The organism is Streptomyces sindenensis, from assembly GCF_014649035.1.
In the GTDB taxonomy this organism is placed as follows: Bacteria; Actinomycetota; Actinomycetes; order Streptomycetales; family Streptomycetaceae; genus Streptomyces; species Streptomyces sindenensis.
Genome location: NZ_BMSG01000023.1, coordinates 55143 through 111627 on the forward strand (window position 1 = coordinate 55143; position 56485 = coordinate 111627).

Sequence of the window (56485 nt, forward strand, 5' to 3'; positions counted from 1 at the left end):
CTCGACGACCTCGTCGGTGTCGATCCAGCCCCAGTGCATCGGATAGGCGAACTCGTCGAGCACGTACAGCTTGTACGTCTCGGCCGCCAGGTCCCGCTTGACCTGCTCCCAGCCCTCGCGGGCCTTCTCCTCGTTGTCGAGCTGGCCGTCGCGCTGGACCCAGGACCAGCCCTCGCCCATCTTGTGCCAGTCGACGGTGCCGCCCTCGCCGCTCGCGCCGAGCACCTTCAGCGCGTTCTCCTCGCCGACCTTCCACTTCGCCGACTTGACGAACTGGAACACCCCGATCGGCCACCCCTGGTTCCAGGCCCGCAGCGCGAGCCCGAAGGCCGCCGTCGACTTGCCCTTCCCGATGCCCGTGTGGACGAACAGGAGCGGGCGGTTGCGGCGCTGACGGGTGGTGAGCCCGTCGTCCGGCACGGTTGTCGGCTGTCCCTGCGGCATTAAGCGGCCCTCCCGGCTGCGGTGACGTCCTTGACGAGCCCGGCGATCGAGTCGGCCCGCAGCTCGTCGAGCGTCACGGCGGTGCCTCCCAGTTCCCGGGCCAACTCCCCGGCGAGGCCGAGGCGTACGTACCCCGACTCGCAGTCCACGACGACCGAGGCCGCCCCCTCGGCCCGGTGCAGTCGCGCCGCCCGCCCCGCGAGCGCCACGGGCTCGGGCCCGCCGGTCGCCCGCCCGTCCGTGACGACGACGAGCAGGGGCCGCCGCGACGGATCGCGCAGCCGCTCCACCCGCAGCACGTCATGGGCCTTGAGCAGTCCGGCGGCGAGCGGAGTGCGCCCCCCGGTCGGCAGCGACTCAAGCCGTGCGGCGGCCGCGTCCACCGACGAGGTCGGCGGCAGCGCCACCTCCGCCTCCTTGCCCCGGAAGGTGACCAGGCCGACCTTGTCCCGCCGCTGGTAGGCGTCGAGCAGCAGGGACAGCACGGCCCCCTTGACCGCGCTCATCCGCTGCCGGGCCGCCATCGATCCCGACGCGTCCACGACGAACAGCACGAGGTTGCCCTCACGCCCTTCCCGGGCCGCCTGCCGCAGATCGTCCCGGCGCACCACGAGCCCGCGCCCCGCGCGCCCGCGCGCCCGCTGGTGCGGGGCGGCGGCCTGCACGGTGGCGGCCAGATGCAGCTTGGTCAGCGCCCCCTCGGGCCGCCGGGCGCCGGTGGTACGTCCATGCTCGGTACGCGCCCGGGAGCGCCGCCCCGCAGCACCCTCGCCGAGCCCCGGCACGCTGAGCATCTTCGTCCGGAACGGCTCGGCGGCGGCCACGGGCCGCTGCTCGCCACCGGCGGGCCGGCCGGGCGTGTCGGGCGCGTTCTCGGGGGCCTGGGACGGCGTGTCGCCGCCTTCCGGGGCCGGAGGCGTACGGTCCTCGCCCTCGGCCTGCGGCGGCACACCCCCGCCACCACCACCATCGCCCCCGCCGTCGGGCCCGGGGCCGGGGTCATCGTCGTCGTGGTCGTCCCGGGGGCCGGCCTCGTCCAGGGTCTGATCGAGTTTGTCCTCGTCCAGACCGGGCGCGTCGAACGGGTTGCGCCGCCGCCGGTGGGGGAGGGCCAGCAGGGCCGCCTGCCGTACGTCGTCGGCGGTGACCTCCTCGCGCCCGGCCCAGGCGGCGAGCGCGGTGGCGGTACGGGCCATCACGATGTCGGCCCGCATCCCGTCGACCTCGAACGCGGCGCAGGTGGCGGCGATCTGCCGCAGGACGCCGTCGCTCAGCACGACCCGGGGCAGCAGGACGCGGGCGGCGGCGATCCGGTCGCGCAGGGCACCCTCCTCCTCGGCCCAGCGCGCGGCGAACCCCTCGGGGTCGTCGTCGTACGCGAGCCGGCGCCGCACGACCTCGACCCGCTCGTCGGTGTCCCGGGAGGCGGAGACCTCCACGGTCAGCCCGAACCGGTCCAGCAACTGCGGCCGCAGCTCGCCCTCTTCCGGGTTCATCGTCCCGACCAGCAGGAACCGTGCCGCATGCCGTACGGAGACGCCCTCGCGCTCGACGTACGAGGCACCCATGGCCGCCGCGTCCAGCAGCAGGTCCACCAGGTGGTCGTGGAGGAGGTTGACCTCGTCGACGTACAGGATCCCGCGATGAGCGTCGGCCAGCAGCCCCGGTTCGAACGCCTTCACGCCCTCCGAGAGCGCCCGCTCGATGTCCAGCGCCCCCACCAGCCGGTCCTCGGACGCCCCGACGGGCAGCTCCACGGTCCGCGCCGGACGTGCCACCCCGGCCGCCTCCGCGTGCGGCCCGTCGGGACACGCCGGATCGGGCGAGACGGGGTCACAGGAGAACCGGCACCCGGGTACGACGGAGACCTCGGGCATCAGCGCGGCGAGCGCCCGTACGGCGGTGGACTTGGCGGTCCCCTTCTCACCCCGCACGAGCACGCCGCCGACGGCCGGACTGACGGCGTTCAGCAACAGCCCGAGCCGCAGGTCGTCCTGGCCGACGATCGCGGTGAAGGGATACGGCGTACTCACAAGGCCTCCTGGTCGACATGGTGTTCAGCTTCTGCGTGACCGGTCACATCAAGCCCCTGGCCCCTTGACCCGACGGGCCCGGCGGACCCGGCGGACCCGGCAGGATCAAGCCCCTGGGGCGCGGCTTGCGCGGACCGGGCGAATCCGATCCCCTGCTCCGTTGACTCCGTTGACTCCGTTGACTCCGCGGACCCGGCGAGAACAAGCCCCTCCGGCGATGGCGGAGCGGGGTCCTGGGCAGCCCCACGGCTCGCCGCACCCCCCGCACCCGCACCCACGTCACGCGGCCTCGGAGGAGCCCCCGGCGGCACGAACGGCAATCCGGACGGCGCCCCACCCTCGATCAACCGCCACAACGCATCCGTGTCCGCATGCTCCTCCACCAGATCCCCGAGCCGATCCAGCTGCTCCTCCCGCAGCACCCCGAAACTCGTGTCCGGCGCGGGAACGAACCGCCGCCCGGCGGCCCGGGCCACCTCCACCAGGAACCGCCGCCGGAACGCATCGCTCTCCAGCGACCCGTGCCAGTGCGTCCCCCACACCGCCCCCACCCGGCACCCGTCCAGGAACGGCTCGCCGCCCCGTACGTCGGCCACCCCGTGGTGGATCTCGTACCCCTCCACGGGCTCGCCCAGCGCCGAACCGACCGGCCGCGCCAGCGTCTTGTCCCGGTCGAAGCGAATCCGCACAGGAAGGACGCCCAGCCCGTCCACGACCCCCGCCCGCGACTCCACCTCGTCCTCGATGCGCTCACCGAGCACCTGGAACCCGCCGCAGATCCCCAGCACCGGCCGGCCCTCCGCCGCCCGCCGCACCAGCGCCTCCGCGAGCCCCCGCTCGCGCAGCCAGGCCAGCGCCTTCACCGTGCCGCGCGTTCCCGGCACGATCACCAGGTCCGCGTCGGCCAGCTCCTCCGCCCGGTCCACGAACCGCACGACGACGCCCGGTTCGGCGGCCAGCGCGTCCACGTCCGTGAAGTTGGACATCAACGGCACCGCGCAGACCGCGACCCGCAGCACGTCCTCACCGTGGGGCGGCGCCACGACCGACTCCCGCACCGCCCCCCGCAGGGAGACCCGCAGGCCGTCCTCCTCGTCGATGCCGAGCCCGTGGGCGTACGGCAGCACCCCGTACGTCCGCCGCCCGGTCAGCCCGTACAGCATGTCGAGCCCCGGCTCCAGCAGCGAGACGTCGCCCCGGAACTTGTTCACCAGGTAGCCCGCGACCAGCGACTGGTCCTCGGCGCTCAGCAGGGCCGTGGTCCCGAAGAACGAGGCGAAGACCCCGCCCCGGTCGATGTCCCCGACGACCAGCACGGGGAAACGGGCGGCCCGGGCGATGCCCATGTTCACGATGTCGGTGCGCCGGAGGTTGATCTCGGCGGGGGAGCCCGCCCCCTCGCAGATCACCGCGTCGTACGCCGCCCGAAGCTGCTCCAGGCAGTTGGTGACCGTCCCGAGCAGCGCCTCCTGACGGCCCCCGTGGTACCCGCGGGCGCTCATCTCGCCGACCGGCTTCCCCATCAGGACGACCTGGCTGGACCGGTCGCTGCCGGGCTTCAGCAGCACCGGGTTCATCAGGGCCGTCGGCTCCACCCGGGCGGCCTGGGCCTGCATCGCCTGGGCGCGTCCGATCTCCGCGCCCTCGCGGGTGACGAAGGAGTTGAGGGACATGTTCTGCGCCTTGAACGGCGCCACCTTCACGCCCCGGCGCACCAGCCAGCGGCAGATGCCCGCCGTGACGACGCTCTTGCCCGCGTCGGAGGTCGTTCCCGCGACCAGCAGCCCGCCACTCATGCCCGTCCCCGCCTCTGTCCTGTCGACGACCGTCCCGCGACCGGCCGCCGCGCGGCCCAGTGGCCCGCCGCCAGCCGGCCCGCCACACACACCCCCAGAGCCAGCGCACTCACCCGCCGCGACAGCCGTACCGCCCGCTCGATGTCGTTGCCCCGGACCTCCCGCCCGGCCGCCCCGTTCAGTACGGGCCGGTGTTCGACGCGCCCCGCGTACGCGAGCGTGCCGCCCAGCCGTACGCCGAGCGCCCCCGCGAACGCCGCCTCCACCGGGCCCGCGTTCGGGCTCGGGTGGCGGTGTGCGTCCGCCTTCCAGGCGCGTACGGCCCGGGCGGGCCGCCCGCCGGCCGCCACGGCCAGCACGGCCGTCAGCCGGGCGCCCGGCCACCCCGCCACGTCGTCCAGGCGGGCCGAGGCCCAGCCGTAACGGCGGTGGCGGGGCGACTTGTGGCCGACCATCGCGTCCAGCGTGTTCACCGCCCGGAAGCCGACGAGCCCCGGCACCCCGCCGACCGCCCCCCACACCAGCGCGCCGACGACGGCGTCCGAGGTGTTCTCGGCGACCGACTCGACGACCGCGCGGGCGATCCCCGGCCCGTCCAGGGAGTGCGGATCGCGCCCGCACAGATGCGGCAGCCGCTCCCGGGCCGCCTCCAGGTCCCCGGCGGCCAGTGCGCCCCCGATGGCACGGGCCTCCCGGCCCAGCGACGTACCGCCGACGACGGACCAGGCGGTGGCGGCGGTCAGCGCGACGGCGAGCGCCGGACGTCCCCGTACGGCGCGGGCGGTCAGCGCGGCGGCCCCCACGGCGCCTCCGGCGCACACCAGGGCGTGCAGCGCGCCCCGGCCACGGTCGTCACGCCACAGCAGGGACTCGACGCGCGCCGCGGCGCGGCCGAACCCGGCGACGGGGTGGCCCCGCCGCGGATCGCCCAACAGCGCGTCGGCGACCATCCCCGCCGTGGCGCCGTACGCGAAGATGCGATCGGCACGCACGGCTCAGCCCGTCGCGGAAAGAGGCGTTCCGGCACGGAGAGGGTCATGGAGGGGCACAGGAAGCGGCGCGGGGAACGGCGCACGGCGGCCGGGCATGGCGTAGGTCCTCACTCAGGGTCCGCGCCCTGGTTCGACGTGACCGGCGACGAGAGTCTCCTGGCTCCCGGATCCGCAGTTCCCCCGGCCTTCCAGCCCGCGTACCGCGAGCCGTGACGTCCGGTGTGGGGGAGTGCTCCCCGGTGACAGTGGCGGGACCGCGCCGGATTCGCACCGGCTTCCTCTGCTGTCGCCGTAAATGGCTCGGGCAGTCCACCACGCCCCGAGAACAGCCGTCAACTCGCTGTTGACCTGCGGGGCTGCACTGTGGCCGGACGCACACCGGGCCGGACACACGAGGGTGTGTCCGGCCCGGAGGAGTGCGAGGAACGCGGCGACGCGAGGTCAGGCGACGATCAGATAGATCCCGTACGAGACCGCCGCCACGCACAGCCCGAAGCAGGCGTACGCGCCGGTGCGCGCCAGCGCGACCGACCCGCCGGAGGCGCTGCCCCCGGCCGTCGCGGACTGCTTGGAGAGGGCGACGATGCCCAGGGTGAAGAGGCCGACCAGCGCGATGGTGACCACGAGGCTGACACCGAAGACGGAGGCGAGAGCTGCCCAGTCGATTTTCATGCGGATCTGTCCTTACACCTTGGCCGGCGGCCGGGCCGGGTCGTCGGGCGCCGAGGCCGGGGCCGGGATGGTGGTCGTGAGGTCGGAGGCCGGGGCCCCGGCCGGCGGCGGCTGGACCGCCGCGATGGCCGTGGTGACGACGCCCTGGGGCTCGTCGCCGTCCGTGTCGTTGACGTTGGTGTGGTTGACCGGCTGGCGACGCGAGGCCAGCCAGATGGCGAACGAACCGCCCACGAGGATGACCGCCGTGACGGCGATGCCCCACGTGCCCTGCTTGGTCAGGAACTCGGCGCCCGCGCCGACCAGACCCGCGGCCGGCAGCGTCAGACCCCAGGCGACGAACATCCGGGTGGCGGTGGACCAGCGGACCACACCGCCCTTGCGGCCGAGGCCCGCGCCCATCACGGCACCCGAGCACGACTGGGTGGTGGAGAGGGAGAAGCCGAGGTGCGAAGAGGCCAGGATGACCGTCGCCGCGCTGGTCTGGGCGGCGAAGCCCTGCGGCGGCTGGAGGTCGGTCAGGCCCTTGCCCATGGTGCGGATGATGCGCCAGCCACCGAGGTAGGTGCCGAGCGCGATGGCGAGACCGGCGGAGACGATGACCCACAGGGGCGGGTTGGAGCCGGGGGCCAGGATGCCGCTGGTGACCAGGGCGAGGGTGATGATGCCCATCGTCTTCTGGGCGTCGTTGGTGCCGTGGGCGAGCGAGACGAGACCGGCGGAGGCGATCTGCCCGGCCCGGTAGCCCTTGGCGGTCGACTTGAGCTGGTTCGGGTCGGTGACGTTCCGGTTGATGCGGTACGTCAGCCGCGTGGCCAGCATCGCGGCGATACCGGCGACCAGCGGGGCGGCGATCGCGGGGAGCAGCACCTTGGTGACGACGGTGCCACCGTTGATCGAGGACCAGCCGGCCGACATGACCGCGGCGCCGATCAGACCGCCGAACAGGGCGTGGGAGGAGCTGGAAGGCAGCCCCAGCAGCCAGGTCAGCAGATTCCACAGGATGGCGCCGACGAGCGCCGCGAAGATGACTTCTGTTCTGATGCCGTCTTCGTTGACGATCCCGCCGGAGATCGTCTTGGCGACCTCCACCGACAGGAACGCGCCGATCAGGTTGAGAACGGCGGACATGGCCACCGCTGTCTTGGGCTTCATCGCGCCGGTCGAGATGGTGGTCGCCATCGCGTTGGCGGTGTCGTGGAAACCGTTCGTGAAATCGAACACGAGAGCTGTTACGACCACAATCGCAAGCAGCAGCGTGATGTGTTCCATTTACCCAGGCAATCGTTCGACGTCAGTGGCTCGTGGACCGTAGGCAACCTGGGTGAACGGAAGATGAACTGGGCAGGGCGCTGTGGTGACTCCAAGCGGAGTGCGGTGCTTCCGCTTGTGTGCGGGTGAGGTTGTGCGAGGCCGGTGGGGTACGGCGTGGGCTGCCCTTTGCCGCTTGTTGGCGAACATTTTGAACGGCCGTTCGGCACCCGGAAGAGATCCCCGTCACGCTCTGTGTGACGTTCCGGTTGCGTGCCTGCACCCCTACGCTCGCCCCATGAGCGAGCAGCAGCCGGAATCCGTCCGCCAGGCCTGGCAGGACGTCGTGGACACGGCCCGCCGGAGCGCGGCGGACGGCCTCGTCGTCGGCACCTCCGGCAATGTCTCCGCCCGCGTCGGCGACCTCGTCCTGGTGACGCCCAGCGGGGTGCCCTACGACCGGCTCGGACCCGAGGACGCGGTCGGCGTCGACCTGGAGGGGCACCAGGTGCTCGGGGATCTCGGCCCGACCAGTGAGCTCCCCCTCCACCTGGCGGTCTACCGCTCCACCGACGCCGCCGCCGTCGTCCACACCCACGCCGTGCACGCCACCGCCGTCTCCACCCTCGTCGCCGAGGTCCCGCTCGTGCACTACGCGGCGGCCCTCCTCGGCGGTCCCGTCCGCACCGCCGCCTACGCGCGCTACGGCACCCCGGAGCTGGCCGACGCCATGCTCGAAGCGCTCCGGGACCGCACCGGCTGTCTGCTCGCCAACCACGGCACCGTCACCTACGGCGACACGCTCGACCAGGCCTACGACCGCACCGCCCAGCTGGAGTGGCTGTGCCACCTCTGGCTCACCGCGAGCTCGGTGCCCGGCCGCACCCCGGCCCTGCTCTCCACGGCCCAGCTGGCCGAGGTGACCGAGGCGCTCAAGGGGTACGGCCAGCACGGCTGAACCGGACCCGCCCGGGCCGGGAGACCGGGGCCGGGGCCACTCGGCCCGCCCGAGGCGGACCCGGGCGCCGAGCCGCCCCGGACGGCCCCCGCCCGCTGGCCGCCCGGCCCCCGGCCCACGACACTGGAGCGGTGCGCCCGGTAACCGCGACGGCAGCGGCCGTCACCTCGATCCTCGGCGTCGGCGCGGCAGCGGTCGCGGCCGGCCGGTACGCCAGTGACGTCGCCCTCAAGGCGACGCCCGGACGTCCCCTGCCCGCCGACCGCAGACTCACCGTGCACGCCACCGCGGCCGGCCGGGTCACCCTGACCCGTTCCTTCTCGGCGCTCCGCCCCGGCACCTGGGGGATCGCCGGATCCGGGGTCCACGCGGTCGTCGGACCGGTCGTCGAAGGTGCCTCCGAAGGCGCCGACACCGTCGTCCGCAGGCTGGAGAGCGTCGGCCGGGGGATCCTCGAACCGGGCGCGAAGGTCCGGCTCACCCCCGCCCTGTACGGCGGCGACCCCGGCAGCGACCTCGGGCTCGACCACAGCGAGGTCGAGAACCCCGGCGAGCTCGGGACCCTGCCCGCCTGGTACCTCCCCGGCGCGCGCGACACCTGGATCATCACCGCGCACGGCCTCGGCACCACCCGGGCGCACCCCATGAACCTCATGGGCTTCCTGCACCGGCAGCGCTTTTCCGTGCTCGACCTCGCCTACCGCGGCGACCCCGGAGCCCCCCGCCCCGCCGACGGCCTCGGCCACTTCGGCGCCTCCGAGTGGCGCGACCTCGACGCCGCCCTCCGCTACGCCCTGCGGTACGGCGCCCGGAACGTGATCGTCCACGGCTGGTCCACCGGCGCCACCATGGCCCTGTACGCCGCCGTCGAATCCCCGCTCCGCGACCGGATCAGCGGGCTCGTCCTCGACTCCCCGGTGCTGGACTGGCCGGTCACCCTCCGCGCCCTGGCCGCCGCCCGGGGCGTCCCGGCCGCCCTGCTGCCGCTCGCCGTCCGCGCCGCCCAGGGCCGCACCGGGATGGGCGCCACCCCGGTGCTGGAGACCTCCGTACCGGCCTCCCTGCGCACCCCGACCCTGATCCTGCACGGGCCCGACGACACGATCGCCCCGTGGGGCCCCTCCCGCGAACTCGCCGCCCGCCGCGCCGACCTGGTCAGCCTCCACGCCGTACCGCAGGCTCCGCATGCGGCGATGTGGAACGTCGGCCCGGACCGCTACGAGGAGACCCTGCGACGCTTCCTCACGCCCCTGATGTGAGCCGATGGGGTGAACTCTCCCCTTTGACGCCGCGCCCGGGGAACCTTTCACGTACCGGTGAAACGGCTTCCGTTTGGGCTTTCGGGCCGTCAGGGGCAAGACTGCTCCCGTGACGTCCCGTACTCCGCGCGACTCCAGGCTGCGACTTGTCCGCCCGCGACCCCTTGCCACGGCCCGCAAGGCCGTGACCAACCGGCGCACCAGGCCGGCCCCCCGCCCTCCCGAGGGCACCCCGCCCCGCGCGGAACTGGCCCGCCAGGCCAGGGCGGTGCTCGCCGACGCCGTGCGCATCGCCCACTGGGCGGCCGGCACCCCGGGGCCGGGCACCGCCACCCCGCTCGCGGCCCACGCCCTCGAACGGGCGGCCACCGCCCTGGAGCTCTCCCCGGCGCAGGTCCGGGCGGGCTGGGACCGGGCCCGGCTGGCCGGACTCGTCGAACTCCACGGCGACACCGTCCGCCCCGGCTGGCGGCTGCGCGCCTGGGACCGGGACGACTCCGCCGTGCTGCGCGGCTGGGTGGCGCTCTTCGACGCCTGGTCGCTCGTCCACCCCGCACCCGCGGGCATCGAGGCGGGCGCGGTCGCCGAAGCCGTCGAGGCCGTGCCCCAGGTGCTCTCCCTCCTCCAGCTCTCGGCGGGCCCCGTCACCGTCCCCGCCCTGCTGGACCTCCTGGGCCAGCGCGTCGCCGAACTCCATGAGGAGCGCTGCGAAGTGCCCCTGGGCCCCGGCAGAGCCGCCCCCGCCGGCCCGGCGGAGACAGCCGCCGACGAGGACACCGGCCGGGTCGGCGGCCGGGACACCGGACCCGCCCGGAGCGCCGACCTCAACGCCCTGCTGCTCGACTGGGCCCTGGAGGGCCTCGCCGCCGTCGGGGCGCTGACCCTCGGCACGGGGCACGCCACCCTCACCCCGCTCGGCAACTGGGCGGTCTGGGTCAAACTGGAACAGATCTGCGTCGCCGCCCAGAGCCCGGCCGGAAACATCGAACAGTCCGCCGCCGACATGCTCCTCGGCTGCGCCCGGCTCACCCCGGGGCCGGCCCGCGACGAATACCGCGCCTGGCTCGCCGCCCGCACCGTCGGCAGCGCCGTCGCCGAACTGCTCGCCGTCGCCCGGGGCGAGGACGCGCTGCTGCGCGGACTGGCCTTCGAGGCGCTGCGCGTCGTCGGCGCCCCCGCCGAACCCGAGGTCCGCGCCGTCCTCGCCGAATCCTCGCTGCGCCCCTACGCGCTGCTCTGGCTCGCCGAGTACGAGGGCAACGACCCCGACGACGCCCAGGACGTCCTCAGCCGTGAGGAGTCCACCTGGCTCTGGGTCGACACGGCCGCCGCCGTCGCCGACCACGGCGAGACCGGACTGCTGGTGCGCCACCTCGACTCGGCCGTCCAGGGCACCGTCCCGGCCCTCCTCGACGAGGTCAGGGCCGTCGGCCACCCCCGGACGGTCCAGGTCCTGGTCGCCCTGGCCGCGGCCCACCCGGACCCGGCCCTGGCCAAAGCGGTCCGCCGGGCCGCCTTCCAGGTGCACACCGGGGGAGCCTGACCCGTACGCCGGGTTCGCACGCCCGATCCGCACGCCCCGGGACTCCGTTCAGCCGGCCGACCCCGGGGCGTACGTCCCGAAGCTCCACACATTGCCCTCGGCGTCCCGCGCCATGTAGTCCCGGGAGCCGTAGTCCTGGTCGGTCGGCTCCATCAGGATCTCCACGCCGAACTCCCTGGCCCGCGCGCAGTGCTCGTCCACCTCGTCGACCACCACGTACACCCCCGCCGGGCCTGCGCCCGCCATCGCCCGCGCGAACACGCCCTCGCGCCCCTTGGAGCCGAGCATCACCCTGCCGTTGCCCAAGGACAGCTCGGCATGCAGCACACTGCCCCCCTCGCCCTCGTACACCGCCTCCTCGGTGAAGCCCAGGCCCTGCGTCAGCGTCCTGATCGCCGCCCTCGCGTCGTCGTAGAGGATCGTCGGGTAGATCGTCGGAACCCCGCTCGCCGCGCCCGCCATGACACTCACCTCTCCTGCCGTCCGCACCGTCCGATGTGATCCACGTCTCAGTCTTCCACCAGGCACTGACAACGGCAGGCCGTCCCGGACCGACTGCGCCCGACCGGCTGCCCCTGACCGGCTGCCCCGACCGGACGTCCCGGATCAGGCGCCGGCCGTCCCGGACGTCCGCCCGGGTCGGCTCCGTGATCAGCGGCCGACCGGTCGACTCGTCCGGCGTCGTCGTCGCGTGGTGCGCCCGGACCCCGGCCTAGCGGTCGGCCTGAAGCCCCACCCGCGCGGCGATATCGGCGTCGCAGTCGAACCGCACGGTCGCACCGCCCTCGGGATCGGGGCGGGCGACGGCGTGCCGCCCCGCGGCGAGTATCGGACGGTTCGTCCCACCGAGCACGCGGAAAAGCAGTTGCGCACCGCCAGTAGAATGGCCGTATGGCCTACCTCCTTGTGCATTAGCGGCGTCGAGAGACCTCCGCCCTCGTCCCTCCGCCGTCCTGACTGCCCTGGAGTTTTTCCCGTGATCACCGCTTCCGGCATCGAGCTGCGCGCCGGCGCCCGCATCCTCATCGAATCCGCTTCCTTCCGCATCGCCAAGGGCGACCGCATCGGCCTCGTCGGCCGCAACGGCGCGGGCAAGACCACCCTCACCAAGTGCCTCGCGGGTGAAGGCACCCCCGCGGGCGGCACCATCACCAAGTCCGGTGAGGTGGGCTACCTCCCGCAGGACCCGCGCACCGGCGACCTCGACGTCCTCGCCCGCGACCGCATCCTCTCCGCCCGCGGTCTCGACGAGATCCTGCGCAAGATGCACGAGAACGAGGACCGGATGGCGAACGGCAAGGGCGCCACCCGCGAGAAGGCGATGAAGAAGTACGAGCGCCTGGAGACGGAGTTCCTCACCAAGGGCGGGTACGCCGCCGAGGCCGAGGCCGCCACCATCGCCGCCGCGCTCAACCTGCCCGACCGGGTCCTCGGCCAGCCCCTGCACACGCTCTCCGGCGGTCAGCGCCGCCGCGTCGAGCTGGCCCGGATCCTCTTCTCGGACGCCGACACCCTGCTCCTCGACGAGCCGACCAACCACCTCGACGCCGACTCCATCGTCTGGCTGCGCGACTACCTCAAGTCCTACCGCGGTGGCTTCGTCGTGATCTCCCACGACGTCGAACTGGTCGAGACGGTCGTCAACAAGGTGTTCTACCTCGACGCCAACCGCTCCCAGATCGACATCTACAACATGGGCTGGAAGCTCTACCAGCAGCAGCGCGAGGCCGACGAGAAGCGCCGCAAGCGCGAGCGCCAGAACGCCGAGAAGAAGGCCGCCGCCCTCAACTCGCAGGCCGACAAGATGCGCGCCAAGGCCACCAAGACCGTCGCCGCCCAGAACATGGCCAAGCGCGCCGACCGGCTGCTGGCCGGCCTTGAGGCCGTCCGGGTCTCCGACAAGGTCGCCAAGCTCCGCTTCCCGGAGCCCGCCCCCTGCGGCAAGACCCCGCTGATGGCGGAGGGCCTGTCCAAGTCGTACGGCTCGCTGGAGATCTTCACCGACGTCGACCTCGCCATCGACAAGGGCTCCCGCGTCGTCATCCTCGGCCTCAACGGTGCCGGCAAGACCACGCTGCTGCGCCTGCTCGGCGGTGCGGAGAAGCCCGACACCGGCGAGATCATCCAGGGCCACGGCCTCAAGCTCGGCTACTACGCCCAGGAGCACGAGACCCTCGACCCCGAGCGCACGGTCCTGGAGAACATGCGCTCCGCCGCCCCCGACCTCGATCTCGTCGAGGTCCGCAAGACGCTCGGCTCCTTCCTCTTCTCCGGCGACGACGTCGACAAGCCCGCGGGCGTCCTCTCCGGCGGCGAGAAGACCCGCCTGGCGCTCGCGACCCTGGTCGTCTCCTCCGCCAACGTGCTCCTGCTCGACGAACCCACCAACAACCTCGACCCCGCCAGCCGCGAGGAGATCCTCGGCGCGCTGCGCACCTACAAGGGCGCCGTCGTTCTCGTCACCCACGACGAGGGGGCCGTCGAGGCGCTCCAGCCGGAGCGGATCATCCTGCTCCCGGACGGCGTCGAGGACCTCTGGGGAGCGGACTACCGCGACCTCGTCGCCCTCGCCTGACCCGCCGGAGCCCCTGCCCGATCCACCGGGGATAGATCATTCGGCCTACGCGCGATCCGTCATCTGCGTGAGAGCGTCTCGTACTCCGGTGGTGCGCCCGGCGCTCACCCGTCGCACGCCCCATTTCCGGACGCTTCGCTCCGTACGGCCCTGACCTGCCGGTTCTCCGGTCGGTGAGGGCCGTACGCCCTTGTGCGCCCGCGGGAATCAGGGATTCCGCTCGCTCTGACGCGCCTCTCGTCAGGGAAACCGCTCGCACCGACCTTGCCGAATGGGTGGCCAGGAAGCGCGGGAGGGGTGATCATGAGAAGTCCAGAGCGCACTTCCCATGAGGAGGCACGGGTGGCCGAGACTCTGAAGAAGGGCAGCCGGGTGACCGGCGCCGCGCGTGACAAGCTCGCGGCAGACCTGAAGAAGAAGTACGACTCCGGTGCGAGCATCAGGGCGCTGGCCGAGGAAACCGGCCGCTCCTACGGGTTCGTCCACCGGATGCTCAGCGAGTCCGGAGTGACGTTGCGGGGACGCGGCGGCGCGACACGGGGCAAGAAGGCCGCTTCGGCCTGAGGCCTCCGCGTTCTCGGCGCCATCGGCGTCATTCGGGACCGACGGATTTCGGGGTGGCCACCCGGCTGACCGCAAGGTCGCCCGGGTGGTTACTGTTCAGTCACTTACTACCGAGTGCTGACTGCACCCCATCCGGAGGCGCCCCATGACCTCGCTCGACACTGTGCTCGACAAGGACGGCGTACGGCTCACCGTCGACGATGCCGTTGCCACGGTGACGCTCACCAACCCGGCCAAGCGCAACGCTCAGTCTCCCGCTCTGTGGCGGGCGTTGACCGAGGCCGGACGGGCGCTGCCCGGCACGGTACGGATCGTGGTGCTCCGCGGCGAGGGCAAGTCCTTCTCCGCGGGCCTCGACCGGCAGGCCTTCACCCCCGAGGGCTTCGACGGCGAGCCGTCGTTCCTCGACATGGCGCGCGGCCCGGAGGCCGAGCTCGACGCGACCATCGCCGAGTACCAGGAGGCGTTCACCTGGTGGCGCCGCAACGACCTCGTGTCGATCGCGACGGTCCAGGGCCACGCCATCGGCGCCGGCTTCCAGCTCGCCCTCGCCTGCGATCTGCGGATCGTCGCCGAGGACGTGCAGTTCGCCATGCGTGAGACCAGCCTCGGTCTCGTTCCCGACCTCACGGGCACCCACCCCCTGGTGCACCTCGTGGGCTACGCCCGCGCGCTCGAGATCTGCGCCACGGGCCGCTTCGTCCACGCGGAGGAGGCCGAGCGCAGCGGCCTCGCCAACCTCGTGGTCCCCGCCGACCAGCTCGACGCGGCGGCCCGCGACCTCGCGGGGGCCCTGGTGGCAGCGCCCCGCGACGCCGTCGTCGAGACGAAGGCCCTCCTCGCCGGCGCGCTCTCGCGCGACTACGAACAGCAGCGCGTCGCCGAGCGGGCCGCCCAGGGCCGCCGCCTCCGCGACCTGGCGGGCATCACCGACTGACTCCCACGGGGGCCGCGCGCGGCCCCCGTCCACACGGCGTTGCGGCTCTGCCTCCGGAGGCCGTCCCCCGCTGTCCCGGCCGGGCTGCGTCTCCGGCGGCCGTCACACCCGGGCCGGGCCGGGCCCTGCCCCGGAGCCCGTCACCCGTCGGCCGGGCCCGGCTCCGCCGTCGGCGCCCGGCCCGGCCCCACCACGTCCGTGACCAGCACCGACACCGGCAGCCGCTTCTCCGTGGCCGCCGCCACCGCCGTACGCACCGACCGGGCGACATCCAGCGCCCGGTGGTCCCCGGCCGTCGCCACCTCGACCCGGACATGGTCCCGGGCGGTGTGCACCGGGCTGCCCAGGACCCGGGTCAGCGAGACGACGCCCGGCGCCCCGGCCGCCGCCGTCGCCACCGGGTCCTCCGGCTCCGCGACCCGGGCCGCAGGTGCGGCCGGGGCCGGGGTCACCTGATCGGGCGCACCGTCCTCCAGCAATGCCGTCACCGTCAGGTCCACCTCCGTGATCTCCAGGCCCAGCCGGGCGGCGGCGGCCGTGAGGAGCGCCGCTCGCAGGGCTGCCGCGGTGTCCGGGAGCGGCCGGTCCAAGGCCGCCGAGAACTCCGCCTCGATCCGCAGCGGCCCCGTCGGCAGAGCGCTCGGCGGAGCCGGGGGCGACGCCGGGCCCCTCGGGTCCGCAGAGGCCCGCGCACCAGCGGGGCCGCCCCCGGCTCCCGCGTCCGCCACCAGGTCTCCCTCCGCACCCTCCCCGGGCACCGCCTCAACCGCCAGGCCGATCCGCAGCTCCCCGAGCACCGCCCCCGGGCGGGCCGCCGCCCCGCGCAGCACCGACGTGGCAGCCGTCTCCGCGATCCACACACCGTCCGCCGGATCACCCAGCGGCAGCAGCCGGCCCAGACCCAGTCGTTCCCGTACCCCAGCGGTCCATCCGTCGGCCCTCCGCGGGCCCCGCGCCGTCGTCATCGCCCCAGCCTGCCGCATCCACGGCGCGGGATGCGGAAAGCGCACTTAACGTGGGCAAGGAAGTCCAACCCTGTCCCGAAGGGAAGAGCGGCGATGACTGAGAGTTCCCAGCGCAACAACCCCAGCGGCGGTTCGGGCGACAAGTCCCTCGGCAAGCGCGGCGGCGGTGACCCCGGGACCCGGGGCCGCACCACCATCGCCGACGGCGTCGTCGAGAAGATCGCCGGAATGGCGGCACGCGACGTCGGTGGCGTTCACGCCATGGGCAGCGGACTGTCACGGACGTTCGGCGCGGTCCGTGACCGGGTCCCCGGCGGCGGCAAGTCCGTCACCCGCGGGGTGAAGGCGGAGGTCGGCGAGTCGCAGGCGGCCCTCGACCTGGAGATCGTCGTCGACTACGGCGTCTCCATCGCCGATGTGGCCCGCGACGTCCGCGAGAACGTCGTCGCCGCGGTGGAACGTATGACCGGTCTCGAAGTCGTCGAGGTCAACATCGCGGTCAGCGACGTCAAGCTGCCCGACGAGGAGGACGACGAGGACGAGACCGGACAGCGGGTCCAGTAACCCCTTCCGTACCTTCCGTCGCACGGCAGTTGAGGAGAGAGACACGATGAGCATGGCTGTCGCCGGTCTGCTGGCCGGCATGGCGCTCGGGTTCGCCGGATACTTCGGCGGTTTCGGAGCCTTCGTACTGGTGGCCGCGCTGGGCGCGATCGGCTTCATCGCCGGCCGCTTCCTGGACGGTGACCTGGAGCCCGGCGACTTCTTCCGGAGTCGCGAGCGCGGCGACCGGCGACGGTGACGGCGGTGACCGGCCGGGTCGCCGCCGCCGAACGGGGCGAGACCCGGATCGCCGACCGCGTCGTCGCCAAGATCGCCGCACAGGCGGCGAAGGAAGCCGTCGGGGAACCGCCCGCAGAGGGGGCGTCCCCGCGTGCCACGGTCACCGTGCACCGCGACGCCGCCCGGGTCCGGGTCAGCCTGGAGCTCGGCTACCCCAGCGACATCGGCAGCCAGTGCGGTGCCGTACGCCGCCGGGTCGCCCAGCGGGTCAAGGCGCTGGCCGGCATGGAGGTGCCCGAAGTGGCCGTCCAGGTCGAACGGCTGCACCCCGCCGGAGCGAACGCCGCACACGGGAGGATCCGATGACCGATCCCGGCGAACCGACCGGCTCCACCCGGCGGATGCCCACCGTGGAGCAGAGCGACGACGCGCACACCCCCGCCCCGGACGCGCCGGCCGACGCCCGCGAACCGGTCCCCACCCTGGAACGGGGCGACGGCCGGGCCGGCCGCTTCTGGTCCGCGCGCCGGGTCCCGGCCGCCCTGCTGGCCCTCGTGCTCCTCGGCGCGGCCGGACTGCTCCTCTACGACATCGCCGCCGTACGGGCCGATCACCCGGCCATGCAGTGGCGGCGCTCCCTCGCCGACGGGCTGGCCGAACAGCGCCTGGACGACACCCCCGTGCTCGTCGGAGCCGGGGTGGCCGCGGCGATCGGTCTCTGGCTGGTCCTGCTGGCCCTCACCCCCGGACTGCGTGACCTGCTGCCGATGCGCCGCGACCGCGCCGACATCCGGGCCGGACTCGACCGCACCGCCGCGGCCCTCGTCCTGCGGGACCGGGCCGTGGAGGTGCCCGGTGTGCAGTCCGTACGGGTCAGGATGGGACGGCGGAAGGCGAAGGTGCGGGCGCTCTCGCACTTCCGGGAGCTCGACGACGTGAAGACCGACCTGGACGCCGTGCTGGAGGAGGCCGTCCGGGAACTGGGCCTGGCCAGGCCGCCGGCCCTCTCCGTCCATGTGCACCGACCGGCGAAGAAGGGATGAGCCGTATGCGCTCCACCGTCAACCGGGTCCTGCTGGCCCTGGCCGGGCTGGTGCTGGTCGTCGTCGGCGGAGCCGTGCTCGCCACCGGACTCGGCGCGTCCGTACCGGCCTGGTGGCCCTGGGACGGCGGACACGACGTCCTGCTCAGCGTGGCCGACCGGCACCGCTGGCGGGACGAGGGCTGGTGGTGGCCGACGGTGATCGCCGTCCTCGCCGTCCTCGTGGTCCTCGCCCTGTGGTGGTTCTTCGCCCAGCTCCGGCGCGGCCGGCTCACCGAGGTCCTGGTGGACAGCGGCGACGGCGAAGGGGCCCAGCTGCGGGGCCGGGCCCTGGAGGGCGTGCTCGCCGCGGAGGCGGGCGAACTGGACGGAGTGGCTCGCGCCCAGGCGATGCTGACCGGCCGCCGCCGCACCGAGCCCCGGGCCCGGCTCCGACTGCTGATGGAGCCGCACGCGGCCCCGCTCGGAACGCTGAACGCGGTCGCGGACGGGGCGCTGGCGCACGCCCGTGTCTCGGCCGGTCTCGACGAGCTTCCCGCCGAGGTGCGCCTCAAGGCCGTCAAGCACCGCGCGGAGCGGGTGTCCTGACGGCCCCGGAGACGTACGGACGGGGGCGCGGACTCAGAAGCCGTGCCGGTACCCGCCGTCGACCGGGACCATGATGCCCGTGAGGTACGAGGCGGCGGGGGAGAGGAGGAAGGCCGCGGTCTTCCCGAACTCCTCCGGCGTCCCGTAGCGCCGCAGCGGGATCCTGGCCTCGTTCGCGGCGCGGGCGGCCTCCGCGTCGCCGGAGAGCGCGTCCAGCTCGCGGACCCGGTCGGTGTCGATCCGGGCGGGCAGCACGCCCACCACCCGGATGCCGCGCGGGCCCAGCTCGTCGGCGAGCGACTTGGCGAAACCGGCGAGACCGGGGCGCAGCCCGTTGGAGATGGTCAGCCCCGCGATCGGCTCATGGACCGACCCGGAGAGCACGAAGCCGATCACCCCGCCCTCGCCGAGCGCGGCCGCCGCAGTCCGGGCCAGCCGTACCGCCCCCAGGAACACTGTCTCGAACGCCGTCTGCCACTGGTCGTCCGTGTTGTCCGCGAGAAAGCCGGGGGCGGGTCCGCCGACGCTGACGAGGATGCCGTCGAGCCGCCCGAAACGCTCCCGGGCCGTGTCCACCAGGCGCTGGGCGGCGCTCGGGTCGGCGTTGTCGGCGGCCAGCCCCAGCACGTCCCCGCCCAGCTCGGCGGCGGCCTCCTCGACGGACTTCTCGTCCCGGCCGGTGATGATCACCTTCGCGCCGTCGGCGGCCAGCGCCCGGGCCGTGGCGTTGCCGAGGCCCCGGGTCGCTCCGGTGACGATGTAGACGCGGTCCCTCAATCCAAGATCCATGGCCCTATCCTGCCGGGTCGTCCCCGGCCAGGTCGACAGCGGAGTTCACCAGTCCGATATGGCTGAAGGCCTGCGGGAAGTTGCCGAGCTGCCGCCCCGCCGCCACGTCGTACTCCTCCGCCAGCAGCCCCATGTCGTTGCGCAGCTCCAGCAGGTGCTCGAACAGCTCCCGCGCGTCGTCCGGCCTGCCGATCCGCTGCAACGCGTCCACCAGCCAGAACGAGCAGGCGAGGAAGGCCCCCTCGTCGCCGGGCAGTCCGTCCACACTGGCGCCCTCGGTGCTGTAGCGCCGGACCAGCCCGTCACTGCCCAGCTCGGCGCGGACCGCGTCGACCGTGCCGATCACCCGGGGGTCGTCGGGCGGCAGGAACCCGGTCCGCACGATGAGCAGCGTCGCAGCGTCCAGCTCCCGTGACCCGTAGGACTGGGTGAAGGTGTTCCGCTCGGGGTCGTACCCCTTCTCGCAGACCTCGGCGTGCACCGCGTCCCGCATCGCCCGCCAGCGGTCCGCGTCGCCGGGCAGCTCCGGGTTCTCCTCCAGTGAGCGCACCGCCCGGTCGGCAGCGACCCAGGCCATCACCTTGGAGTGCACGAAGTGCCGCCGCGCGCCGCGGATCTCCCACAGCCCCTCGTCCGGCTCGCGCCAGGTCGACTCCAGGAAGCCGAGCAGGCTGAGCTGGAGGTTCCAGGCGTGCGGCTTGTCGTGGAGCCCGGCGACGCGGGCGAGGCGGAGCGCGTCGATGACCTCGCCGTACACATCGAGCTGACGCTGCCGCACCGCCGCGTTCCCGGTCCGCACGGGACGGGAGTGCTCGTACCCGGCGAGCCAGGGCAGCTCCATCTCGGGGAGCCGGCGTTCGCCCGCCAGCCCGTACATGATCTGGAGGTCGGCCGGATCTCCCGCGACGGCGCGCAGCAGCCAGTCCCGCCAGGCCTCCGCCTCCGCCAGATAACCGGCCGAGACCATCGCCCCGAGGGTCAGCGTCGCGTCCCGCAGCCAGCAGAAGCGGTAGTCCCAGTTCCGTACGCCGCCGATCTCCTCCGGCAGGGAAGTGGTCGGGGCCGCCACGATGCCGCCGGTCGGGGCGTACGTCAGCGCCTTGAGCGTGATCAGCGAACGCAGCACGGCGTCGCGGTAGGGCCCCTCGTACGTGCACCGCTCGGTCCACTTCGCCCAGTCGTGCAGGGTGTGCTTCAGCGCCTTGTGCGGGTCGATCAGCTTCGGGCGCGGCGAGTGCGAGGGGTGCCAGGTCAGCACGAAGGCGACGCTCTCTCCCTCGGCGACGGTGAACGAGGAGCAGGTGCTGAACTGCTGGCCCCATGTCTTGACCGGCGGTTCGCTGCGCAGCCACACGGAGTCGGGCCCCGCGATCGCGACCCGGTGGCCGTGGGACTTGCGGACCCAGGGCACCACGGACCCGAAGTCGAAGCGCAGCCGCAGCACCGAACTCATGTCGACCGTGCCGCTGACGCCCTCCACGATCCGCATGAGGTCCGGGGTGCTGTCGCGCTGCGGCATGAAGTCGATGACCTTCACCGTGCCGGTCCGCGTCTCCCAGTACGTCTCCAGGACCAGGGAGTCCTTCACGTAGGCGCGCCGGGTGCAGACGTCCGAGGGGCCCGCTCCCTTGGGCGCGACGCGCCAGTGGCCGTTCTCCTCGGTGCCGAGCAGGGCGGCGAAGCAGGCGCCGGAATCGAAGCGGGGCAGGCAGAGCCAGTCGACGGAACCGTTCCTGCCGACGAGCGCGGCGGTCTGGAGATCGCCGATCAGGGCGTAGTCCTCGATGCGTGGGGTCACGCCAGGCGTTTTCCCGAACCGGGCGGTTGTCAACCAGCCGATATCGCCCGAGAGGTGTGCCTCGTGTCTCAGGCGCTCGCCGGTTCGGGCTGCTCGGAGGCGTCGGCCGTGGCGTTCGAGGCCGCGGCCTCCTCGCGGTCCCGCTTCTCCCGGCGTACGAGAATGATCCAGCCGACCGGGACGGCGGCGACGAACAGCCACCACTGGACGGCGTAGGCCATGTGCGGCCCGATCGAGCTGTCGTCGGGGCGGGCGATCTGCTCGGGCAGGTCACCCGAAGGCACCGGCCCGGTCTGCTCGATGTATCCGCCGAGGACCTTCCGGGACAGCAGCTGGGACTGCTGCTCGCTGTTGATCAGCATGACCTGCCGCTCCGGCAGCCCCGCCAGGTCCTTGATGCCGCTGCTGCCGGTCGTCTCGTCCGCCTTCAGACGGCCGGTGACGGTCACTTCGCCCCGGGGCGCGGGCGGCACGTCGGGGAAGGAGGTCTGGTTCGGCGCGGCCGGGACCCAGCCCCGGTTGACCAGCACCGTGCCGCCGTCCCTGAGGTCCAGCGGGGTCAGGACGTGCACGCCGATGCGGTCGTCGTCCGAGGTCCGGCGGCGGACGACCACCTCGTGCCCGGTGTCGAACGTGCCCGTCGCGGTGACCGTCCGCCAGTAGTCCGACCGGGGGACGGTGTGCCCGGCGGAGGTGAGGTCGGTGACCGGGACCGGCTGGGCGTCGAGGTTCCGTGAGATCAGCGCGTTCTGCTCGACCCGGTGCTCGTGCTTGTGGAACTGCCAGAAACCCAGCTCGATCATCGTCGGGATCAGCGCGAGGCCGAGCAGGGTGAGGATCACCCACTGCCGGGTCAACAGGAAGCGGTACACCCCATGACCGTACAACCGGGGTCATGGGGTGCGGCACTCAGGGGTGCTGCCGGGCAAGCCCGACCATGAGATGATCCGTCACACTTTGTCCACGATGCCCGCCTTCCCTTCGGCGCGGGCGCAGTGGGCGCCGCAGTACCAGTGCCCGTCGGCCTCGACGCCCTGCCCGATCACCTGGACCCGGCAGTGCTCGCAGATCGGCGCCATGCGGTGGATGGCGCAGGAGAAGCAGTCGAAGACGTGCACCGCGCCCTGCGCGTGCACCTCGAAGGACATGCCGTAGTCGTTTCCGCAAACCTCACAACGTGCCATGCGCCACAGGGTGGGACGCCGGGCGGCCCCGGGCGAGCGGCTGACGGGCGAGTCGTGCCCGGTTCACTCCGATGACGCGGTCGACTCCGGGGGCGGCGGGGACGCCTGCTGCGGAAGGACGGCCCCGTCGGCGGGGGCCACATCACGCAGCAGATGGGTGAAGGCGCTCTCCTCCAGGATCGGCGTGCCGAAGGACTTGGCCTTCTGCGTCTTGGAGGTGGCCGCGTCCGGATCGTTGGTCACCAGCAGGCTGGTCAGCCGCGACACGCTGGTCGCCACATGGAGACCGGCCTCGATCGCCCGGTCCTCCAGCAGCTCCCGGTCGACCGAGGTGTCCCCGGAGAAGGCCACCCGCATCCCCTGCTTGAGCGGCTTCTCCTTCTCGTACCGCCCCGGATTGGGATACGGGCAGGCCGGCCGCTTGCGCGAGGGCCGCCAGCTGTTCGGCTGCCGCGTGGTCCGGTACCCGACGCGCGGGGTGACGGGGGAGTCGGACCACTCGGTCAGCGGCCGGCACTCCAGCAACGGCAGCCGCACCCCGCCCCGGGCCGCCGCGTGCAGGCTCGGCCGGAACGCCTCGGCCAGCACCCGTGCGTCGTCCAGGGCGTGGTGGGCCTGCTGCTGGACGACCCCGAAGTGCGCGGCGAGGGAGGCCAGCTTGTGGTTGGGCAGCGGCAACCGCAACTCCTTGGCCAGCGCGATCGTGCACAGCCGCTGCTCGACCGGGGCGACCACCGAGGCCCGGGCGTACTCCCGGGCGATCATCGACCAGTCGAAGGCCGCGTTGTGCGCCACGAGCACCCGGTCCGCGAGCCGCGCGGACAACTCCTCGGCCACCTCGGGGAAGAGCGGCGCACCTTCGAGCACATCACTCGTCAGACCGTGGATCCAGACGGGCCCGGGATCGCGCTCCGGGTTGACCAGCGTGTACCAGTGGTCCTCGACGTTGCCCAGGGCGTCCAGCCGGTAGACGGCGGCGGAGATGATCCGGTCGTCGCGGGCGAGGCCGGTGGTCTCCACGTCGACGACCGCGTACCCCTGGGGGTAGGCGGTCGGCCACGGTGCGGCTGTCTGGCGGTCGTCGAGCATGGTCACAGACAATACGGGCCGCGACTGACAGTTCCCTATTCGGCCGGGGGGGGCCGGGCCCCGAGCGGTGGGGCGGAATCACAACTCCGTTCCCCGCCCGCCGCCTTCGGGTCAGCCGAGCGCGGCCACCAGGTCGCCCGCGGCCACCCGGTCGAGACCGCAGCCGTCCACCGGACCGGGCAGCAACCGGTAGACCGTGCCGCTCACCTTCTCCGGGGCCGCGTCCCCGTTCACCACCGCGAGGAACACCCGCTTCCCGGCCGCCGCCCGCTCCACCGCGGCGACCCCGTCCCCGTCGCCGGACTCCGCACCGTGCGGCTCCTGGGCGTCCGGGGTGCGGAGCGTGCGTATCCGCCTCGCGAAGGCGGCCGTGTCCTCCCCGGTCCCGCGCCGGTAGCGCACCAGTCCGTGCCTGCGGGAGACCGCCACCTCGTCGGTCCGGGCCGCCGCGTGCCACACCGCCAGGTCCCACAGCGTCGTACGTCCCGCGGAGAAGTACTGGTACAGGTCCCGGCCCGCCCGGCCCAGTTCGTCGATGTGCCGCTCCACGCTGTGGTAGCCCTCCGACGGCGGCAGATGCAGATCGGTCCAGAGGAAGGTGCGCCGCTCCACGTCCACCACCATCGGCACATGGACCCGGGAGTGGCCGATCAGGTCGTAGCGCTGGCGGACGGTCCGCGGGTCGAAGTGCGCGGCGCGCCCGTCCACCGACGGCAGCGCCATGAACCCGGCGAACGCGTCGGGCAGCAGCTCGAAGGGCACGTTGTTGTAGCTGAACACCACCGGCATCGCGAACCGCGCCCCGGCCCGGGTGAGCCCGTCCAGGTCCAGGTCGGCGTACTCGCTGGCGCCCCTCGGCGCGGGCGCGGAGGTCAGGTCGCCGGAGTGCACGGCCACCCGGTCCCGGTACACCAGGTTCGTGTAGTCGCAGAGCCCGAGGTACGTCCAGCCGGCGTCGAAGAAGGCCACCGACAGGTCGAGGTCGACGGTCTCGGCGGGCGGCTGCATCCAGTGCAGGAACATCCGCAGCACCTCGCCCTCGGGCAACGGCTGCGTACTGCCCCGGTCCACCGCGACCAGAGCCTTGGCCGCCGCGCTCTCGGCGGAGGGCACGGCGAGCGCGGCCAGCCCCTCGTCGAGCACCGCCAGATCGAAGCGGGACGCGGTGGAGAGACGCCGCAGCACCTCCCGCTCCAGCAGCGCGCAGACCCGCTCCACGGTCGGGGCGGGCAGCGGGGGACGGGTGTCGTCGAGGGTGTACGAGTGCGTCACCCGGCCCCGGGGGAAGAAGACCCGCCGCCCGCCGGGAACGTCACGGACCCTCAGCCGCCCCAGCGCGGCCAGCAGCGGACCCGGCCCCGCCCCGGCGAGCCCGTGCTCCAGCACACCGGCCAGCGCCTCCGGCAGCGTCCCGTCACCCTCCAGCCGCAGCACCTGGTCGAGCCGGCGCAGCAGGGTGCCCGGGCGCTGGGCGAGGAGGGCGGTCACGGTGCCGCTCTCGCGCGCCGCGAACGCCTGCTCGACCCGTGCGGTCCAGGTGTTGGCCTTGAACAGCGCCCCGTCCGCCCGTACGGCGAGCGGGTTCTCGGCCGCCGTACGCACCAGGGTCGCCGCGAGCGGTTCCGACACCGTGGACACATGCGTCGCCCGCAGCACGGCGAAGGCCAGGGCGGCCCGGGGGTGGCGGGCGTGCTGTTCGTTCGGGTGCAGCGTCTCGGCGGCCCGCTTCCACCGCTCGGGGTGCCGCAGGACGTCCTCGACCAGGGAGGAGGGGGCCAGTCCGTCGAGTACGGCGAGGAGCTCGCGCCGCAGCCCGCGCGGCAGGGACCGGTGCCTGGGTGTGTCCAGCAGGTCGGCCCCGCCGCCCGACCACACGGCGAGCAGCCGCAGCACATCGGTGGCGGTGGTCAGCCGGGTGGGCAGGACCGCCCGCACGGCGTCCCGGGTCCGCCGGTCCCGCAGCAGCGTGCCCAGGACCAGCGCCTTCGTCTCCCGTACGGGAATCTCCGCCGGCAGCCATCCGAGCCCCGCCGGAGTGTGGGCCAGCAACGCCACGACGTCGTCCCGGTCCTGCGGAGGCAACGGGGTGCGCCGTGCGAGCAGCCGCCCCAGCGCCGTGACCGCGTCCGCCGCCGCGTCGGTGCCGAGAGCCAGGGGCTGCACCGGCCCGGCCGCCGTCTTCACCCGCCGGAGCGGCGGCGCGGGTTTCAGGAACGGGTCGTCGTCGGCGGTGCGGCGGTGGCAGATCGGACAGCCGGAGTAATCGGCGCCGTCCCAGCACTCCCGGCACACGAGGTGGGCGCAGGGGGCGACCGGGTGCACGCTGCCGACCGTGGAGCAGAGCACGCACGGCTGCTGCGGCCACTGGAGCAGCAGGGTGAACACCCGGTCCACGTACAGCTGGAACGTGTCGTCCGGCACGGAGGCCGGGAAGCTGCGGAAGAGCGGCATGTGCGTACGGTCCGCGCCGAGCTCGGCGTCGATGTGCCCCACCAACCGCTTTCCCGCGTCGGCCAGTCCGGCGGGCCCGAGCCACGCGAGGGCCGCGTGCAGAGCGGGTGTGAGAGCGAACCCGCGGTCCAGGAGCTCGGCCTCCAGGGCCACCAGCCCGGTCGTGGTCGGCGGATCGCCGGGCCGGGGCCCGGCCTCCCCGACGTACACCGTCCGAAGACGGCGGAGCAGCACGGACGACAGCGACGGCGACACGGACAAACAGGCCCCAGGAGAGGAGAGGGAGGAGGTGTGGGGCGGGGGCGGAGAGTGGGTGCGCTGCGGGATTCGAAGAGGTGGAGAAGGAAGCACACCGCGGAGCCGCCCCCGCGCAAGAGGGAGCTTAGGGAGGTGCGTTGGGGCGCGCTACGTATTTTCCGGGGCTCTTGGCAGAAGGTGCCAAAGACTGCTGACAGCAGGTCTCGCATACTTGTGGGTAACAACCTCTAGCCCTCGCCGACCGGCGGCCCTACGGTGCTCGCATGGAGCCGAACCTGCCCGATGTCGTGCTGTGGTCAATACCGGCCTTCGTGCTGCTCACCGTGATCGAGATGGTCAGCTACCGCCTCCATCCGGACGAGGACGCGGCCGGATACGAGACCAAGGACGCCGCCACCAGCGTCACCATGGGGCTCGGCAGCCTGGGCTTCGACCTGCTGTGGAAGATCCCCATCCTGGCCATCTACATGGGGGTCTACGAGCTGACGCCGCTGCGGGTGCCCGTGGTGTGGTGGACCGTCCTGCTGATGCTCCTCGCCCAGGACTTCTTCTACTACTGGTCCCACCGCGGCCACCACGTCATCCGGATCCTGTGGGCCTGCCATGTGGTCCACCACTCCAGCGAGAAGTTCAACCTCACCACCGCGCTGCGCCAGCCCTGGACCTCCGCGACCGTCTGGCCCTTCTACCTGCCGCTGATCGCCTGCGGTGTGCACCCGGCGGCGCTCGCGTTCTGCCAGTCGGCCAACCTCGTCTACCAGTTCTGGGTGCACACCGAACGGGTCGGCAAGCTCCCGCGCCCCTTCGAGTACGTCCTCAACACGCCCTCCCACCACCGCGTCCACCACGCCTCGCAGGGCGGCTACCTGGACCGCAACTACGGCGGGATCCTGATCATCTGGGACCGGATGTTCGGGTCCTTCGCGGCGGAGGCCGAGCGGCCCGTCTACGGGCTCACCAAGAACATCTCCACCTACAACCCGCTGCGCGTCGCGACCCACGAGTACGCCGCCATCGCCCGGGACGTCCGGGCCGCCGACACCTGGAGCGAGCGGGCCGGACGGGTCTTCCGCGGGCCGGGCTGGCAGCCCGCGGTGAAGGCGGGGGCGACCACGGCCACGGCCACCACGACCCTCGCGCCCGCTCCGGAGACCGTCTCCCCGCAGGCATCCGCCCCGGAACGCGCCCGGTGACCGCCGCCACCGCCCGCCCCGGCTCCCCGGGGACCGGCCGGCCGGCCGAGCGCTTCGCCCGCCCCGTGCTCCTCGCCTTCCTCCTCGTCGCCGCGGCCGACCTGGCCGGGCTCCTCGCCGGGGCCGGGACCGTCCACCTGGTCGCCAAGCCGCTGCTGATGCCGCTGCTCGCCGGGTACGCGGCCCTGCGCGGCGCACCCAAGCTGCTCGTCGCGGCCCTGCTGTTCGGGTGGGGCGGCGATGTCTTCCTGCTCGCCGACAACGACCTGGCCTTCCTCGTCGGCATGGGTTCGTTCGCCGTCGGCCATGTCTGCTACCTGACGCTGTTCGGGCGGGGGGAGGGCCGAGGCCGGGGTCCCGCGCCGCTGGCCGCCGGGGCCGGGTACGCCGTCGTCCTTGCCGTCTTCCTCGTGTTGATCTGGCCGGACCTCCCGGCGGACCTGCGGATCCCGCTCACCGGGTACAGCCTGCTGCTCACCGCCATGGCCTGGCGGGCGGGCGTGTTCGGACCGTACGCGGCGGCCGGCGGCGCGCTCTTCCTGCTCTCCGACGCCCTCATCGCCACCGGCATCGCCGAGTGGCCGCAGGCGCCCGCCCCCGACTTCTGGGTGATGCTCACCTACATCGCCGCACAGGCCCTGCTGACCCTCGGGGTGCTCACGCAGGGCACCTCGGAGGGCACGCCGGGTCCGTGATCCCTGCCATGCCCGAGGGGCCCGGGGAGAACCTTCTCCCCGGGCCCCTCGGCCGTACCGTGGCGTGCTGCTACCAGCGCACCGCGTCGAGCGCGTCCACCACGCCGGCCCCGTAGAAGCCGTTGTAGTTCTTGCCGCCCTCGCAGACCGCGTCGATGACGCCGTCACCGTTGATGTCGTACGGCTCACCGCACGCCTTCGCGTCCGCCTCCAGCGTCAGCAGGGCCTTGACCGCGGCCGGCGAAGCGTAGGGGTGCTTGGACTTGATCAGCGCCACGACGCCCGCGGCGTGCGGGGACGCCATCGACGTACCGGCCTTGTAGCCGAACTTGCCGCCCGGCAGGGTGGAGAGGATCAGGCCGTTGACGGCGGGCGGCTCGGGGGTCTGGTAGACCGTCGAGTCACCGCCCGGGGCCGCCACGTCGATGACGCCCTTGCCGTAGTTCGAGTACGAGGACTTCAGGCCCTTCGCGCCCGTCGCGGAGACCGTCACGACGCCCGGCAGCATGGTCGGGATGTCCGGGCAGGCGCTCGGGTCGATCGTCCGGGTGACCGGCTCCGTGTCGTTCGGGCTGGTCCTGTCCTCGATCGCGTCGAGCGCCAGGTCGTGGCGGGAGTTGCCCGCCGCCGCGACGTTGACCGTGCCCTTGCGCTCCGCGTACTTCACGGCGCGGGTGAGCGCGTCGACCAGAGCGCCCTGGTCGGCGTCGTTCTTGCAGTTGAACAGCCACGGGTCGGTGTAATAGCTGTTGTTGGTCACCTCGACGCCGTGCTCGGCGGCCCAGAGGAACCCGCAGACGACGGCCTCGGTGTAGAAGAACCCGTCCGGGTTCGACACCTTGATGCCCGACACCTTCACGCCCGGAGCGACGCCGGTGACGCCGACGCCGTTCTTCGCGGCGGCGATGGTGCCCGCCACATGCGTGCCGTGGTCGCTCTCACCCGCCGCGGGACGCCAGGAGCCGGCGGTGGTGTCCGGAGCGCCCGACACGCAGTTCGCCGAGGCGCGCTCGTCGAAGTTCGGGGCCAGGTCCGGGTGGGTGTCGTCGACGCCCGTGTCGATGACGGCGACCGTCACCTTCCGCGAGCCCAGCGACTTCTGGTGCGCCTTGTCCGCCTTGATGGCGGGCAGCGACCACTGGAGGGGCTCCAGCGGGTCCTCGCCGGCCTTCGCCTCCGCGGCGGCCGCCGCGGCCTGCTCAGCGGTGAGCGGCTCGGCTATCGAGCCGATGTCCTTCGTGGCCTGCGGCACGATCGGGTTCGTGCGGGTGGCGCCCGCCGACTCGACGCCCCGTGCGCGGCGAATCGTTTCGCCGAAGGCCGGGTTCTGCGAGTGGACGACGATGACGCCGATCTGCTCGTAGGTGATGACGACGGTGCCGCCGGCCTTGGCGATCGCCTTCTTGACGTTCTTCACCGTGCCGTGGCCGCCCCGGACGTTGACCACGTAGGACAGCTTCGGCCCGTCGGTCCGCACGCTCGCGGAGGCCTGTTCGCCCGTGGGCGCCGCCGTGGCCGTCGCCGTCGGCAGGAAGCCGAGCGAGGCGGTCAGCGCGAGTCCGACGGGTACCGCCAGTGCGCGGGTCCGTCTCGATGCCAGATGAGCCATGGGTTCTCCACATCATCCGTCGAACGACCGGACACCTGGCGTGTTCGGTCGCGTACATGACGAGTGAAGCTATCGCCGATCATGCCGGCGCATCAACGTTTACGGGCAAGTGAGTTCGAAGAGTGACCGAAGCGGCCGAACGTGGACGGGCGACGCGCAGCCAACCGGCCGAACGGCGACCCCTCCGGGCAGGCGAACGAGAAGGCGAAAGACGCGGTGAACCGCTTCGTCGCGCCCTCCGTGCCGTTGTCCAGGAGGTACATCACCGTCCCCGCCGGTAGAGAGGCCTCCTTTGACATCCAACGTCCCCCAGATCACCGCACCCGCGTCGCGAGGAGTTTCCGTGGCAACCGATGCACCGCCCCCCGAGGGCACATCGCCCACCGGACCTGTCCAGCCCACCACCGAGGCGTTCGTCGCGGTGCAGTCGAGCCCGGAGTTCGCCGACCTGCGCCGCTCCTACCGTTCCTTCGCCTTCCCCCTGACCATCGCCTTTGTGACCTGGTACCTGCTCTACGTCCTGCTCTGCAATTACGCGGGCGGATTCATGGCCACCAAGGTCGTCGGCAACGTCAACGTGGCGCTCGTCCTCGGACTCGCCCAGTTCGCCACCACCTTCCTCATCGCCTGGCTGTACTCCCGGCACGCCGCCGGCAAGCTCGACCCCAAGGCCGAGGCGATCAAGTCCCGTATGGAGGCCGACGCATGAGCGCCGCCCACACCCTCTACCCCGCCGTCCAGCTGGCCGCCACCGAGGGGGCGAGCGAGCACCGGCCGCTGATCATCTCGCTGTTCGCCGCGTTCGTCGTCGCCACCCTCTTCATCACCGTGTGGGCGGGCCGGCAGACCAAGAGCGCCTCCGACTTCTACGCGGGCGGCCGCCAGTTCACCGGATTCCAGAACGGACTCGCGGTCTCCGGCGACTACATGTCCGCCGCGTCCTTCCTCGGCATCGCCGGAGCCATCGCCCTCTTCGGCTACGACGGCTTCCTGTACTCCATCGGCTTCCTCGTCGCCTGGCTCGTCGCCCTGCTCCTGGTCGCCGAACCGCTGCGCAACTCCGGCCGCTACACGATGGGCGACGTCCTCGCCTACCGGATGCGCCAGCGCCCCGTCCGTACCGCCGCCGGCACGTCCACGATCGTCGTCTCGATCTTCTACCTGCTGGCCCAGATGGCCGGAGCGGGCGTCCTCGTCTCGCTGCTGCTCGGCATCACCAGCGACGCCGGGAAGATCCTCATCGTCGCCCTGGTCGGCGTGCTCATGATCCTCTACGTCACCATCGGCGGCATGAAGGGCACCACCTGGGTGCAGATGGTCAAGGCCGTCCTGCTGATCGCGGGCACCCTGCTCATCACCTTCCTGATCCTGCTGAAGTTCAACTTCAACATCTCCGACCTGCTCGGCACCGCCGCCAGCAACAGCGGCAAGGGCGCGGCCTTCCTGGAGCCGGGCCTGAAGTACGGCGCCGACAGCGTCTCGAAGCTGGACTTCATCTCGCTCGGCATCGCCCTGGTCCTCGGCACCGCCGGCCTGCCGCACATCCTGATCCGCTTCTACACCGTGCCCACCGCCAAGGCCGCCCGTAAGTCCGTGAACTGGGCGATCGGCATCATCGGCGCCTTCTACCTGATGACGATCGTGCTCGGCTTCGGCGCCGCCGCGATCCTCAAGCCGGACGACATCATCGCCTCCAACAAGGCGGGCAACACCGCGGCGCCACTGGCCGCACTGGAGATCGGCGGCGGCGCCGGATCCACCGGCGGCGCCATCCTCCTCGCGGTCATCTCCGCCGTCGCCTTCGCCACCATCCTGGCCGTCGTCGCCGGACTGACCCTTGCCTCCTCCTCGTCCTTCGCGCACGACATCTACGCCAACGTCATCCGCAAGGGGCAGGCCACCGAGAAGGAGGAGGTCCGCGCGGCGCGCTGGGCCACCGTCGCCATCGGCATCGTCTCCATCGCACTCGGTGCGCTCGCCCGCGACCTGAACGTCGCCGGACTCGTCGCCCTGGCCTTCGCGGTCGCGGCCTCCGCCAACCTGCCGACGATCCTCTACAGCCTCTTCTGGAAGCGCTTCACCACGCAGGGGGCCCTCTGGTCCATCTACGGCGGACTCGCCTCCTCCGTCCTGCTGGTGCTGTTCTCGCCGGTCGTCTCCTCCAAGCCCAGCTCGATGTTCCCGGACGTCGACTTCGCCTGGTTCCCGCTGGAGAACCCCGGCCTGATCTCGATCCCGCTCGGCTTCCTGCTCGGCTGGATCGGCTCGCTGATCTCCAAGGAGAAGGCCGACTCGGACAAGTACGCCGAGCTGGAGGTCAAGTCCCTCACCGGCGTCGGAGCCCACTGAGCACACCAGAGCGGGCGGGCCCGTTCGGCCCATCGCCCACCACCCGCGGCCGGGCCGCGTCGTAGAGTCCTACGACGCGGCCCGGCCGCACCTCGTGGCAAACGGGCCACGCCGTTGTCACATGTCTCACGTAGGCTCGGAAGTACCTGAAGCGAAGAGAAGCGATCGCACCACCGGGGGAGGGGCCCACCGTGCTCATCGACACCTACGACCGGGTCGCCACCGACCTGCGCGTGTCACTCACCGACAAGTGCAATCTCCGCTGCACCTACTGCATGCCGGAAGAGGGCCTCCAGTGGCTCGGCAAGAGCGAGCTGCTCTCCGACGACGAGATCGTGCGCCTGATCCGGATCGCCGTCACCCGGCTCGGCATCACCGAGGTCCGCTTCACCGGCGGCGAGCCCCTGCTCCGCCCCGGCCTCGTCTCCATCGTCGAGCAGTGCGCCGCGCTCACCCCCCGCCCCCGCATGTCCCTCACGACCAACGGCATCGGGCTCAAGCGGACCGCCACCGCCCTCAAGGCCGCGGGCCTCGACCGGGTCAATGTCTCGCTGGACACCCTGCGGCCCGACGTCTTCAAGACCCTCACCCGCCGGGACCGCCACCAGGACGTGCTGGACGGCCTGGAGGCCGCCCAGGAGGCCGGGCTCACCCCGGTGAAGGTCAACTCCGTCCTGATGCCGGGGCTCAACGAGGACGAGGCCCCCGAGCTGCTCGCCTGGGCCGTGGCCCACGACTACGAGCTCCGCTTCATCGAGCAGATGCCGCTCGACGCCCAGCACGGCTGGAAGCGCGACGGCATGATCACCGCCGGTGACATCCTCGCCTCGCTGCGCACCCGCTTCACCCTCACCCCCGAGAGCGACGCGTCCCGCGGCTCCGCCCCCGCCGAGCGCTGGACCGTCGACGGCGGCCCGCACCGAGTCGGCGTGATCGCCTCCGTCACCCGCCCGTTCTGCCGCGCCTGCGACCGCACCCGGCTCACCGCCGACGGCCAGGTCCGCACCTGCCTCTTCGCCCGCGAGGAGACGGATCTGCGCGGGGCGCTGCGCGGGGACGCGCCGGACGAGGAGATCGCCCAGCTCTGGCGGACGGCCATGTGGGGCAAGAAGGCGGGCTCCGGACTGGACGACCCCTCGTTCCTGCAGCCCGACCGCCCGATGTCGGCGATCGGCGGCTGAGACCGGAGCCGACGGTCCGGCCCGCCGCCGCTCGGACGTTCCGCGGGCCGACGCTCAGGCGTCCCGCGATCCCTCGCCCCCGGGGCCGGGCTCCCAGTCCTTCAGCGCCACGACGTCCTTGAGGAAACCCCGTACGCCGAGGAACGACGACAGGTGCTCCCGATGCTCGTCACAGGCCAGCCAGGTCTTGCGCCGCTCGGGCGTGTGCAGCTTCGGGTTGTTCCAGGCGAGCACCCACACGGCGGCGGCCCGGCAGCCCTTGGCGGAACAGAGCGGGGCACCGGTGGGACTCTCGGCGGACGTCTCGGGAAAAATCACAGCTCCCAGCCTAAATCAGGTACGCGCGGGCCAAGTCAGCTGGATCGCAAGGCTCCTGACGCGCACCCCGGCCGGAGAAAAGGCGACGCCGAGCAGCCACGGGGGGAGCTGCCCGGCGTCGGTCCGTCGCTCCGACGGGGGATGCGGAGCGCCTTCGAAGTATGTCACGGGGACCGGGGTGCGGTGCACCGGAACGTCATGATTGATCTGAGCTTTTCCTGAGCTTCGCGCAACGTGTGTGCTCAGCCGGCCTCATGCGGCGGCGGAACCCGACCGGACGCCCCCCGCGCGTCGCCCGGCTCCGCCGAACCGGTCACCGGAGCGGCCTCCAGAGCCGGCCGCACCGGCATCGGCACGAACGTCGTCGGCAGCGAAGTCGCGTTCTCCCGGCCCGCGTTGGCGATGACCACCGCCACGTACGGCAGCAGCACGCCCAGCACGAGCGCCACGATCGCCACATGCCGCTCCACGTTCCACAGCACCGCGGCCAGCACCACCGACACCGTGCGCACCGACATCGAGATCACATAGCGCCGCTGCCGCCCGCGGACGTCCTCCGTCAGCCCCTGGCGGGCGCCCGTGATCCGGATGACCTCCGAATCCGCGTTCTTCCGCAGCATGCTCCACCACCAGATGTCGTCGCCGGACGTTCACGGACCGGGCCGCATCCACGGTACGCCCGGTGTCCGCCGGGCGGGCGGCCGGGGCCCGCCCGGCGGGTGGGACCCGGGTCCCCCGGACGGCCCAACCTGGCATGCGGGCGCCCGGACGGCGGGCCAAGACTGGACGGACGCGCACTCCGCGCCGCACGAGGAGGCGAAATGAGCTGGTTGTGGGCGATCATCGTGGGATTGGTGCTCGGTGTCATCGCCAGAGCGATCCTGCCGGGCAAGCAGGACATCCCGCTCTGGCTGACGGCCGTGTTCGGCATCCTCGGCAGCATTCTCGGCAACGCCGTGGCGGGCTGGATCGGGGTGGAGGACACCAAGGGCATCGACTGGATCCGCCATGTGCTCCAGCTGGCGGGCGCCGTGGCGGTCGTCGCCGTCGGCGACATGGCCTGGCAGAAGATCCGGGGCGGCCGCAGTCAGAGAACCTGACCCGGTCACCGCACGACCGATACACCGCGGCCGGACACGCGAGGAAAGCGTGTCCGGCCGCGGCACTGCGTTGTGGGCGGTCGAGGCGGCGACAGGACGACGGAGCCGATCCGTGCCCGCCTGGAACCGTGCCCCGCTCCGTCACCGCTGTCCCGGCCTCCGGATGACGGGGCGTACAGGCTCGCGGTGCGCAGCTCCCGGGCCCAGACTGGAGGGGAGGAAGTTCTCGCTGTTCCCTTCGACAGATGAGCGAGGAGGAACCATGACAGCGACGACGCGGAAGGACACTCCTGTCGTCATCGAGGGCGACGGAGTGGAGCTGCGTGTTCAGGACGTCGGTGGAGGCATGTCCGTCGCCTTTGTGAAGTTTCCCGAGGGCACCGACATGGGTCCGGCTCTCCAGGGGCTGGCCGACGACCTCTGCCCGTGCCCGCACTGGGGCCATCTCTTCAAGGGCCGGCTGAAGATGCGGACCCCCCACGGCGACGACGTCTACGAAGCGGGTGAGACGTTCTACTGGCCGCCCGGACACGCCCCGGTGGCGCTGGAGGACTGCGAGTACCTGGACTTCTCGCCGACCAAGGACTTCAACGAGGTCATCGAGCACATCAAGGCGCAGAAAGGATGACGGACATCCCGTGAGGGCCGGGCGCCCCACGCGCCGGAAACCGTACCGCACGACGGCCGGGCCGGACCCGCCGCGGCCGGACACGTGAGAAGACGTGTCCGGCCGCGGCGCCGTCACCCGCGAGGTCAGCCCGCCGGGCTGACCTCCACGGCCGCCAGGTTCTTCTTGCCGCGGCGCAGCACCAGCCAGCGCCCGTGCAGCAGCTCCCCGGAGTCCGGCGCGGCCTCGCCGTCGACGACCTTCACGTTGTTCACGTAGGCGCCGCCCTCCTTGACCGTACGGCGGGCCCCCGACTTGCTGGGGGCGAGACCGACCTCCACCAGGAGGTCCACCAGCGGACCCAGCTCGGCGACGGTGGCGTGGGGCACCTCGGACAGGGCCGCGCTCAGCGTCGCCTCGTCCAGCTCGGCCAGCTCGCCCTGCCCGAACAGCGCCTTCGACGCCGCGATCACGGCCGCGCACTGCGCACCGCCGTGCACCAGCGTCGTCAGCTCCTCGGCCAGCGCCCGCTGTGCGTTGCGGGCCTGCGGCCGCTCCTCGGTCAGCTTCTCCAGCTCCTCCAGCTCCTCACGGCTCTTGAAGCTGAGGATGCGCAGGTAGCGCGAGACGTCCCGGTCGTCCACGTTCAGCCAGAACTGGTAGAACGCGTACGGCGTCGTCATCTCCGGGTCGAGCCAGACGGCGCCGCTCTCGGACTTGCCGAACTTCGTCCCGTCCGCCTTCGTCATCAGCGGCGTCGCCAGCGCGTGCACGACCGCCCCCGGCTCCAGCCGGTGGATTAGGTCGATGCCCGCGGTGAGGTTGCCCCACTGGTCGCTGCCGCCCTGCTGGAGGGTGCAGCCGTGCCGGCGGTACAGCTCCAGGAAGTCCATGCCCTGGAGCAGCTGGTAGCTGAACTCGGTGTAGCTGATGCCCTCCTGCGACTCCAGCCGGCGGGCGACGGAGTCCTTGGTGAGCATCTTGTTGACCCGGAAGTGCTTGCCGATGTCCCGCAGGAACTCGATCGCGGACATGCCCGCGGTCCAGTCCAGGTTGTTGACCATCGTCGCCGCGTTCGGACCCTCGAAGGTGAGGAAGGGCTCGATCTGCCCCCGCAGCCGCTGCACCCAGGCGGCGATGGTCTCCGGGTCGTTCAGCGTCCGCTCGGCGGTGGGCCGCGGGTCACCGATCTGCCCCGTGGCCCCGCCGACCAGCGCCAGCGGCTTCAGCCCGGCCTGCTGGAGCCGGCGCATGGTGAGCACCTGCACCAGGTGCCCCACGTGCAGGCTGGCCGCGGTCGGGTCGAAGCCGCAATAGAAGGTGACGGGACCGTCCGCGAGAGCCTTGCGCAATGCGTCCTCGTCAGTGGACTGGGCGAACAGCCCGCGCCACTTCAGCTCGTCGACGATGTCCGTCACGGTTCCGGTGCTCCTTATGCCTGGTAGAGATGTACGGGTCAGTCTAGGCGGGTCGTACGCCCGGGCTGACCGAGTCATACGCCCGGACTGACCGAGCTCATGTTGAAGTCCGGGATGCGCAGCGCCGGCATCGCGGCCCGGGTGAACCAGTCGCCCCACTCGCGCGGCAGCGTCTTCTCCGTACGGCCCGCCTCCGAGGCCCGCGACAGCAGGTCCACCGGCGACTCGTTGAACCGGAAGTTGTTCACCTCGCCGACCACCTCGCCGTCCTCGACCAGATAGACGCCGTCCCGGGTCAGCCCGGTCAGCAGCAGCGTCGCCGGGTCCACCTCGCGGATGTACCAGAGGCAGGTCAGCAGCAGCGCCCGCCCGGTCGTCGCGGCGACCATCTCCTCCAACGACTTCTCGCCGCCGCCCTCCAGGAGCAGGTTGTCGATGCCCGGGGCGACCGGGAGGCCGGTCAGACCCGCCGCGTGCCGGGTCGTCGTCAGCCGCTCCAGCCTTCCGTCCCGGATCCAGTCCGTCGGGGCCAGCGGCAGCCCGTTGTCGAAGACGGAACCGCTGTCGCCGGAGGAGTGGGCGATCACGAACGGTGCCGCCTCCAGACCCGGGGCGTGCGGGTCGCTGCGCAGGGTGAGCGGGAGCGGGGTGAGCGTCTCGCCCAGCCGGGTCCCGCCGCCCGGGGTCGAGAACACCGTCCGGCCCTCCACCGCGTCCCGCGCGGTCGACGACCAGAGCTGGTAGATCAGCAGGTCCGCCACCGCGGTCGGCGGCAGCAGCGTCTCGTACCGCCCGGCGGGCAGCTCGATGCGCCGCTGTGCCCAGCGCAGCCGTTGCGCCAGCTCCGCGTCCATCGCCGCCGGGTCGACGTCCTTGAAGTCCCGGGTCGCCCGGCCCGCCCACGCGGAGCGCGTCCGGTCCGGCGACTTCGCGTTCAGCTCCAGCGTCCCGTTCGGCTGGTCGTGGCGCAGCCGCAGCCCGCTCGACGTCCCCACGTAGGTGGAGGTCAGCTCGTGGTTGGCGAAGCCGTACAGCTCACGGCCGCCCGAGCGGGCCCGGGCGAAGGCGTCGCCGAGCGCCGGGGCGAAGTCCGCGAAGACCTCCGAGCCGGTCTCGGCGGGCGCGTCCGTGAAGCCGGGCGACGCGGGCACCCCGCTCACCAGCGGCTGCGCGTCCTCCGCCGGACCCGCGCCCCGGGCGGCGGCCTCGGCGGCGCGGACGACCGGCTCCAGGTCGTCGGTGGTCACGGCGGACCGGGAGACCACACCGGAGGCGGTGCCCTCGGCCCCGTCCACGGTCGCGATGACGGTCAGGGTCCGCCCCCGGGTCACCCCGTTCGTGGTGAGCGCGTTGCCCGCCCAGCGCAGATTGGCGGAGGAGTGCTCGTCGGCGATGACCACCAGACCGTCCGTGGTGGACAGCTCCAGAGCCCGCTCGACGATCTCGTACGGCTTGCTGACGCGGCTCATCGCCCGGCCTCCTGCGTCGTGTTGAGACTGTGCTTGCCCGGGGGACGACCCCCGGACCCCCAGCCGGTTCCGTGGTCGCCGTTCATCGCCCGGCCTCCTGCGTCGTGTTGAGGATGTTGACGCCCCGGAAGAGGGCGGACGGGCAGCCGTGCGAGACGGCCGCGACCTGGCTCGGCTGGGCCTTGCCGCAGTTGAACGCGCCGCCGAGGACGTACGTCTGGGGGCCGCCGACCTTCTCCATCGAGCCCCAGAAGTCCGTGGTCGTCGCCTGGTACGCCACATCCCGCAGCTGCCCGGCGAGCTTCCCGTTCTCGATGCGGAAGAACCGCTGTCCCGTGAACTGGAAGTTGTAGCGCTGCATGTCGATGGACCACGAACGGTCGCCGACCACGTAGATCCCGCGCTCGACCCCGCCGATCAGGTCCTCCGTGGACAGCCCGCCCGGATCCGGACGCAACGACACGTTCGCCATGCGCTGGACGGGCACATGGCCCGGCGAGTCCGCGTACGCGCACCCGTTGGACCGGCCGAGCCCGGTGAGCTTCGCGATCCGGCGGTCCAGCTGGTAGCCGACGAGCGTGCCGTCCTTCACCAGGTCCCACGACTGCGCCTCGACGCCCTCGTCGTCGTACCCGATCGTCGCGAGCCCGTGCTCGGCCGTGCGGTCGCCGGTCACGTTCATCACGGAGGAGCCGTACGCCAGCTTGCCGAGCTGGTCGAAGGTGGCGAACGAGGTCCCGGCGTACGCCGCCTCGTACCCCAGCGCCCGGTCCAGCTCGGTGGCGTGGCCGATCGACTCGTGGATCGTCAGCCACAGGTTCGACGGGTCGACGACCAGGTCGTACGCCCCCGCCTCGACGCTCGGCGCCCGCATCTTCTCCGCCAGCAGCCCGGGGATCTGCTCCAGTTCGGCGTCCCAGTCCCAGCCCGTGCCGGTCAGATACTCCCAGCCCCGGCCCACCGGCGGCGCGATGGTGCGCATCGAGTCGAACTCGCCGGTCGTGCCGTCCACCGCGACGGCGGTGAACTGCGGGTGGATCCGCACCCGTTGCTGCGTGGTGACCGTGCCCGCCGTGTCCGCGTAGAACTTGTTCTCGTGCACGGTCATCAAGGACGCGTCCACGTGCGCGACACCCTCCGCGCCCAGCAGCCGCCCGCTCCACTCGGCGAGCAGCGCCGCCTTCTCCTCGTCCGGTACGGAGAAGGGGTCGACGTCGTACGCCGAGACCCAGGTCCGCTCACCGTGCGACGGTTCGTCCGCCAGCTCCACCAGCTCGTCCGAGCCGGCCGCCGCGATCACCTTCGCCGACAGCTTGGCCATCGCGACGGCCTGCGAGGCCACCTTCGCGGCCGCGTCCATCGTCAGATCGACCCCGGACGCGAACCCCCAGGCCCCGCCGTGCACCACGCGCACCGCGTACCCCAGGTCCGTGCTGTCCGACGCCCCGGCCGGCCGCGCGTCCCGCAGCCGCCAGGTGGCGCTGCGCACCCGCTCCAGCCGGAAGTCGGCGTGTGTCGCGCCGAGGGCCCGCGCTCGGGCGAGCGCCGCGTCGGCCAGCGCGCGCGACGGCAGGGCCAGGAATGACTGATCTACCTCGTGGGGCACAGGGAGTTCCCTTCTCGATACACCACGGCAGTGAACCACGCCGGAGGGTGACCGTACCGGGGGATATCACGGACGCGTGGGCCGACCACGCATCGCCCCGGACTGTAGGAACCCCACAGCACCCCGGACAAGCCACTGTCAGGGCCCGATTCCTCGATCGGCCCACGGTACCGATAGGTTTTCGACGTACCCGACCGCCCGGGACCACGCACCAGACCGCCAAGGAAAGGGTGATCCGTTGAGCCGCTCGGTTCTCGTCACCGGAGGAAACCGGGGCATCGGCCTCGCCATCGCCCGCGCCTTCGCCGACAACGGCGACCAGGTAGCGATCACCTACCGCTCCGGAGAGCCCCCTCAGGCCCTCACCGAAGCCGGGGTTCTCGCGGTCCGCTGCGACATCACCGACGCCGAGCAGGTGGAGCAGGCCTACAAGGAGATCGAGGAGAAGCACGGCCCCGTGGAGGTGCTCGTCGCCAACGCGGGCATCACCAAGGACCAGTTGCTGATGCGGATGTCGGAGGAGGACTTCACCTCCGTCCTCGACACCAACCTCACCGGCACCTTCCGGGTCGTCAAGCGCGCCAACCGCGGCATGCTGCGCGCCAAGAAGGGCCGGGTCGTCCTGATCTCCTCCGTCGTCGGCCTCCTCGGGTCGGCCGGTCAGGCCAACTACGCCGCCTCCAAGGCCGGGCTGGTCGGCTTCGCCCGGTCGCTGGCCCGCGAGCTCGGTTCGCGGAACATCACCTTCAACGTCGTCGCGCCCGGTTTTGTCGACACCGACATGACCCAGGTGCTCACCGAGGAGCAGCGCAAGGGCATCGTGGCCCAGGTGCCGCTCGGCCGCTACGCGCGGCCCGAGGAGATCGCCGCCGCCGTGCGCTTCCTCGCCTCCGACGACGCGTCGTACATCACTGGAGCCGTCATTCCCGTTGACGGCGGATTGGGCATGGGTCACTGATCACCATGAGCGGAATTCTCGACGGCAAGCGCATCCTCATCACCGGGGTGCTGATGGAGTCGTCCATCGCGTTCCACGCCGCGAAGGTGGCCCAGGAGCAGGGCGCCGAGGTCATCCTCACCGCCTTCCCGCGCCCCACCCTGACCGAGCGCATCGCCAAGAAGCTGCCGAAGCCGGCCAAGGTCATCGAGCTGGACGTGACCAACCAGGAGCACCTGGACCGGCTGGCGGGCCTGGTCCGCGAGGAGCTCGGTTCGCTCGACGGCGTCGTCCACTCCATCGGCTTCGCGCCCCAGGACGCGCTCGGCGGCAACTTCCTCAACACGCCCTTCGAGTCCGTCTCCACCGCGATGCACGTCTCGGCGTTCTCGCTGAAGTCGCTGGCCATGGCCTGCAAGCCGCTGATGAGCGAGGGCGGCTCGATCGTCGGCCTCACCTTCGACGCCCAGTACGCCTGGCCGCAGTACGACTGGATGGGCCCGGCCAAGGCCGCACTGGAGGCCACTTCCCGCTACCTCGCCCGTGACCTGGGCAAGGACGGGCTGCGCTGCAACCTGATCTCCGCCGGACCGATCCGCTCGATGGCCGCCAAGTCCATCCCGGGCTTCGAGGAGCTGGCCGACGTCTGGAACACCCGCGCCCCCCTGGCCTGGGACATGAACGACCCGGAGCCGGCCGGCCGCAGCATCGTCGCCCTGCTCTCCGACTTCTTCCCGCGCACCACGGGCGAGATCATCCACGTCGACAGCGGCGTGCACATGATCGGCGCCTGACCGCGTACCGCCTCAGCTGAACGGCCCCCGGCCGCGTCACCCCGTTGTGGAGGGTGGCGCGACCGGGGGCCGTCGCCGTGCGTGGTCGCTCCGGTCGAAAAGTCGGCCGATCCACCGCAGAATGAGGAGGAACCGGACTTCTGGTCAGGCTGCGGGAGGGAGATCGCTGTGCGCCCCACGCGCCGACGAACCCGTCTCCTCCTGGCCGTACCGGTGGCCGTGGCCGCCCTCGCCGTACCGCTCGGGGTCCACGCCGCCAGGGGAGCCGACTCCGGTACGCAAACGGCGCCCCCGAAGCCCGAACCGGCCGGATCGGAGTGCCGTACGACCGTCGAGGGCTCCCGGGTCCTGGCCTACTGCCACAACCCCTACCCCTCCGTCGATCTGGTCCGGCTGCACACCGAGTGCGACCGGTGGTGGGACGTCGACGCGGACGGTGAGGTGGTCGCGGTGGAACCCGGCCGGACCGTACGGCTGGAGGACCGCTGCTGGAAAGAGGTCGTCACCGCCTGGGTGAGCCACCGGCCCGCCCCGCTGTGAGCGGGCCCGAGGGCTACACCCGGTCCGTGAAGCAGCGCAGCGCGTGGCTCGCCGCCTCGGCCGCGGCCGTCTCCGCGTCCCGGGCCCGGATCGCCTCGACCAGCCTGCCGTGGTCCATATGGTTCTCCGGCCGCAGCTCGGGGCCCACGTCGCCGCGCAGATAGTCGCGCAGCAGATCCCCGAGATCGGCGTAGAGCCCGGTCAGGACATCGTTGTGCGAGGCGGCGACCACCGCCAGGTGGAGCGTCGCGTCCGCCGCCACGAACGCCTCCGCGTCACCCGACTCCCAGGCCCCCTCCCGGCGCGCCATCAACGCGTCCAGCTGCCGCAGATCCCGGTCCGTGCGCCGGACCGCCGCCAGCCGGGCCGCCGAGGACTCCAGGGTCGAGCGCAGCTCCGCGACATGCCGGGGGTCGGCCGCCGCGAACCTGCGGTGCATCACCCCGGCCAGCTCGCTCGTGGCGATCACATACGTGCCGGAGCCCTGCCGGATGTCCAGGAGCCCGTTGTGCGCGAGCGCCCGCACGGCCTCGCGGACGGTGTTACGGGCCACGCCCAGCTGTTCGACCAGCTCGGGCTCGGTCGGAATCCGCGAGCCGACCGGCCACTCGCCCGAGGTGATCTGGTTCCGCAACTGGGCGATCACCTGGTCGGAGAGTGCCGAACGCCGAGGAGACGTCAGCGCCATGGTGCTCCTTGCTCGTGAGCGGTGAGGTCCGGGCCGGATTCTCTCCCGCATTCTCTCAACGTACGCGGGGGCTCCGGGCTAGGTCCTGTCCTCAGACTGCCGTCTGCCGCGCGACGCCCGGCACGCACGCTCGCGGCGTTGCCCAAATGCCCTGGTAGCTCCGCTACAAGACCATTCAGGCGCCTTGCGATCGCACGCACCGGACGCCGCGCGGCCGCCCTCCGGGCGACGACGGCAGTTTGACGACAGGACCTAGGGCCGGAGTGGACAATCAATCATCCCATGATTCTATGATGGCTCCATGCCGGACGACGAGACGCAGACCCCGACCCTGAACCGCGACACCCCCGCGCGCACGTCCCCCGCCCCCCGGGCCCGGTCGCTTCCCGGGGCAGCCGAGGGGCCCTCCCCGTGGCTGCTGCGCCTCATCGCCGTGGGGCTCGTCCTGGCCGCGCTCAACCTCCGCCCCGCCATCACCAGCCTCGGCGCCCTCCTCGAAGAGGTCCGTGAAGGGCTGCACATGAGCGGCAGCGTGGCCGGCGTCCTGACCTCCGTACCGCCGCTCTGCTTCGCCGTCTTCGGCGTCATGGCACCGCGCCTCGCCCGCCGCTTCGGCGCGGGCGCCGTCGTCTGCGCGGGCATGGCAGCGATCGCCCTGGGCCTGGCCGTCCGCCCCTACATCGGCTCCACCGCCGGGTTCCTGGCCGCCAGCGCCCTGGCCCTCATGGGCATCGCCGTCAGCAACATCCTGATGCCGGTGATCGTCAAGCGCTGGTTCCCCGACCGCGTCGGCACCATGACCGGCCTCTACTCCATGGCCCTGGCCCTCGGCACCGCCCTGGCCGCCGCCCTCACCGTCCCCGTCACCGGGGCGCTGGGCGGCGACTGGCAGACGGGCCTGGTCGTCTGGGCCGTGCTCGCCGCCGTCGCGGTGCTGCCCTGGATCGTCCTCGTACGCGACCGCACCCCGGCCCCCGGCCGGCCGGAGCCGGCCGCCGCGAACGCCACCGAGGCGCCGGCCCTGAAGATCACCCGCAGCCGGACCGCCTGGGGCCTCGCCTGCTTCTTCGGGCTCCAGGCCACCGCCGCGTACATCACCATGGGATGGATGCCGCAGATCTTCCGCGACGCCGGGGTCTCCGCCGGCACCGCCGGACTCCTGCTCGCGGTCACCATGGCGATGGGCGTCCCGCTGGCCTTCGTCATCCCCCGGGTCGCCTCCCGGCTCAAGAACCAGGGCCCCATCGTCGTCGTCCTCGGCCTGTGCGGCCTGATCGGCTACAGCGGCCTCTACCTCGCGCCCGCCGCCGGAGCCTGGGCCTGGGCCCTGCTCCTCGGGATCGCCAACTGCGCCTTTCCGCTCGCCCTCACCATGATCGGCATGCGGGCGCGGTCCGGCGCGGGTGTGGTCCGGCTCTCCGCCTTCGCCCAGTCCACCGGCTATCTGCTCTCGATCCCCGGCCCGCTGCTCGTCGGCGTGCTCTACCAGCACAGCGGCGGCTGGGGGCTGCCGATCGCCCTGATGGCGGGCCTCATGCTTCCCCAGATGGTGGCCGGCATCCTCGCCGGCCGGGACCGGACGATCGAGGACGAGTGCTGAGATGCGACACTGACCTCATGCCAGTGCTCGATCCGAATCCCCAGAACGGCCAGAAGAAGCTTCTCCTCGTGTTCGGCGCGATGCTTCTCGTCACCGTCGTCATCGGTGTCATCGCCACGATCGCCTCGCCCTGAAGCCTGACGCCCTGACGCCTCGGGCCCCGGGGGTGGGGCTAGCCCCACCTTCCCCTAGGGGGCCAGGGTCAGGGTCGAGTGGGTGGGTCACCGGATGGGACCGGCCGTGCCCGTTCCGTAGGTTCTTCGGTAACGACCCGCTGACTTGACGGAGGCGCACATGCCGGCACCGACGCACACCAGGTCCCACCGACCGGCCGCCGACAGTGTCGAGATCCGGCTGCCGTGGTGGGCGGTCGCCCTGCCCGCCGTCGTGTTCGCCGCGCTGCTGCTGATGATCCTCAGCCCCGGACAGGCCCAGGCCGCCACCGCCGCCCCCGCTTTCGGACAACTGATCGAGCTCACCTTCCAGCTGCTGTTCCGCTGAGCCGAAGCCGCCCCGGACCAGCGCGTCAACCGTCCGGATGAGCCCGTCAACACCCTGCGCCCGAGGGCGCGTTTCATGCGAAGCTGAGATGTATGAGCGTCGAGACACCTCGCAGGATCGTCCTTCTCCGGCACGCCAAGGCGGAATGGTCACAGGCTTCCGATCACGAGCGCCCGCTGGCCGAGCGCGGCCGAAAGGACGCGCCCGTGGCCGGCCGCAGGCTCGCCGATTCCGGCATCGACTTCGATCTGGCCCTCTGCTCCAGTGCCGCCAGGACACGGGAGACCTGGAAGCTGGCGGTCCATGAATTCTCCCAGCGCCCCCGGACCGTCTATGAGGAGAGGCTGTACGAGGCCTCCCTCGGCGAACTGATCGCCCTGTTCAACGAGACCCCCGACGACGTGCGCAACCTCCTGGTCATCGGCCACAACCCGGGGATGCACGGCGCCGCCGACGCCCTCTCCGGCTCGGCCGAGGGCGACACCCTGGCCCGGATGACCCGGGACGGTTTTCCCACCGCCGCCTACGCCGTGGTGGAGTTCCCCGGCTCCTGGAAGAGCCTGGAGCACGGGGCGGGCAGGCTCACGGAGTACTGGACCCCGAACGACTGATCACCCACGGGACCACTGGGCGCGCGCGGAGCGGCCGAGCGCACCCACGGGACCACTGAGCGCGCGGAGCGGCCGAGCGCACGGACAGGGCCCCGGCGCCATCGCGGTGCCGGGGCCCTGGCCTTCGTACGGACGGGCTCAGTCGACGAGGCCGTCCGCCGCTTCGACCTCTTCCCGGGTGATGCCGAGCAGATAGAGCACGGTGTCCAGGAACGGCACGTTCACCGCGGTGTGCGCCGCCTCGCGGACCAGCGGCTTGGCGTTGAACGCGACACCGAGCCCGGCCGTGTTCAGCATGTCGAGATCGTTCGCCCCGTCCCCGATCGCCACCGTCTGGGCCAGCGGTACCCCCGCCTGCTCGGCGAAGCTGCGCAGCAGCCGGGCCTTGCCCGCCCGGTCCACCACCTCACCGACGACCCGGCCGGTGAGCCTGCCGTCGACCACTTCCAGGGTGTTGGCCGAGGCGAAGTCCAGGCCGAGCCGCTCCTTGAGGTCGTCCGTGACCTGGGTGAAGCCGCCGGAGACGACGCCGACCTGGTAGCCGAGCCGCTTCAGCGTGCGGATCAGCGTGCGGGCGCCGGGCGTGAGCCGTACCTCGGTGCGGACCTTGTCCACCACCGAGGCGTCCAGACCGGCCAGCAGTGCGACCCGGGCGTGCAGCGACTGCTCGAAGTCCAGCTCGCCGCGCATCGCCTGCTCGGTCACCTCGGCGACCTTGTCCTCGCAGCCCGCGTGGGCCGCGAAGAGCTCGATCACCTCGTCCTGGATCAGTGTGGAGTCGACATCCATGACCACCAGCCGCTGGGCCCGCCGGCTCAGCCCGGCCGAGACCACCGCGACGTCCACGCCGATCTCCGCGGCCTCGGTCGCCAGCGCTGTCCGCAGCTCCGCGGTCCCGGTCCCCGACACCGCGAACTCGACGGCGGTCACCGGGTACTTCGCCAGCCGGAAGACACGGTCGATGTTCCCGCCGGTCGAGGTGATGGTGGCCGCTATGGCGGCGGTCGACTCGGCGGTGAGCGGGTGCCCCAGCACCGTCACATGGGAACGGCCGTCACCGCGGGGCCGGTTGTCGCCGATGCCGGAGATGATCTCGGCCTGCAGCTTCAGGGAATCGGCCCAGCTGTGCACGGTCGCCCGCAGATCGCCCTCGGTGGTCCCGCCCGCCGTGGGCGCGGTGACCAGGGCGCACAGCACGATGCGGCCACGGGTGACGACCTGCTCGATGTCCACGACGTCGACCGCGTACGCGGCGAGGGTGTCGAAGAGCCCGGCGGTGATGCCGGGACGGTCCTTGCCGAAGATCTTGACCAGCAGCGTGGGTGCGTCGCTGCCCGGAGGGGGCCCGTCGCCGCTTCCGTCGGCCCGACGGGGCCCGCGGGGCTCAAGGGACTCACCGGGCTCAGAAGAGGAGGGGTGCTGAGGTGGCTGAGATGCGCTCATGGTGCTCCCACCGTATCGGTCCCGCCCTCTCCTCCGGCCGCCCGTCCCGAGTGCCGGACGGAGTCCCACCGGTACCGCCGACGGCGCGTCCGGATCCGGGCGGTACAAGATCTGGCCGGTACAGGTCTTGCGCTCGGCCGGACCAGGTGTCTCGTATCAACCGTTATCACGTCGCTGAGAACCCTTTGGGAGGTTGCAGAGCCTTCAGTGTGATCTGACCATGTCCGCTCCTGTTTCACCCCCCGGTACGGGGGTGCTCGCGCAGGTCTCCCCGCGCTCTTCACCCGCCCGACTTTCGGATCGGGGACAGGTCCTGGAATAGTTCCCCACGATGTTCAGCATCCCTAGACTCCCTGCGACGGGGGGTATCACGGGGGACAACTAGTGGGGCGCGGAGTGCCGGAACTCGTACTGGAATTGAATGGCAGCACCTGGACGCTCGATCCGTCCAGGTCGTACACCCTTGGACGTGATCCGCAGGGCGACCTGGCGATCGACGACGCCAGAGTGTCGTGGCGGCACGCCACGATCAGCTGGAACGGCCGCAGTTGGTCCATCGAGGACCACGGCAGCACCAACGGCACCTATGTGCAGGGCCGACGGATCCAGCAGGTGGAGCTCGGCGCCGGTTCGGTGCTGCACCTGGGCAACGCCACCGACGGCCCCCGGGTGAGCCTCAGCGCCGGCGCGGGAGCCGGTGTGGCCGGCGGCCAGGCGGCCGCAGCGCAGCAGGCCCCGGCGCACCAGCCCCACCAGCAGCCCCAGGGCGGCGCCCCGGGCTGGCACGGACAGCAGGCACCCGCCCAGCACCAGGCCCCGGCGCACCACCAGCCCCCTGCCCAGCAGCAGGCCTGGCAGCAGCCTCAGGCGCCCCAGCAGCAGGTCCCGCACCAGCAGCCAGCGCACCAGAACGTGCCGCATCAGCAGAACCCCGGGCAGCAGGGCGGACCGGGACAGGGCGGCGCCGCGGGGGCGCCGCCGGTCTACGGCGACCGCAGCCCCACCACGTTCCACCAGCTGGCTCTCGGCCGGGTCATGCGCATCGGTCGTGCGCTGGAGAACGAACTGGTCGTCTCCGACCTCCAGGTCTCCCGCCACCACGCCGAGTTCCACGCGACGCCCGACGGCCGCTTCGAGATCCGCGACCTCGGCTCGCACAACGGCACCTACGTCAACGGGCAGCCGCTCCACAAGTCCGGCTCGGCCCTCATCGGCCCGAACGACATCGTGGGCGTCGGCCACTCGACGTTCCGGCTGGTCGGCGACCGGCTGGAAGAGTTCGTCGACACCGGTGAGGTCTCCTTCTCCGCCCGCCACCTCACGGTGACGGTCGACGGCGGCAAGCAGATCCTCAAGGACGTCTCCTTCGGCGTCCCCGAGAAGTCGCTGATCGCGGTCATCGGCCCGTCCGGTTCCGGGAAGTCCACCCTGCTCAAGGCGCTCACCGGCTACCGGCCCGCCAACCAGGGTGACGTCCTCTACGACAACCGGAACCTGTACAAGCAGTTCGCCGAGCTGCGCCAGCGCATCGGTCTGGTCCCGCAGGACGACATCCTGCACAAGGAGCTGTCCGTCGCCAAGGCCCTCAAGTACGCGGCCAAGCTCCGCTTCCCCGCGGACACCACCGAGGCCGAGCGCCAGGCCCGGATCACCGAGGTCCTCGCCGAGCTCAAGCTCGACATCCACAAGGACAAGAAGATCACCTCGCTCTCCGGCGGCCAGCGCAAGCGCGTCTCGGTCGCCCTGGAGCTGCTCACCAAGCCGTCGCTGATCTTCCTGGACGAGCCGACCTCCGGTCTCGACCCGGGCATGGACCGCGACGTCATGCAGCTGCTGCGCGGCCTCGCCGACGACGGCCGCACGGTGCTCGTGGTCACCCACTCGGTCGCCGAGCTGGCGATCTGCGACAAGCTCCTCGTGATGGCGCCGGGCGGTTCCGTCGCCTACTTCGGTCCGCCGGAGGAAGCGCTGAACTTCTTCGGCTACACCAGCTGGGCCGACGTCTTCTCCGCCTTCGAGAACTACCGCGACTACGACTGGGCGGGCCGCTGGCGCGGTTCGCAGCACTACCAGATGTACGCCGCCGACATCGACGCCGTCGCGGCCCAGCCGGTCAACATGCCGCCGCCCCAGCAGATGCGGCCCCCGAAGGCGCAGGGCTGGGGGACACAGCTGTGGACCCTGGTGCGCCGCTACACCTCCGTCATCGCGTCCGACAAGGCCTTCCTCGGCCTGATGGTGGCGCTGCCCGCGGTGATCGGTGTGCTGGCCGCGGTCATCCCGGCGGACTTCGGACTGGCCCCGCCCACCCCGCCGACCCGGTTCAACGGCAAGGCCGGGATGATCCTGCTGATCCTCGCGGTCGGCATCTGCCTGGCCGGTTCGGCCAGCTCCGTACGAGAACTGATCAAGGAACGCGTCATCTACGAACGGGAACGGGCCACCGGCCTGTCCCGCTCGGCCTATCTGACGTCCAAGGTGATCGTGCTCGGCGTGATCACGGCCTTCCAGAGCGTCATCCTCTGCGGCATCTGCTTCGCCGTCCGTGACCTGCCGGAGGAAGGGCTGTTCATGCCTCCGGCCGTCGAGATCTGCATCTCGATCGTGGTCCTCGGGTTCACCTCGATGATGTTCGGTCTGATGATCTCCGCGATGGTCAAGACCTCCGAGATGACCATGCCCCTGTTGGTCATGTTCGCGATCGTCCAGCTGGTGTTCACCGGTGTCCTCTTCCAGGTCTACGGGACGCCCGGCCTGGAGCAGCTGACCTGGCTGATGCCGTCCCGCTGGGGCGTGGCCGCAGCCGGTACGACGCTGGACCTGGCCAACCTGATGCCGCCGTGGGACCCGAAGAACCCGACCGACCTGGATCCGCTGTGGGAGGCCACGGCGACCCAGTGGGGGATCAACATCTTCGTGCTGCTGGTGATCGGCGCCGTCTGTGCCGTCGCGGTCGCGCGCCTGCTGCGCCGCCACGAGCCCGAGGTCATGCGCAAGTAGGCACCGGGACACGACACCGCGGCCGGCACCCCCGAGGGGGTGCCGGCCGCGGTGTTTGCACGGCTGGGCCGAGCGGATCAGTACGCGCTGTTGACGTTGTCCATGGAGCCGTAGCGGTCGGCCGCGTAGTTGCAGGCGGCGACGATGTTGGCGACCGGGTCGTACAGGTCCTTCTTGGTGCCCGCCACGTGGTAGCGGTCGAAGGTCGGCTGGATCACCTGGAGCAGACCCTTGGACGGGACGCCGTTGCGGGCGTTGATGTCCCAGTTGTTGATCGCCCAGCGGTTGCCGCTGGACTCACGGATGATGTTGCGGTGGATCCCCTCGTAGGAGCCGGGGATGCCTTCCTTCTTCATGATCGCCATGGCCTCGCGGATCCAGCCGTCCAGGTTGTTGGCGTAGACGGGCTTGCGCGCGGTGGAGCGGTTGGCCTTCTCGGACGCGCGCTTCTTCGCGTCCGCCTTGGCCTTGGCGGCCTTCTCGGCCTTGTCCTTGGCCTCGGCGGCGGCCTTGGCCTTCGCCTCGGACGCGGCCTTCGCCTTCGCGGCCTTGGCCTTGGTCTCGGCGGCGGCCTTCGCCTTGGCGGCGTCGGCGGCCTTCACCAGCTTCTCGGCGGTCGAGTGCTGCTCGATCATGCTGTTCTGCACGGTCTTGGCCTGGGCGGTTCCCGTGGCGTTGGTGAAGGCCACGGGCGCAGCGGCGGCTGCCGCCTGCGGGGCAATCTCGGCATCGGCGTTCGACGGGACGAGCGAGAAGGTCAGGGCGGCGACGCCCAGGGCCGACACACCGGCCACGGAGATCTTCTGGACCTTGTTCAGACGACGGAGACGACTGGGAATGCGAGTCGCAGACATGTAGGGCTACCTCTTCGAATGCTCAGGTGTCCTCACGGAGGACGAGACCGGAGGCGGTGATGCGCACCTCCGTCGGGGACGAGAGCAATTCTTAGCGGCAGCAAAATCCTGTGGCAAAGGTGTGACGTACGAAGCCGGGTAGTAGAGAAGGGTCCCGTTCGTCCGAAATGACCTCCATTTATGCCTGCTCAAAACGCCCTTATGGGCCCACTAGGTACGTTCGTAAGTGACGTGCATCCTATGCCTGGGCTCACATCGGCGAGGTAACAGTCTCACCACTCGTTGCTGGAGCAATTCGGAGCGTTACGTTCCTCATCCGGCAGGATGAGGTGGACGTCCCCGAACTCATGCCACAGGTACCGCTCCTGGAGCGCCGCCTCGTACCCGTGGCGCAGCGCCTCGCGCCCCGCCACCGCCTCCAGCATCAGCAGATGCGAGGCCCGCGGCTCGTGCAGCCCGGTCAGCAGCCCGGCCACCACCCGCACCCCCCGCCGCGGCGTCACCACGAGGTCCGTCCACCCCTCGGCGGGCCGCACCACCCCGTCCGCGCCCACCGCCGACTCCAGCGCCCGCACGGCCGTCGTCCCCACCGCGACCACCCTCCCGCTCCCCGCCGCCCGCACGGCGTTCACCAGCCACGCCGTCGCCGCCGGCACCGCGAACCGCTCCGGGTACGGCGGCTCGTGCGCCTCCGCCGAGGCCACCCCCGTATGCAGGGACAGCGGGGCGAACAGCACCCCCCGGCGCACCAGCTCCGCCACCAGCGAGGCCGTGAAGGGGCGCGCGGCGCTCGGCATCTCCGCCGAACCGCTCCCGTCCGGGGAGTCCACCGCGAACACCGTCCGGTACGCCGACAGCGGCTGATCCCGATCCGTGTACCCGTACCGAATGGGCCGCCCGTACCGGCGCAACAGCTCCGGCACCGGCTCCGGCACCCGCGCCCACCACAGCCGGGCCCCGGCCGCGGGCCCCAGCGGCTCCTCCAGCACCAGGGCCCGCCCGCCCGGCAGCCGCACCACCGCCCCCGCCGGACCACCGGGCCGCGGCCCGGTCACCCCCGCCCCCACGGGCGCCCGCAGCTCCACCGCCCACCGCCCGTCCGCACCCCGCGTCGAGAAGTGCACGACGACCCGCTCCCCGCCCACCCGCCCGTTCACCGCGGCGGGCAACGTCATGGACGTGTTCACCACCAGCACGTCCCCGGCCCGCAACTGCCCCGGCAGCTCCCGGAACGCATGGTGCGCGACCGCCCGCCCCCGGGACACGAGCAGCCGTACGTCATCACGCCCCGCCCCGCGCTGCTCGGCCGGCACCCGAGCCGACAACTCCTCCGGCACCCGCAGGGCCTCCAGCGCGGTGGCCTCCGCTGCGGTTCCGGCCCCGCCCGGCTGCGGCGAGGGCGCGTCCAGGGCGGGGAAGCCGACCGTGCCCTCCGCTGCGGTTCCGCCCCCGCCCGGCTGCGGCGAGGGCGCGCCCAGGGCCGGGGGACCGACCGTGGCCGCCGCAGGCTCTGCCCCGCCCGGGCCGGCCGGGGCAGACGGCTCCCCGCCCGTCCCCGGCACGGCAAGGGCCACGTCGCCGCCCTCGCACCGCCCCCGCGCGGTCATCGCGCACCCCCGTCCTGCCCCGCCGGCCTCTCCAGCAGGGCCGGAGCCGCGTACCGGCCCCCGGCGGGCCGCTCCCGCACCAGGCGCAGGAACGCGGGCGCCACGCTCTCCGGCGACGGCCGCGAATCGTCCGCGTCCTCCGGGACCGCCGCCGCGTACAGGTCCGTCGCCATGTCACCCGGGTCGACCGCCCACACCCGCAGCCCCGGCTCCTCCTCGCCCAGCACCGCCGCCAGCTGGTCCAGCGCCGCCTTCGACGCCCCGTAACCACCCCACGTCGGGTACGGCTCCGCCGCCGCGTCCGAGCTGATCACCACCACCGACCCCGCCTCCGAGGCCCGCAACAGCGGCAACGCCTCCTGCACGAGACCGAGCGCCGCCACCACATTCGTCTCCAGCGCCAGCCTGAGCCCCTCCAGCGGCAGCGCGTCCAGCCGGACCAGCGGCTCCGCCCCCAGCACGCTCGCGTTGCTCACCAGGAGATCGAGACCGCCCAGCTGACCGGCCGCCGCCACCAGATCCGCCCGGTGCGCCGCGTCCGTGACATCCCCCGGCACCGCCGCCACCCGCGTCCCGTACCGTCCGCGCAGCTCCCGCGCCGTCTCCTCCAGCACCCCGGCGGTCCGGGCGTCCAGCACCAGGTCCCAGCCCTCCCCGGCCAGCGCCCCCGCCAACGCCCGTCCCAGCCCCTTCGAACCACCTGTGATCATCGCGACCGGCATGGTGACCGTCCCCTTCGTACCCTCGGCGTCCGCCGGGAGACCCCGGCGACTTCACCGTAGGAAGGCCCCGCAGCACCGCGCCTCGCCCTGGAGGCGCACCCGTACCCGGCACTTCGGCGTAGGTCCCGGGCAGTCCTACGACCTCCGGCCGAGAGGCGGGCCCGCAGGGCCCAGGCCGCGGCGCGCCGAGCACCGACCCGGGCCCGATACGACCGCCAGGCCCCCGCCGGTACGGTGATCCCATGAGTCATCGCCCACCGTCGGGCCTCGCCGCGGTGAGTGCCGCGCTCCTCGCCATGAGCCGGCACCTCGAAGTGGGCGACGTCCTGAAGACGATCGTCGCCTCCGCCCGCGAGCTGCTCGACGCCCAGTACGCGGCCCTCGGCGTCCCGGACGACCACGGCGGCTTCGCCCAGTTCGTGGTCGACGGCGTCAGCGACGAACAGTGGAAGGCCATCGGCCCGCTGCCCCGCCAGCACGGCATCCTCGCCGCGATGCTCCACCAGGCGAAGCCCGAACGCCTCGCCGACGTCCGGCAGGACCCCCGCTTCGGCGGCTGGCCCGACGCACACCCCGACATGTCCGACTTCCTCGGCCTGCCGATCACGGACGGCGACGAGATCATCGGCGCGCTCTTCCTCGCCAACAAGATGTGCCCCAAACCCGAGGGCGGCTGCGGCTTCACCGCCGAGGACGAGGAACTGCTCTCGATCCTCGCCCAGCACGCGGCGATCGCCCTCACCAACGCCCGCCTCTACGAACGCAGCCGCGAGCTGACCATCGCCGAGGAACGCTCCCGGCTCGCCCACGAGCTGCACGACGCGGTCAGCCAGAAGCTGTTCTCGCTCCGCCTCACCGCCCAGGCCGCCGCCGCCCTCGTCGACCGCGACCCCGGCCGCGCCAAGGGGGAGCTCCAGCAGGTCGCCGCCCTCGCCGCCGAGGCCGTCGACGAACTGCGGGCGGCGGTGGTGGAGCTGCGTCCGGCCGCCCTCGACGAGGACGGTCTGATCGCCACCCTCCGCACCCAGATCCAGGTCCTGGACCGGGCGCACACCGCGGAGGTCGTCTTCGAGAGCTGCGGGGTGCGCGCGCTGCCCGCCGCCCAGGAGGAAGCGCTGCTCCGGGTCGCCCAGGAGGCCCTCCACAACGCCCTGCGCCACTCCGGGGCGGAACGCGTGAGCGTCACCCTGGCCCGGCGCGGCCCCGCCACCGTCCTGCGCGTCACCGACGACGGGGACGGGTTCGACCCCACCGCCGTCCGACGGGCGGGCCGCCACCTCGGCCTCGTCTCCATGCGCCACCGGGCGAACAGCGTCGGCGGCCGACTCACCGTTGTATCGGAGCCCGGCAAGGGCGCCACGATCGAGATGGAGGTCCCCGGTGGCTGACAAGATCATCAGGGTGTTGCTGGTCGACGACCATCAGGTGGTCCGCCGCGGACTGCGCACCTTCCTGGAGATCCAGGAGGACATAGAGGTCGTCGGCGAGGCCTCCGACGGCGCGGAGGGCGTGGACCGGGCCGAGGAGCTGCGCCCCGACGTCGTGCTGATGGACATCAAGATGCCCGGCACCGACGGTATCGAGGCGCTGCGGCGCCTGCGCGAACTCGACAACCCGGCCAAGGTCCTCATCGTCACCAGCTTCACCGAACAGCGCACCGTGGTCCCCGCCCTGCGCGCCGGAGCCTCCGGTTACGTCTACAAGGACGTCGACCCGGACGCCCTGGCGGGGGCGATCCGCTCGGTCCACGCCGGACACGTCCTGCTCCAGCCCGAGGTCGCCGGGGCCCTCCTCGCCCAGGAGGACGCGGGCACCGGCACAGGCCGGGGGAGCACGCTCACCGAACGGGAACGCGAGGTGCTCGGCCTCATCGCCGACGGCCGCTCCAACCGGGAGATCGCCCGGGCCCTCGTCCTCTCCGAGAAGACGGTCAAGACCCACGTCTCGAACATCCTGATGAAGCTCGACCTGGCCGACCGCACCCAGGCGGCGCTGTGGGCGGTACGCCACGGAGCGGTGGGCTGACGCAGCAGCCTCGGGTGCGGGTTCCCGCCCGGACTGAGATTCATACTGTCGGGTGTATGTCACCCGAACGGCGCATCCTCCCGGGCGGCACGGCGTTCTCCAGGGCGTGCTGCGGCGGTTCGCCGCAGCCTTTCCAGGAGGAGCCTGAAGTGAAGAACCTGAAGAAGGCCGCCGCCGTCACGATGATCGCGGGCGGGCTCATCGCCGCCGGCGCCGGCGCCGCCTCCGCCACCGGCCACAGCGGTGCCGACGCCCACGGCGTGGCCACCGACTCCCCGGGCGTCGCCAGCGGCAACCTCGTGCAGGTCCCGGTGGCCGTCCCGGTGAACGTGGTCGGCAACACGGTCAACGTGGTGGGCCTGCTCAACCCGGCCTTCGGCAACCTCGGCCTGAACCACTGACCAGCCCCCCTGACGCCGGAAGCCCCGCCCGCTGTTCCAGCCCGCCAGGCGAGCTGTTCCAGCCCGTCCGGCGCTTGAGGACGGAACCCTCAGGGCGGGGCTCCCGCACACCAACGGGCTCCCCGCCCGAGGGGTCCCCTTCCAGCCCGTCCGGCGCTTGAGGACAAGAGGCCCGCGGGCCTACCGCCGTACCTCCCCGCCCTCCACATACGCGTTGTACGCCGCCACCAACGCCCGCCGAGCCACCCGCTCCACCGGCCGCAAAGCCTCCCCCCGCGCCGCGATCTCCGACGCGCTCACCGCACTGCCGTGCCCGTTCTCGTACGCCACCGAGACGAGCAGCCCCACCCGCTGCGCCATCTCCAGCACCCGCACCGCCCGCGGCGGATACCCGGGCGCCAGCACCTCACGCCCGCCACCCCGCTCCACCCGCGCCCGGTAGGCATCCACCGCCGCCTCCGCCACCGGCCCGGAACCAGCCACGTCCAGCCGCGACAGAACCGCCGTCGCGTCCCGCAACGCCTCCGCCAGCTCCCGCTCCGCCTCACCCAGCGACGGCACATCCGCGGGCGGCGCCTCCCGCACCGGCAGCACCCGCCACACCACCTCGACGTGCAGATCCCCCTCCGGCCCGGCCTCGCTCACCTCCGGCACCAGCCCGTACGGCACCCCGTACGCGACCACGGCCTCCTCCGCCTCCAGCGCCCGCGCGTTGAAGTCCGGCGGACCGCTCAGCCCCAGCGGATGCCCCGGCGCCGGCAGCGCCACCCGGAAACCGGTCGCCCCGAGCCCCCTCAGCCGGCCGAGCGCCAGCGTGAGCCCGACCGGCCCCGCCTCACCCGGCAGCCCCGCGACCCGGTGCACCGCGTCCTCTCCGACAATCGCGAGGGCCGCCTCGTCGGGCGAGACGAGTCCCGCCAGAAGCGCGTTTCCCCAAGCGGCCAACAACCCTGAACGTGGTTCGACAAGCATGCCCACAGCCTAGGGAACGCCCGGACCGTGCCTGGCGTACGGACCTCACGCCCGAACCACTCGCGCGGTGGCGTAGGTTTTCCCTGGGAGCCGTGCCCACCGGCACGCGACGATCGACGAGACTGCTTGGGGAGACAACGCGCCATGAGCGATGTACTGGAGCTGGTGGACGTATCCGTGGTCCGCGACGGACGCGCTCTGGTGGAAGACGTCTCCTGGTCGGTCAAGGAGGGGGAGCGCTGGGTCATCCTGGGCCCCAACGGCGCCGGCAAGA

56 protein-coding genes, 1 pseudogene and 1 riboswitch (2 of these 58 only partly in view) are annotated in these 56485 nt (G+C 72.2%); of the genes and pseudogenes, 30 read left to right on the top strand and 27 right to left on the bottom strand.

Annotated features, from left to right (window positions below; all coding sequences use genetic code 11):
- The 6 genes from cobO to IE145_RS23215 all read right to left on the bottom strand — a co-directional run.
- Positions 1-444: the 5' portion of a cob(I)yrinic acid a,c-diamide adenosyltransferase gene (gene cobO / locus IE145_RS23190; RefSeq protein ID WP_075267032.1), read on the bottom strand. The gene continues 156 nt to the left of window position 1, outside the view; 444 of the gene's 600 nt are visible here — the first part of the coding sequence; its start codon is at positions 442-444; its stop codon lies off the left edge, out of view.
- Entirely contained in the window at positions 444-2477 is a 2034-nt protein-coding gene (locus IE145_RS23195) for a putative cobaltochelatase (RefSeq protein WP_189527378.1), read from the bottom strand. Before IE145_RS23195 ends, cobO begins: the two co-directional genes overlap by 1 nt.
- Positions 2474-4273: a cobyric acid synthase gene (locus IE145_RS23200; protein ID WP_229825753.1), complete on the bottom strand. Its 1800-nt coding sequence runs from the start codon at positions 4271-4273 to the stop codon at positions 2474-2476. The genes IE145_RS23195 and IE145_RS23200 overlap by 4 nt, the downstream gene beginning before the upstream one ends.
- A complete protein-coding gene (locus IE145_RS23205; protein ID WP_189527379.1) occupies positions 4270-5265 on the bottom strand; it encodes a cobalamin biosynthesis protein in 996 nt (331 codons plus the stop codon). Before IE145_RS23205 ends, IE145_RS23200 begins: the two co-directional genes overlap by 4 nt.
- 150 nt (positions 5266-5415) lie before the next feature.
- A riboswitch (cobalamin riboswitch) is annotated at positions 5416-5545 on the bottom strand.
- Between the two features lie 161 nt (positions 5546-5706).
- Positions 5707-5937 (bottom strand): hypothetical protein, encoded by a 231-nt coding sequence (locus IE145_RS23210; RefSeq protein ID WP_189527380.1) that lies wholly within the window; start codon positions 5935-5937, stop codon positions 5707-5709.
- 12 nt (positions 5938-5949) lie between these two features.
- Positions 5950-7209, bottom strand: a complete 1260-nt coding sequence (locus tag IE145_RS23215) for an inorganic phosphate transporter (RefSeq protein WP_189527381.1) — start codon at positions 7207-7209, stop codon at positions 5950-5952.
- Between the two features lie 277 nt (positions 7210-7486).
- On the opposite strand from IE145_RS23215, the gene IE145_RS23220 reads away from it, so the two are divergent.
- From IE145_RS23220 to IE145_RS23230, 3 genes are all read left to right on the top strand, one after another.
- Entirely contained in the window at positions 7487-8146 is a 660-nt protein-coding gene (locus IE145_RS23220) for a class II aldolase/adducin family protein (protein WP_189527382.1), read from the top strand.
- Between the two features lie 131 nt (positions 8147-8277).
- On the top strand, positions 8278-9405 hold the full coding sequence (locus tag IE145_RS23225; protein WP_189527383.1) for an alpha/beta hydrolase: 1128 nt from the start codon (positions 8278-8280) through the stop codon (positions 9403-9405).
- A gap of 184 nt (positions 9406-9589) precedes the next feature.
- The gene (locus IE145_RS23230; protein WP_189527425.1) at positions 9590-10948 is read left to right on the top strand and encodes a hypothetical protein; all 1359 of its coding nucleotides are present in this window, start codon (positions 9590-9592) and stop codon (positions 10946-10948) included.
- 48 nt (positions 10949-10996) lie between these two features.
- Here IE145_RS23230 and IE145_RS23235 read toward each other — a convergent pair whose 3' ends face one another.
- Both IE145_RS23235 and IE145_RS34110 read right to left on the bottom strand, forming a co-directional pair.
- Complete coding sequence (locus IE145_RS23235; protein ID WP_189527424.1) at positions 10997-11410, bottom strand: VOC family protein; 414 nt, start codon at positions 11408-11410, stop codon at positions 10997-10999.
- 154 nt (positions 11411-11564) lie between these two features.
- A pseudogene (locus IE145_RS34110) lies at positions 11565-11693 on the bottom strand (KPN_02809 family neutral zinc metallopeptidase); the annotation flags it as partial.
- A 231-nt stretch (positions 11694-11924) separates the two neighbouring features.
- Here IE145_RS34110 and IE145_RS23245 point away from each other — a divergent pair.
- The 3 genes from IE145_RS23245 (at position 11925) to IE145_RS23255 (ending at position 15024) form a co-directional block, all read left to right on the top strand.
- Complete coding sequence (locus IE145_RS23245) at positions 11925-13523, top strand: ABC-F family ATP-binding cassette domain-containing protein (RefSeq protein WP_069739666.1); 1599 nt, start codon at positions 11925-11927, stop codon at positions 13521-13523.
- A 342-nt stretch (positions 13524-13865) separates the two neighbouring features.
- Entirely contained in the window at positions 13866-14087 is a 222-nt protein-coding gene (locus IE145_RS23250) for a helix-turn-helix domain-containing protein (RefSeq protein WP_006123601.1), read from the top strand.
- Positions 14088-14232: 145 nt separating this feature from the next.
- On the top strand, positions 14233-15024 hold the full coding sequence (locus IE145_RS23255) for an enoyl-CoA hydratase/isomerase family protein (RefSeq protein ID WP_189527384.1): 792 nt from the start codon (positions 14233-14235) through the stop codon (positions 15022-15024).
- A gap of 140 nt (positions 15025-15164) precedes the next feature.
- Here the strand turns inward: IE145_RS23255 and IE145_RS23260 are convergent, their stop codons facing one another.
- A complete protein-coding gene (locus tag IE145_RS23260) occupies positions 15165-15989 on the bottom strand; it encodes a hypothetical protein (RefSeq protein ID WP_189527431.1) in 825 nt (274 codons plus the stop codon).
- A 93-nt stretch (positions 15990-16082) separates the two neighbouring features.
- Here IE145_RS23260 and IE145_RS23265 point away from each other — a divergent pair, with 93 nt between their 5' ends.
- Genes IE145_RS23265 through amaP form a run of 5 tightly spaced genes read left to right on the top strand, consistent with a single transcriptional unit; the run spans position 16083 to position 18402 of the window.
- Complete coding sequence (locus IE145_RS23265; protein ID WP_065480442.1) at positions 16083-16553, top strand: Asp23/Gls24 family envelope stress response protein; 471 nt, start codon at positions 16083-16085, stop codon at positions 16551-16553.
- 46 nt (positions 16554-16599) lie between these two features.
- Positions 16600-16791 carry a hypothetical protein gene (locus IE145_RS23270; RefSeq protein WP_006123598.1) on the top strand — a complete coding sequence of 64 codons (192 nt, stop codon included), beginning with the start codon at positions 16600-16602 and terminating at the stop codon, positions 16789-16791.
- A complete protein-coding gene (locus IE145_RS23275) occupies positions 16788-17138 on the top strand; it encodes an Asp23/Gls24 family envelope stress response protein (protein WP_189527385.1) in 351 nt (116 codons plus the stop codon). The genes IE145_RS23270 and IE145_RS23275 overlap by 4 nt, the downstream gene beginning before the upstream one ends.
- Entirely contained in the window at positions 17135-17815 is a 681-nt protein-coding gene (locus IE145_RS23280) for a DUF6286 domain-containing protein (protein WP_189527386.1), read from the top strand. The genes IE145_RS23275 and IE145_RS23280 overlap by 4 nt, the downstream gene beginning before the upstream one ends.
- 5 nt (positions 17816-17820) lie before the next feature.
- Positions 17821-18402 (top strand): alkaline shock response membrane anchor protein AmaP, encoded by a 582-nt coding sequence (amaP, locus tag IE145_RS23285; protein WP_189527426.1) that lies wholly within the window; start codon positions 17821-17823, stop codon positions 18400-18402.
- A gap of 33 nt (positions 18403-18435) precedes the next feature.
- Here amaP and IE145_RS23290 read toward each other — a convergent pair whose 3' ends face one another.
- The 6 genes from IE145_RS23290 to IE145_RS23315 all read right to left on the bottom strand — a co-directional run bounded on the left by IE145_RS23290 (position 18436) and on the right by IE145_RS23315 (position 25968).
- On the bottom strand, positions 18436-19191 hold the full coding sequence (locus IE145_RS23290) for an SDR family oxidoreductase (protein WP_189527387.1): 756 nt from the start codon (positions 19189-19191) through the stop codon (positions 18436-18438).
- Positions 19192-19195: 4 nt separating this feature from the next.
- Positions 19196-20989: a glycoside hydrolase family 15 protein gene (locus IE145_RS23295; RefSeq protein WP_189527388.1), complete on the bottom strand. Its 1794-nt coding sequence runs from the start codon at positions 20987-20989 to the stop codon at positions 19196-19198.
- A 68-nt stretch (positions 20990-21057) separates the two neighbouring features.
- Positions 21058-21861 (bottom strand): SURF1 family cytochrome oxidase biogenesis protein, encoded by an 804-nt coding sequence (locus tag IE145_RS23300; protein WP_189527389.1) that lies wholly within the window; start codon positions 21859-21861, stop codon positions 21058-21060.
- 78 nt (positions 21862-21939) lie between these two features.
- Positions 21940-22173 (bottom strand): metallothionein, encoded by a 234-nt coding sequence (locus IE145_RS23305; protein WP_006123591.1) that lies wholly within the window; start codon positions 22171-22173, stop codon positions 21940-21942.
- 63 nt (positions 22174-22236) lie between these two features.
- Complete coding sequence (locus tag IE145_RS23310; RefSeq protein WP_189527390.1) at positions 22237-23268, bottom strand: DEDDh family exonuclease; 1032 nt, start codon at positions 23266-23268, stop codon at positions 22237-22239.
- Between the two features lie 105 nt (positions 23269-23373).
- Positions 23374-25968 (bottom strand): MXAN_6230/SCO0854 family RING domain-containing protein, encoded by a 2595-nt coding sequence (locus IE145_RS23315; RefSeq protein WP_189527427.1) that lies wholly within the window; start codon positions 25966-25968, stop codon positions 23374-23376.
- 266 nt (positions 25969-26234) lie between these two features.
- Here IE145_RS23315 and IE145_RS23320 point away from each other — a divergent pair, with 266 nt between their 5' ends.
- A complete protein-coding gene (locus tag IE145_RS23320) occupies positions 26235-27164 on the top strand; it encodes a sterol desaturase family protein (protein ID WP_189527391.1) in 930 nt (309 codons plus the stop codon).
- On the top strand, positions 27161-27859 hold the full coding sequence (locus tag IE145_RS23325) for a lysoplasmalogenase (protein WP_189527392.1): 699 nt from the start codon (positions 27161-27163) through the stop codon (positions 27857-27859). Before IE145_RS23320 ends, IE145_RS23325 begins: the two co-directional genes overlap by 4 nt.
- A 70-nt stretch (positions 27860-27929) precedes the next feature.
- Here IE145_RS23325 and IE145_RS23330 read toward each other — a convergent pair whose 3' ends face one another.
- On the bottom strand, positions 27930-29468 hold the full coding sequence (locus IE145_RS23330; RefSeq protein WP_189527393.1) for a S8 family peptidase: 1539 nt from the start codon (positions 29466-29468) through the stop codon (positions 27930-27932).
- Positions 29469-29811: 343 nt separating this feature from the next.
- Between IE145_RS23330 and IE145_RS23335 the strand changes: the two genes are divergently transcribed.
- From IE145_RS23335 to moaA, 3 genes are all read left to right on the top strand, one after another.
- Entirely contained in the window at positions 29812-30177 is a 366-nt protein-coding gene (locus IE145_RS23335; RefSeq protein ID WP_189527394.1) for a DUF485 domain-containing protein, read from the top strand.
- Complete coding sequence (locus IE145_RS23340; RefSeq protein WP_189527395.1) at positions 30174-31817, top strand: monocarboxylic acid transporter; 1644 nt, start codon at positions 30174-30176, stop codon at positions 31815-31817. Before IE145_RS23335 ends, IE145_RS23340 begins: the two co-directional genes overlap by 4 nt.
- A 191-nt stretch (positions 31818-32008) precedes the next feature.
- Positions 32009-32998 carry a GTP 3',8-cyclase MoaA gene (gene moaA, locus IE145_RS23345; RefSeq protein ID WP_229825755.1) on the top strand — a complete coding sequence of 330 codons (990 nt, stop codon included), beginning with the start codon at positions 32009-32011 and terminating at the stop codon, positions 32996-32998.
- A 54-nt stretch (positions 32999-33052) separates the two neighbouring features.
- Here the strand turns inward: moaA and IE145_RS23350 are convergent, their stop codons facing one another.
- Positions 33053-33316 carry a hypothetical protein gene (locus IE145_RS23350; protein ID WP_189527396.1) on the bottom strand — a complete coding sequence of 88 codons (264 nt, stop codon included), beginning with the start codon at positions 33314-33316 and terminating at the stop codon, positions 33053-33055.
- 242 nt (positions 33317-33558) lie between these two features.
- Complete coding sequence (locus IE145_RS23355) at positions 33559-33936, bottom strand: DUF3099 domain-containing protein (RefSeq protein ID WP_189527397.1); 378 nt, start codon at positions 33934-33936, stop codon at positions 33559-33561.
- A 201-nt stretch (positions 33937-34137) separates the two neighbouring features.
- Here IE145_RS23355 and IE145_RS23360 point away from each other — a divergent pair, with 201 nt between their 5' ends.
- Together IE145_RS23360 and IE145_RS23365 are read left to right on the top strand one after the other, a co-directional pair.
- The gene (locus IE145_RS23360) at positions 34138-34416 is read left to right on the top strand and encodes a GlsB/YeaQ/YmgE family stress response membrane protein (RefSeq protein ID WP_006123578.1); all 279 of its coding nucleotides are present in this window, start codon (positions 34138-34140) and stop codon (positions 34414-34416) included.
- Between the two features lie 262 nt (positions 34417-34678).
- Positions 34679-35044, top strand: a complete 366-nt coding sequence (locus IE145_RS23365; RefSeq protein WP_069739686.1) for a cupin domain-containing protein — start codon at positions 34679-34681, stop codon at positions 35042-35044.
- A 125-nt stretch (positions 35045-35169) separates the two neighbouring features.
- Here the strand turns inward: IE145_RS23365 and tyrS are convergent, their stop codons facing one another.
- The 3 genes from tyrS to IE145_RS23380 all read right to left on the bottom strand — a co-directional run bounded on the left by tyrS (position 35170) and on the right by IE145_RS23380 (position 39516).
- Positions 35170-36441, bottom strand: coding sequence for a tyrosine--tRNA ligase (gene tyrS / locus IE145_RS23370; protein WP_189527398.1), 1272 nt, complete (start codon positions 36439-36441; stop codon positions 35170-35172).
- 74 nt (positions 36442-36515) lie between these two features.
- Positions 36516-37910, bottom strand: coding sequence for a metallopeptidase TldD-related protein (locus IE145_RS23375; protein WP_189527399.1), 1395 nt, complete (start codon positions 37908-37910; stop codon positions 36516-36518).
- A gap of 82 nt (positions 37911-37992) precedes the next feature.
- Entirely contained in the window at positions 37993-39516 is a 1524-nt protein-coding gene (locus tag IE145_RS23380; protein WP_189527400.1) for a TldD/PmbA family protein, read from the bottom strand.
- A 238-nt stretch (positions 39517-39754) separates the two neighbouring features.
- Between IE145_RS23380 and fabG the strand changes: the two genes are divergently transcribed.
- The 3 genes from fabG to IE145_RS23395 all read left to right on the top strand — a co-directional run bounded on the left by fabG (position 39755) and on the right by IE145_RS23395 (position 41787).
- On the top strand, positions 39755-40474 hold the full coding sequence (fabG, locus tag IE145_RS23385; protein WP_065480378.1) for a 3-oxoacyl-[acyl-carrier-protein] reductase: 720 nt from the start codon (positions 39755-39757) through the stop codon (positions 40472-40474).
- A 5-nt stretch (positions 40475-40479) separates the two neighbouring features.
- Positions 40480-41247 (top strand): enoyl-ACP reductase FabI, encoded by a 768-nt coding sequence (gene fabI / locus IE145_RS23390; protein ID WP_189527401.1) that lies wholly within the window; start codon positions 40480-40482, stop codon positions 41245-41247.
- A 168-nt stretch (positions 41248-41415) separates the two neighbouring features.
- Positions 41416-41787, top strand: a complete 372-nt coding sequence (locus tag IE145_RS23395; RefSeq protein ID WP_189527402.1) for a hypothetical protein — start codon at positions 41416-41418, stop codon at positions 41785-41787.
- A 13-nt stretch (positions 41788-41800) separates the two neighbouring features.
- Here IE145_RS23395 and IE145_RS23400 read toward each other — a convergent pair whose 3' ends face one another.
- Complete coding sequence (locus IE145_RS23400) at positions 41801-42475, bottom strand: FadR/GntR family transcriptional regulator (protein WP_189527403.1); 675 nt, start codon at positions 42473-42475, stop codon at positions 41801-41803.
- A 301-nt stretch (positions 42476-42776) separates the two neighbouring features.
- Here IE145_RS23400 and IE145_RS23405 point away from each other — a divergent pair, with 301 nt between their 5' ends.
- The 4 genes from IE145_RS23405 (at position 42777) to IE145_RS23415 (ending at position 45187) form a co-directional block, all read left to right on the top strand.
- Positions 42777-44075 (top strand): CynX/NimT family MFS transporter, encoded by a 1299-nt coding sequence (locus tag IE145_RS23405; protein WP_189527404.1) that lies wholly within the window; start codon positions 42777-42779, stop codon positions 44073-44075.
- A gap of 17 nt (positions 44076-44092) precedes the next feature.
- On the top strand, positions 44093-44209 hold the full coding sequence (locus IE145_RS33780; protein ID WP_006123569.1) for an SGM_5486 family transporter-associated protein: 117 nt from the start codon (positions 44093-44095) through the stop codon (positions 44207-44209).
- Positions 44210-44369: 160 nt separating this feature from the next.
- On the top strand, positions 44370-44576 hold the full coding sequence (locus tag IE145_RS23410) for a hypothetical protein (RefSeq protein WP_189527405.1): 207 nt from the start codon (positions 44370-44372) through the stop codon (positions 44574-44576).
- A 92-nt stretch (positions 44577-44668) separates the two neighbouring features.
- Positions 44669-45187: a SixA phosphatase family protein gene (locus IE145_RS23415; RefSeq protein ID WP_189527406.1), complete on the top strand. Its 519-nt coding sequence runs from the start codon at positions 44669-44671 to the stop codon at positions 45185-45187.
- Between the two features lie 138 nt (positions 45188-45325).
- Here IE145_RS23415 and serB read toward each other — a convergent pair whose 3' ends face one another.
- Positions 45326-46630, bottom strand: coding sequence for a phosphoserine phosphatase SerB (gene serB, locus IE145_RS23420; protein ID WP_189527407.1), 1305 nt, complete (start codon positions 46628-46630; stop codon positions 45326-45328).
- A 384-nt stretch (positions 46631-47014) separates the two neighbouring features.
- On the opposite strand from serB, the gene IE145_RS23425 reads away from it, so the two are divergent.
- Entirely contained in the window at positions 47015-49630 is a 2616-nt protein-coding gene (locus IE145_RS23425; protein WP_189527408.1) for an ABC transporter ATP-binding protein/permease, read from the top strand.
- A 77-nt stretch (positions 49631-49707) separates the two neighbouring features.
- Here IE145_RS23425 and IE145_RS23430 read toward each other — a convergent pair whose 3' ends face one another.
- The 3 genes from IE145_RS23430 to IE145_RS23440 form a co-directional block, all read right to left on the bottom strand.
- Positions 49708-50484, bottom strand: coding sequence for a transglycosylase SLT domain-containing protein (locus tag IE145_RS23430; protein WP_189527409.1), 777 nt, complete (start codon positions 50482-50484; stop codon positions 49708-49710).
- 272 nt (positions 50485-50756) lie between these two features.
- Positions 50757-52091 carry an S-adenosylmethionine:tRNA ribosyltransferase-isomerase gene (locus IE145_RS23435; protein ID WP_229825756.1) on the bottom strand — a complete coding sequence of 445 codons (1335 nt, stop codon included), beginning with the start codon at positions 52089-52091 and terminating at the stop codon, positions 50757-50759.
- Positions 52088-52813: an SDR family NAD(P)-dependent oxidoreductase gene (locus IE145_RS23440; protein WP_189527410.1), complete on the bottom strand. Its 726-nt coding sequence runs from the start codon at positions 52811-52813 to the stop codon at positions 52088-52090. The genes IE145_RS23435 and IE145_RS23440 overlap by 4 nt, the downstream gene beginning before the upstream one ends.
- 242 nt (positions 52814-53055) lie before the next feature.
- On the opposite strand from IE145_RS23440, the gene IE145_RS23445 reads away from it, so the two are divergent.
- The 3 genes from IE145_RS23445 to IE145_RS23455 all read left to right on the top strand — a co-directional run bounded on the left by IE145_RS23445 (position 53056) and on the right by IE145_RS23455 (position 55239).
- Positions 53056-54201 (top strand): GAF domain-containing sensor histidine kinase, encoded by a 1146-nt coding sequence (locus IE145_RS23445; protein ID WP_189527411.1) that lies wholly within the window; start codon positions 53056-53058, stop codon positions 54199-54201.
- Positions 54194-54838 (top strand): response regulator, encoded by a 645-nt coding sequence (locus tag IE145_RS23450; protein WP_189527412.1) that lies wholly within the window; start codon positions 54194-54196, stop codon positions 54836-54838. The genes IE145_RS23445 and IE145_RS23450 overlap by 8 nt, the downstream gene beginning before the upstream one ends.
- A 149-nt stretch (positions 54839-54987) precedes the next feature.
- Complete coding sequence (locus IE145_RS23455; RefSeq protein ID WP_189527413.1) at positions 54988-55239, top strand: chaplin family protein; 252 nt, start codon at positions 54988-54990, stop codon at positions 55237-55239.
- Positions 55240-55419: 180 nt separating this feature from the next.
- Here IE145_RS23455 and IE145_RS23460 read toward each other — a convergent pair whose 3' ends face one another.
- Positions 55420-56211, bottom strand: a complete 792-nt coding sequence (locus IE145_RS23460; protein WP_189527414.1) for an Rv1486c family protein — start codon at positions 56209-56211, stop codon at positions 55420-55422.
- Positions 56212-56355: 144 nt separating this feature from the next.
- Between IE145_RS23460 and IE145_RS23465 the strand changes: the two genes are divergently transcribed.
- Positions 56356-56485: the start of an ABC transporter ATP-binding protein gene (locus tag IE145_RS23465; protein WP_189527415.1), read on the top strand. It continues 668 nt past the right edge of the window; only the first 130 of its 798 coding nucleotides appear in the window; its start codon is at positions 56356-56358; its stop codon lies off the right edge, out of view.

Coding starts and splice junctions, on each gene's coding strand:
- IE145_RS33780 (WP_006123569.1), top strand. CDS start 44,093: ATGCCAGTGCTCGATCCGAATCCCCAGAACGGCCAGAAGAAGCTTCTC.
- IE145_RS23445 (WP_189527411.1), top strand. CDS start 53,056: ATGAGTCATCGCCCACCGTCGGGCCTCGCCGCGGTGAGTGCCGCGCTC.
- IE145_RS23405 (WP_189527404.1), top strand. CDS start 42,777: ATGCCGGACGACGAGACGCAGACCCCGACCCTGAACCGCGACACCCCC.
- IE145_RS23400 (WP_189527403.1), bottom strand. CDS start 42,475: ATGGCGCTGACGTCTCCTCGGCGTTCGGCACTCTCCGACCAGGTGATC.
- IE145_RS23280 (WP_189527386.1), top strand. CDS start 17,135: ATGACCGATCCCGGCGAACCGACCGGCTCCACCCGGCGGATGCCCACC.
- IE145_RS23320 (WP_189527391.1), top strand. CDS start 26,235: ATGGAGCCGAACCTGCCCGATGTCGTGCTGTGGTCAATACCGGCCTTC.
- IE145_RS23365 (WP_069739686.1), top strand. CDS start 34,679: ATGACAGCGACGACGCGGAAGGACACTCCTGTCGTCATCGAGGGCGAC.
- IE145_RS23460 (WP_189527414.1), bottom strand. CDS start 56,211: ATGCTTGTCGAACCACGTTCAGGGTTGTTGGCCGCTTGGGGAAACGCG.
- IE145_RS23200 (WP_229825753.1), bottom strand. CDS start 4,273: ATGAGTGGCGGGCTGCTGGTCGCGGGAACGACCTCCGACGCGGGCAAG.
- IE145_RS23340 (WP_189527395.1), top strand. CDS start 30,174: ATGAGCGCCGCCCACACCCTCTACCCCGCCGTCCAGCTGGCCGCCACC.
- IE145_RS23330 (WP_189527393.1), bottom strand. CDS start 29,468: ATGGCTCATCTGGCATCGAGACGGACCCGCGCACTGGCGGTACCCGTC.
- IE145_RS23290 (WP_189527387.1), bottom strand. CDS start 19,191: ATGGATCTTGGATTGAGGGACCGCGTCTACATCGTCACCGGAGCGACC.
- IE145_RS23435 (WP_229825756.1), bottom strand. CDS start 52,091: ATGACCGCGCGGGGGCGGTGCGAGGGCGGCGACGTGGCCCTTGCCGTG.
- IE145_RS23375 (WP_189527399.1), bottom strand. CDS start 37,910: ATGAGCCGCGTCAGCAAGCCGTACGAGATCGTCGAGCGGGCTCTGGAG.
- IE145_RS23355 (WP_189527397.1), bottom strand. CDS start 33,936: ATGCTGCGGAAGAACGCGGATTCGGAGGTCATCCGGATCACGGGCGCC.
- IE145_RS23235 (WP_189527424.1), bottom strand. CDS start 11,410: ATGGCGGGCGCGGCGAGCGGGGTTCCGACGATCTACCCGACGATCCTC.
- IE145_RS23415 (WP_189527406.1), top strand. CDS start 44,669: ATGAGCGTCGAGACACCTCGCAGGATCGTCCTTCTCCGGCACGCCAAG.
- amaP (WP_189527426.1), top strand. CDS start 17,821: ATGCGCTCCACCGTCAACCGGGTCCTGCTGGCCCTGGCCGGGCTGGTG.
- fabI (WP_189527401.1), top strand. CDS start 40,480: ATGAGCGGAATTCTCGACGGCAAGCGCATCCTCATCACCGGGGTGCTG.
- IE145_RS23260 (WP_189527431.1), bottom strand. CDS start 15,989: ATGACGACGGCGCGGGGCCCGCGGAGGGCCGACGGATGGACCGCTGGG.
- IE145_RS23255 (WP_189527384.1), top strand. CDS start 14,233: ATGACCTCGCTCGACACTGTGCTCGACAAGGACGGCGTACGGCTCACC.
- IE145_RS23430 (WP_189527409.1), bottom strand. CDS start 50,484: ATGTCTGCGACTCGCATTCCCAGTCGTCTCCGTCGTCTGAACAAGGTC.
- IE145_RS23305 (WP_006123591.1), bottom strand. CDS start 22,173: ATGGCACGTTGTGAGGTTTGCGGAAACGACTACGGCATGTCCTTCGAG.
- IE145_RS23220 (WP_189527382.1), top strand. CDS start 7,487: ATGAGCGAGCAGCAGCCGGAATCCGTCCGCCAGGCCTGGCAGGACGTC.
- IE145_RS23210 (WP_189527380.1), bottom strand. CDS start 5,937: ATGAAAATCGACTGGGCAGCTCTCGCCTCCGTCTTCGGTGTCAGCCTC.
- IE145_RS23215 (WP_189527381.1), bottom strand. CDS start 7,209: ATGGAACACATCACGCTGCTGCTTGCGATTGTGGTCGTAACAGCTCTC.
- IE145_RS23410 (WP_189527405.1), top strand. CDS start 44,370: ATGCCGGCACCGACGCACACCAGGTCCCACCGACCGGCCGCCGACAGT.
- IE145_RS23270 (WP_006123598.1), top strand. CDS start 16,600: ATGAGCATGGCTGTCGCCGGTCTGCTGGCCGGCATGGCGCTCGGGTTC.
- serB (WP_189527407.1), bottom strand. CDS start 46,630: ATGAGCGCATCTCAGCCACCTCAGCACCCCTCCTCTTCTGAGCCCGGT.
- IE145_RS23360 (WP_006123578.1), top strand. CDS start 34,138: ATGAGCTGGTTGTGGGCGATCATCGTGGGATTGGTGCTCGGTGTCATC.
- IE145_RS23440 (WP_189527410.1), bottom strand. CDS start 52,813: ATGCCGGTCGCGATGATCACAGGTGGTTCGAAGGGGCTGGGACGGGCG.
- IE145_RS23265 (WP_065480442.1), top strand. CDS start 16,083: ATGACTGAGAGTTCCCAGCGCAACAACCCCAGCGGCGGTTCGGGCGAC.